Source organism: Variovorax sp. Soil_C_33, from assembly GCF_057656935.1.
Map to the genome: position 1 here is coordinate 1 of NZ_JBDGJK010000028.1, position 52,283 is coordinate 52,283.

Genomic DNA, 52,283 nt, shown 5'->3' on the forward strand with positions numbered 1-52,283 from the left:
CAAGGTGATCGCCGCCGACAGCCCCTCGCTGGCCGAGAACTTGGCCGAGAACGTCGCTGCGCAAGTTCTCGCCATCGTCAAGAACTACAGCCACATCCTGTTCCCGGTCACCGCCAACGGCAAGAACGTGGCGCCGCGCGTAGCAGCCAAGCTCGACGTGGCCCAGATCAGCGACGTCACCAAGGTCGACAGCCCCGACACCTTCGAGCGGCCGATCTATGCGGGCAACGCGATCGCCATCGTGCAGAGCAGCGATGCGATCAAGGTGATCACGGTGCGCACCACCGGCTTCGATCCGGCGGCCGCCACCGGCGGCAGCGCCACGGTCGAAAACGCCGAGGGCGTGGCCGATTCGGGCAAGTCGAGCTTCGTGGGCCGCGAAATCACCAAGAGCGACCGCCCCGAGCTCACCGCAGCCAAGATCATCGTCTCGGGCGGCCGAGCGCTCGGCAGCGCCGAGAAGTTCACCGAAGTGATGGCGCCGCTGGCCGACAAGCTCAACGCGGGCCTGGGCGCGAGCCGCGCCGCGGTCGATGCGGGCTACGCGCCCAACGACTGGCAGGTCGGCCAGACCGGCAAGATCGTGGCGCCGCAGCTCTACATCGCCTGCGGCATCTCGGGTGCGATCCAGCACCTGGCGGGCATGAAGGATTCGAAGGTGATCGTGGCGATCAACAAGGACGAAGAGGCGCCGATCTTCTCGGTGGCCGACTACGGCCTCGTGGCCGACCTGTTCACGGCGGTGCCGGAACTGGTCGAGTCGATCTGAGCAAGCGCTTTCCCAACTGAATGCACACCATGCAGCGACTCGTCTCCCCTTCGCCCGAAATCCTCTGGACTCCCGGCCCGGAGCAGTTGCAGTCGAGCCGTCTGGTGCACTACCCCGGTAGCCGGAACATTCACCCGCAACGATGAAAAGGCCAGCTAGCCTGCAAAGCCATCGCGGCGAGAGCGACCCAAATCGCGCGTGCTAAACGCGACGAGGCAGTCGGTGGTCGCCGTGAGCAGTGCGCGGCGGCTGCAGCCTGCGTTCCCCGTAGACTATCAGCGTCCTCAGTTGCGCCGTGCCGCTCGTGCCGCGGCAACAACATCACGCTCCTGAGGTACTTGTCCCATCTGACTGAAGCTGTCCGGCATTTCAGCGAGGTGGCGCCTCTGAGCGGTGAGGCCGATGGTGTGGCATTGGTGATGCATCCTCATTCGAGGTCGGGGTACCATTTCCATCATCGGCCGTACTAGCGTTCGGGAGATGCTCAAGGCCACCGCGGCAAAGGCGGCCAATGAGAACGATGAGGTGGGCGGGCCGAGGGTGAGCAGGGTGAATGGACGCACGGTTTTCTCCCCGGGTAAGTCGACCGGGCAGGCCGACCGCGCCAAGCAGAGACGCCACGGGTACAAGCAAACGATTCAGCAGGGAACGGCCCTCCAGCCGGGCATCACCGGAACGCAGCTTACATAAGTTTTCTTATCACGATAGCAACTTTCATCGCCTAGACTGGGCGGCATGAAAGTTCGCGTCAACAGGGCAGGGCAGGCGGCCGGAGATGGCGATTTCTCTCCAGCGCCTCGCAACTGGCGGCGCTGCGTGCCTGAGACGCCTCGGAGCAGGGCAATGGGCCAGTCCTCCAGGCCATCCTAGGGGACTTCCGGCGGCAACTGTCCGGATCTAAGGTCTCAAAAAGACTGTCTGCCGTCCTTCGGATTTGGCCGCTGAATGACGGCGGCCCGAGGCGGGCTAGCGCCGTATCACCTCAAACGGGTTTGCGAGCGGATGACCCATGACCTCACGCAAGAGGTTGCATTGAGCGAACTAGCGGCCATGGTCGGCGTTTCCTATCACCATTTCTGTCATGCCTTCAAGGCGTCCACGGGCATGGCGCCGCATCGATGGCTTGTGGAGAGGCGCGTCGAGCGGGCATGCGAACTGCTGAGGACCACGGGCCAGTCCGTGACCGAGATCGCGGGGGCAGTGGGCTACGAAGACCCGAACCAGTTGCTTCGCGTGTTTCGCGGACGCCGGAGTACGACGCCCACGGCGTATCGCCGGGAATTCCAGGCGCAGGAGATCGGGCGCCGTGTGTCGGCTGCGAGTGCCTAGATCGCGGTCGTGGTCCGCGCGCCAGGCACGCGATCCGCAGGAGCCAGCATGAGACTTCGGCAACACTTCCGCTTCTGTGGGAGCACCGACAGAACCCGCATCGCCCATGCGAGCCTGGGATCGGGCCCCCCGCTGGTCCTAGTGCGGCCCTGGCTGTCGCACCTCGAGCACGATATGGGCAATCTGGCGTGGGCCCCACTTCTCGAGGAACTGTCGACGCAGTCCACCGTCATACGCTTCGATCAGCGCGGCACCGGACTCTCGGATCGCGACATTCCAGCGCTGTCCATGGCGTCCTGGCTTGATGACCTGGACGCCGTGGTCGGGGCATCGGGGTTGCAGCGGTTCTCGTTGATGGGGATCTCGCAGGGTGCCGCGATTGCCGCCGCCTACGCGGCCATGCGGCCGGATCGGGTCCGCTGCGCACGGCAGCGCAGGACGCGGTCGTTGCCGGCGCGCAGCGCGCCCCGAATTGCAGGAGGAGTCCGAGCTCAATGCCAGGATTGCCGAGCTCGGCTGGAGCCGGATCGATCAATCCTACCGGCAGTTCTTCGCGAACCAGTTCCTCGCGCGTTGTCGGCCCGAGCAACAGCGGGTCTTCAGTGAGCTCGCGCTGCTCTCGGTCTCTGCGCCCATGATGGCTCAAATCCTGCGGCAGACCGATCGGATCGATCTGAGCGACGCGCTTCCGAAGATCCGGTGCAGGACGCTGGTCCTCCATGCGACCGATGAGCCCCGCGAGCCCTTCGACGAGGGGCGCCTGGTCGCTGGCAGCATCCCCGGCGCACAGCTCGTGCCGATCAGCGGGGCCTGCCATCTGCCAACGCGGGACGATCGCGCCTACAGGAAGGCATGGACCCGCCCCGCGGCCGATCCGCAGCCAATGCCATATCTGGAGAGCGAGTCTCATCGCGCAGGGGCGGCCATCGATATCCGTCTAGAGGTGTCGATCGAGACCCATCGCATGCGGGAGGCGAGGCTTCCGCCGGAGGCGATGTCACGCACGAGCTTCTGTCATCACTATTGGTCCATCGCGCAGATGGTCACGCACCACGCTGCAGCTCGTCAAGCTCGAACCACAGTAGCAGGAGTTCCCATGAGCAACGCCCCCCAAGTACAGGAAATCTCGGTGACGACCTCCGTCCTTCCCGTGGACCATGTGAAGATCACCACGCCAGCTCGCCGCAGGGCGTCGTCGACCTGACGAACCGTGAACGCAGCAAGTGGGCGGCTGTCGTCCGCAAGTACGACATCAAGGTCGAATGAGGCTCGGGACAATGACCGCGAGCGCGTTCAAGATGCATGCGCCGGAGGAGTGTGTGATCGTCGGCGGATGCAACCGTCTGCACTGCATTCCGGCGACGCAACAAGCCGACTACTATCGGGCGCAGAAGCTCATGACGATGCTCGGCCTTGTCTGCCTGCCGGTGCTTCTTTTTCTTTTGTGCTGAGAAGGACCTGAGATCGAAGATGCCGTATCTGCAACTGGACGTGAACGAGAGCTACCCGATCGAATCGAAGAAGGAGCTAGCCCTGCGGATGAGCAGGACCTATGCATCGATGATGAGCGTGGATATCCGCCGCATCACCGTGGCGGTCCGGGAACTTGGCCCCGGAACTGTCTGGCGCATTCCGCAGGCCGATGCAGAGCCCGTTCCAGTGGCACTGCTGATGCTCGACATCCGGAGAGGACGATCCGCCGAGCTTCGGATGGAGGTTGCTAAGGCCCTTTGCGCACATTGCATCGAGATGCTGGGCCTGCGCGAGGACCGGCTGAATGTCGAATTCACCCAGCACGATGGCGATGAGATGTACCACCCGGCCCTTGGTGGATACAGCCCGGACTGGAAGCCCGGCGAGGGGTGAAGTCTCGTTCTGCTTCTCCCCGTGATTTTCTTGCTGCCCTCATCGCAGAAACCTTTGCCTTCTATCGAAATCAGCGGGAAGATCGCCAATGGCGCCAAGGCCCACTGTTGGCGGGATCAAGCCTGCAGTCTTGAGAAGAGCCTCGAAGTTCACTATCCGTCTCATCGATTGCGGTTCGATATCAAAAGCCCCCTGGATGCGTTCGTGGACGATTCTGTTGCTCGCATCAACGCGGCGGCGATTTCATGGGCACGTTCTCGGCCGAGATGGCGCGCGCGCTTCTCAGCCAGATCTGAGCAGGCGCGGCCATCCTCACCCAGTCATGACACGCCCGACCGATAGGCGCGGGGCGGCGATCGCCTGCGAATCTCGACAGCGAACCAGCCACGAACCCACAGAAATGCTAGGCTGCCACCGACGTCAAAAACCGACGGAGGCAAGAGATGGGAAGCAGCACGCAACCAAATCTTCAGGCCCACCAGCTCGTTCGCCGCACCATTGCACTGGTGCTGGCAGGGGGGCGGGGCTCCCGCCTCAAGCAATTGACCGACCGCCGGGCCAAGCCGGCGGTGTATTTCGGCGGCAAGTTCCGCATCATCGATTTCGCGCTCTCCAACTGCCTCAATTCGGGCATCCGGCGCATGGCGGTGGTCACTCAGTACAAGTCGCACTCCCTGATGCGCCACCTGCAGCGCGGCTGGAGCTTCCTGCGCGCCGAGCTCAACGAGATGGTGGACGTGCTGCCAGCCCAGCAGCGCGTCGGCGAGGAGCACTGGTACCGCGGCACGGCCGACGCGGTCTACCAGAATCTGGACATCATCCAGACTCGCTCGACGCCGCACGACTACGTGGTCGTGCTGGCCGGCGACCACGTCTACAAGATGGACTACTCGATCATGCTGGGCGACCACGTCGCGCATGGGCGGGGGTGCACGGTCGGCTGCATCGAGGTGCCCCGCATGGAAGCCGTCGCCTTCGGCGTGATGGCGGTGGATAGCGAACGCGGGATCACCGCCTTCCTCGAGAAGCCGGCCGACCCGCCGGCCATGCCCGGCAAGCCCGAGATCGCGCTGGCCAGCATGGGCATCTACATCTTCGACTCCGAGTACCTGTACCGCCTACTGGAGGAAGACAGCGCCGACGCGGCCTCCAGCCATGACTTCGGCAAGGACATCATCCCGCGCGCGGTCGCCCAGGGGCGGGCGGTGGCGCACCCCTTCGGCATGTCCTGCGTGACGCGCGCGCGCCATGGCACCAACGTCAAGGCCTACTGGCGCGACGTCGGCACGATTGATGCCTTCTGGGCTGCGAACCTCGATCTGGCCTCGATCACCCCCGAGCTCGACATCTATGACACCGACTGGCCCATCTGGACCTACCAGCGGCAGCTGCCGCCGGCCAAGTTTGTGCTCGGCCGCGACGGGAAGCATGGCATGACGGTCAACACCATCGTCTCGGGGGGCTGTATCGTGTCCGGCTCGCACGTCAAGGATTCGGTGCTGTTCTCGGGCGTGCGGGTGCATTCCTTCTGCAGCATCGAGGAGGCCGTGCTGCTGCCGGATGTCGAGGTGGGCCGCGGCGCGCGGCTTTGCAAAGTCGTGATCGACCGTGCCTGCGTGATTCCCGAGGACATGATCGTCGGCGAGGATCCGGCCGCCGACGCGGCGCGTTTCGAGCGCACCGAAGGCGGCGTGGTGCTGATCACGCGCGAGATGCTGAAGCGGCTAGGACCCGAATGAGGATCCTCCAGGTCAGCGCCGAACTGTTCCCGCTGCTCAAGACCGGTGGCCTGGCCGACGTTGCCGGAGCGCTGCCGCAGGCCTTGCTGGCCGCGCAGCAGGACGTGCGGGTGCTGCTGCCAGGCTTTCCGGCGATCAGGGATGGCGTTGCCGACTCGCTGCAGGTGGCCGAGCTGGAGGCTCCCTGGGGCGAGCGCGTACGCCTGCGCCTCGGGCGTATCAGGATCGAAGGCGCGCCGGACCTGCGGGCCTACTGGATCGACGCGCCGTGGCTGTACGACCGCCCGGGCAATCCGTACGAGGATGCGCAGCGACAGCCTTATAGGGACAACCACCGGCGCTTCGCGCTGCTGGGATTTGCCGCGGCGCGGATTGCGCACGGGCTCGACCCGGCCTGGCAGCCACAGGTGGTTCATGCGCACGACTGGCATGCCGCGCTGGCGCCGGCCTACCTGGCCTTCGCGCCCCGCCACGGGCATCCGCGCGTCGGCAGCGTCTTCACGGTCCACAACCTGGCTTACCAAGGGCTGTTCGCGCCCTGGGATTTTGCCGACCTCGGCCTGCCGGCCACCGCCTGGGGGATGGAGGGCCTGGAATATCACGGCCAGCTCTCCTTCATGAAGGGCGGCCTGGGCTTCGCCGACCGCATCACCACCGTGAGTCCGACCTACGCCCGCGAGATCCAGACGCCCGAGCAGGGCTGCGGGCTGGACGGCCTGTTGCGCCGCCGCGCGGGCGTTCTCAGCGGCATCCTCAACGCGGTCGACGACCAGGTCTGGAACCCGGCCACCGACGCGCTCCTGCCGCACCGCTTCGAGCACAGGCAATTGGCCGGCAAGATGCGCTGCAAGAAGGTGCTGCAGGCGCAGCTCGGGCTCGCGCCGGGGGCCGAGACGCCGCTCTTCGTGGTGGTGAGCCGCCTGACCGAGCAGAAGGGCCTGCACCTGGTGCTCGGCGGGATCGACGCGCTGCTGGCGCAGGGAGGCCAGTTGGCCCTGCTCGGCAGCGGCGATGCCGGGCTGGAGAGCGCATTCCGCGAACGGGCCACGGCCGCGCCGCGGTCGATCAGCGTCACCCTGGGCTACAGCGAGCCGCTCGCGCACTGTCTCTTCGGCGCCGGCGACGTGACGCTGGTGCCCTCGCTGTTCGAGCCCTGCGGCCTGACGCAGATGTACGGCCTCAAGTACGGCTGCCTGCCACTTGTGCACCGCGTCGGCGGCCTGGCCGACACGGTCGTCGATGCCACGCTGGAAGACATGGCCGACGGCCGGGCCACCGGCTTTTGCTTCGACACCTTCGACGCCGACGGCTTCGCGCGCGCGCTGCGCCGCGCCTTCGCCCTCTACCGCCGCCCGGCCGACTGGGATGCGGTGCGCGCCAGCGCGATGGGCCGCCCCGCTGACTGGGGCAGCGCGGCGGCCCGCTATCTCGACGTCTATGCCCAGGCGCTGGCCTGAAGTGACAAACTCCACCCTCCGACATCATGTCCCTCGCCGATTTCTCGTACGACCACCCCGACCGCGACGTCGCCGCCTTCAAGCGCTCCGTCGCCAACAAGCTGATCTACGCGGTCGGTAAGGACCCCGTGGCCGCCAGCCCCGACGACTGGCTGCACGCGACCGCGATGGCGGTGCGCGACCAGCTCGTCGAGCGCTGGATGGCGACGACGCGTGCCCAGTACACCCAGAAGCTCAAGCGGGTCTACTACCTGTCGATGGAGTTCCTGATCGGGCGCACCTTCACCAACGCACTGCTCGCGCTGGAGCTGCAGGACACCGTGAAGGACGCGCTGGCCGACTTCGGCGTCGACATCCAGGCGCTCGCCGAGCGCGAGCCCGACGCCGCGCTCGGCAACGGCGGCCTCGGGCGGCTCGCGGCCTGCTTCCTCGACTCCATGGCCACGCTCGGGGTGCCGGGCATGGGCTACGGCATCCGCTACGAGTACGGCATGTTCCGGCAGCAGATCGTCGACGGACAGCAGGTCGAGACACCCGACTACTGGCTCACGCGCGGCAACCCCTGGGAGTTCCAACGCCCCGAGGTGACCTACCGCGTGCGCTTCGGCGGCCACGTCCAGCGCCTGGACGGCAAGGGCGCCTCCCACGACGCGGCCAAGTGGGTCGACACGCATGACGTGCTCGCGATGGCCTACGACACCATCATCCCGGGCTACGACACGCAGGCCACCCAGACGCTGCGCCTGTGGTCGGCGCGCGCCAGCGAGGAGATCGACCTGTCGGCCTTCAACCGCGGCAACTATATGGCGGCGGTCGAGAGCAAGAACCACTCCGAGAACGTCTCGCGCGTGCTCTACCCGGACGACTCGACGGCCTCGGGGCGTGAGCTACGGCTGCACCAGGAGTACTTCTTCGTCAGCGCCAGCGTGCAGGACATGTTGCACCGCCATCTGCGCAACCACACCGGCTTCGACACGCTGTCCAAGCAGGTCAGCATCCACCTCAACGACACGCACCCCGTCCTGGCGATCCCGGAGTTGATGCGCCTGCTCATCGACGAGCACGGGCTGTCGTGGAACACGGCATGGTCCCACACCCAGAAGGTGTTCAGTTACACCAACCACACGCTGATGCACGAGGCGCTGGAGACCTGGCCGGTCGAGGTCCTGGGCCGCGTCCTGCCGCGCCACCTGCAGATCCTGTTCGAGATCAACGCACGATTCCTCCACGTCGTGGCGCACGCGAACAGCCACGACGTGGAGCTCATGCGGCGCATGTCGCTCATCGACGAGTCCGGCGAGCGGCGCGTGCGCATGGCCTACGTGGCGGTGCTGGCCAGCCATTCGATCAACGGCGTCTCGGCACTGCATTCGGAGCTCATGAAGCAGTCGATCTTTGCCGACTTCGCGCGCCTCTTCCCGGAGCGCTTCAACAACAAGACCAACGGCGTGACGCCGCGTCGCTGGCTGGCGCAAGCCAATCCGCCGCTGGCGGCCCTGCTCGACGCGCGCATCGGCCGCGGCTGGCGGCGCGACCTGTTGCAGCTCGAAGCGCTGCGGCCGATGGCACAGCAGCCGGCCTTCGTGCGCGCCTTTCGCCATGCCAAGCGCGAGAACAAGCTGCGCCTGGCCAACTGGATCGAACAGAGCCTAGGCATCGTCGTCGACACCGACGCCCTGTTCGACGTCCAGGTCAAGCGCATGCACGAGTACAAGCGGCAGCTGCTCAACGTGCTGCATGTGATCACGCGCTACCAACGCATCCTCCACGCGCCGCAGGCAAACCACGTGCCGCGCGTGGTGGTGTTCGGGGGCAAGGCCGCCTCGGCCTACCGCATGGCCAAGCTCGTGGTGCGTCTCATCAACGACGTGGCGCAGGTGATCAACAACGACGATCGGGTGGGCCAGCTGCTGAAGGTCGTGTTCGTGCCCAACTACAGCGTGAGCCTGGCAGAGGTCATCATGCCGGCGGCCGACCTGTCTGAGCAGATCTCGACAGCCGGCACAGAGGCTTCCGGCACCGGCAACATGAAGTTCGCGCTCAATGGTGCACTGACCATCGGTACGCTCGATGGCGCCAACGTCGAAATGCGCGAGAGCGTGGGCGCGGAGAACATCTTCATCTTCGGCAACACCACGCCCGAGGTGGCCGAGATCCGCGCCGGCGGCTACCAGCCGCGCGCGATCTACGAATCCGACCCGCAGCTGCGCCGCGCGCTGGACAGCATTCGCGACGGCGTCTTCTCGGCTGCCGAGCCGGCGCGTTACCAGGAAATCTATGACGCCCTCGTGAACTGGGGCGACCAGTACCTGCTGCTGGCCGACTATGCGAGCTACGTCAAGACGCAGGACAAGGTCGACGCGTTGTATCGCCATCCCGACGCGTGGACGCGCATGGCGATCCTCAACGTGGCGGGCATGGGCGGCTTCTCGTCGGACCGCACGATCGCGCAGTACGCGCACGAGATCTGGCATACCCGGCCGGTCAGGCTGGGCTGATCTCCGCCGGCGCCTTCAACTCCGAGCAGCTCGGGCTCGAATCCTTGACGGCTGGGTCGAGGAACTTGGACTTGATCCCACTCAAACTCATGGCTCGTTGCGTTGAGCATTGGAGCCGTGGCTTACGTCTTAGCCACACACTGGTACAAGAAGGAGCACGCACTCGCATGGGATGCCTATGAGCGAGCAACCGGGAGCGGGAATACTACAGGCCCCAATCGGATGACGGCGCTACTTAGTCGAACTGCAAGGGTGACAAAAACAGCTGCATTCCAAGACCGGACCTTCCCGACTCCTCGCCAGTTTAAAGAAGCGACAGGAACGAACTGCCGAACGAAGTACAAGACCAACTCCATACGACCAGACTGAAGTAGTCATGTTGTTGGTGAACGATCCCAAAGTGCGACACGTCTGGGTGCAACAGCGGGCGGTCTTGGCGACTGGACGCGATGTTGTTCCTTGAGATGTTTGTTGCGGACGATGTATGCATGCAGAGCAATGAAGTCTTTGGTCATGATCAGAGCGAACACCCGGTTGGTTGAGAGGCATAGCCTTAGAACTTCTTGAGCCTTGGCTCCCTGCGCGTGCAGACGCGGTAGCCTTTCCTCTCCACTGCGGCAGTGGAAATGCCTGGAGCGCCGCCGGTGGTTGCCAGCGTGGAGCACATCGCGATCCACGATCCAGCGCGACAGCCTGGAGATGGGCTGGTCCACGGCCACGTTCGAGGACGCGACAGCTTCCTGCGATCCCGCGAGCGCGGCAGCGCCGCGTGCGTGGTCGCCGAGGTGCGCATGCCGGGCGTTACCGGCTTCGAGATGTACGAGGAGCTCGTGGCGTCCGGCGAGGGCATTCCCACCGTCCTGATCACGACGTATGCGGGCGATTCCGTCCGCGCACGCGCGAGCGGGGCGGGGCGGGCATCGTGTGCTGTCTGGGGCAAGCCGTTTGCGCCTGATGAATTGCTCCACTGCGCGTACGCGAGGCGCTGGCGAAATCGCAACGCGGTGACACGCCGTGATCCCGAGACATTCATGGCCGAGTCCAGGCGTCAGCCGCATACGAGGTAGCGCTGCGCCCGCGCAGCGTCGACGACGGCTGGCGCATGGTGCTGAAACGCGACGACGGGCGCCAGGCAGCCTAGCAGCGCATGGGGCCGCACCAGCCAGAGCGCCAGCGACCAGTCGCCCAGGACGGGCGCCAGTTCCCGAATCACCTCGCCCACGGCTGGGTGCGGCAACAAGGAGAAGCGGTCGAACTGAAAAAGCGGCACCATCATGCGCGAGCTCCACTTCAGGCTGAGCACATCGCGATCCACGATCCAGCGCGACAGCCTTGAGATGGGCTGGTCCATGCGCGTGCGCAGCAACTCGGTCAGTGTTTCGGACTCGACCAATCCTCCGCGCTGGCGGAAAGCGGATTCCAGCTCGCGATACTCGCTGGCTTCGATGTCGAGGGCGGGCAGTGCCGCGGATGTGGGCCCGCAGCGCGAGACATCGAGGATCCGCAGGCCGCTGTTCTCCTGGTCTAGTTCAAGCATGGCGTACTCCTTTCGGTTGCAGACTGGCGAGACAGGCGACGATCTGTGATGGCACCTGCGGTCTCGATGAGATGAAAGAGTAAGCGCCTGCGGCTTGAGCGCCCATTACCAAAGCGATTGGACGCGTTCGCTTTTCATTCAGGTGACTACGACTTTGGGATAGTCGAACGGCACCGGCGAATCGCGACCGGCAGAACACTGCTTGGAACTCAGCGACCTGCTCGTGATTGCGGTTTCGCAGGCGATGTGGGCGCGCTGGCGGTCCGCTCCGCGCGGCGTCGCTTGTGGGTCATCGTTCGGTCGCGTTCAATCCGCGCGATCGCGCGGCCTCGTCCCAGTGCTCGGGCAGTCGGAACGCATCGTCAGCCAGGACGGTCGCGTTTTCGATGGCGCGCAGAGACGGGAGATCAGCCAGCATGGCGGCCATCACTGCCCGGAAAAAGGCCCCGCATCGTTCTCGAGTAGCCAACGCGCTGCCTCGATCATCGCTCCATCGGGCGCCCCGTCGGATCGTCGTTCTCGAGGTAAACGGTCACCTCGCCGGATTCGGCGATCCGGTCGGGCTTGGCATAGCCTGGGAGTGCTGCCAGTGCGCTTGCGCCACGAAATCTCGCGATATGGGGCAAGGGCAAGGCCGTCACCTAGACACACGAGCTTCCCTTGGACCCGTAAAGCGTTGGCAGACCCTGCACGTTCAGTGGAACATCGCTGGCGGAGATATGGGTGGTGTTCATGGCTCGAGCCTGCGCAATGGTTAAATATCCGGTTTGTGGCCGCATTCGGACTTTGATCTTTCCATCACGTTGCGGGCGGAAGGCCACCGGAATTCCCGGCACTATCAAGATTGTCTTCCTGGATGTGTGCGACATCCCGAAAGATTTTCCAAGGGCAAGAATGAGCAAAGGATCGCAAGATCGAAAGGCCCCTTGCAGGTCGCCCTCAGATCGTGAGTCGTCCGCATCTATGAGCGCTCTACCTAGGGCTCGATTCCACCCGCGCTCGTTGGCCCTGAGTTCAAGGACCGTCGCGGCGAACTCGGCAGGTGGCTGGTTTTTCGGCGGCACGTGACCTGGCAAGCTCGCAATCACGAAGTTTTTGAATATCGTGCGGTTGATGTCAGTCGCTTGCTGAATAAGCTCCTCGACGGGCAGCTTTGCCAACTCATGGAACCATTCAATTCCTTCGGCAAGCTCGTCTTCTTCGTTCATGGTGCTGGCCCCCGGATCGGAGTGACTGGTTCTGGCCGGTTGCGGCTGGCCTAGGGGTCGAGACCCTCAACACTCACGAGGCGCGCCGAACTGCATTCGTCGCGAATCGTCTTCAGGCCTTGGTAGACAGGACCGTTGTAGAAGGTCTCCCACGCCGACACCGAAGGAAATTCGAGGATGACCATTCTTCGAGGTAACCAGTCTCCCTCGTACACCTTATGAGCGCCACCACGGGCCAAGTACCTCGCGCCAGCAGCTTCGAGCGCTGGCTTCACTTGGCGCATGAAATCCTGATATCGCTCAGCATCGCGAATCTCGACGTCAAAGATAACGTAGGCGGCCATGTCACCTCCAATATTCGGGAACGCAGCTTACAACGTTCGTGTCTCGAACGAATGGACGTGCGCGCGAGCACGGAGCTGGGCGAGCGCACCCGCCTCTGGTCGTTCTGATCCTCGGGAGAATCGTCATGCGGCGCATGCGGCCGCATGCCAAGGCAGGAACCATGAACGCATCGATCGTCCCGCTCGCGGAGCCCTGGTGGCGCGGGAAGAAGCGCTTCCTCGCCTTCCTTCAGGCCCGTCGGCCGAACTGGCCTTCGGGGAAGTCGTGGGCTGGTGCGACATCCTTCCCACGCTGGGGGAGGCGCGCCGTCATGTCGGCGTGCTCGGGATCGGCGCGATCCCCGGTGCCTCGGCAGCGGCTGACGGAGGCCGCGATCGCGAAGGCCTGGGGCGAAGGGGATGACCCGCATCGAGCTGACCGTTCGTGCGGACAACCTGAATGCCAAGGCGTTCTACGAACGCCTGGGATTCCAGATGGAGGGCGTCAAGCGCAGATCTTTCCGGGTCGATGGCACCGTACCGCGATGCCTACGCGATTGCGCTGCTGCGAGAAGCCTGACGCTCAGGCGGGCCCTGCCATCCTCCTGTTCTTCTTCCTCGGCTTCTCGCCGGCCGCAAGGCAGCGCGCGAGACGCTCGCTCGCGACGCGCAGCCGCTGCTTCAGCGCGGCGGGCTCCAGCACCTCGTAGTCCACGTCGAGCGCCATCAGCCAGTAGACCAGCGAATCGAGCCCGTTCGCGCCACACTGGAGGAGGCATCGCTTCGCATCGATCTCCTCCAGCAAGCCGGCCGATGGCGGAATGCGCTGCGCCATCGCCGCGCGCGGCGCGTGGAGCACCACGCGCGCCTGCTCGGAGTAGGGGTTGACCGCGAGCGAGCGCGACACATAGGCGCGCAAGTCGCCGCCCTCGGGTGCGGGGCGCGGCACGAAATGGGCGCCGGTGGCGAGCGTGCCCGCGATGCGATCGATGCGGAAGGTGCGCCAGTCCTGGCGCGCCGGGTCCCAGGCCACGAGGTACCAGCGCTGGCCGGTGTGCACCACGCCTTGCGGCTCCACGGTGCGGGCGCTGGCGCGGCCCTGGCTGTCGGCGTAGTCGAAGGACAGGCGCAACTGCTCGCGGCAGGCGGCCGCTAGTTGCGCGAGCTGGGCCGCGTCGACCACCGGCCCGGCCCGATCGAGCGGGACGATGGCGGAGCGCAGCGCGTCGATCCGGCGGTGCAGGCGCGACGGCATCACCTGCTCGAGCTTGACGAGCGCGCGCAGCGACGCCTCCTCGATGCCGGTGACGGCCCCGGCCGTCGCGGTGCGCAGCGCGATCGCAGTGGCGAGCGCCTCCTCGTCATCGAGCAGCAACGGCGGCAGCGCGTGGCCCGGGCGGAACGCGTAGCCACCCGCCACGCCGCTGCTGGCATGCACGGGGTAGCCCAGTTCGCGCAGGCGGTCGATGTCCCGGCGCAGCGTGCGCGGGTGGATCTCCAGCCGCTCGGCGAGCTCGGCGCCGGCCCAGTGGCGGCGGGTCTGCAACAGGGAGAGCAGGCGAAGAAGACGCGAGGAGGCGGTCAGCATGGCAGCAGGACTGTAGCTCGCATCGAGGGCGGAAACTGTCCGCAATGACATCTAGAGTTCACGACATCGCAGCTGCGGCCGCAACAGTCCCCTGAAACCCCAATCCAACTAGGAGCCACCATGTCCCTCGTCCTCTACTGGCACCCCATGTCCAGCGCCACCCCCATCGCTTGCGCCCTCGCCGAGCTCGGCGTGCCGCACGAGCGCGTCAAGATCGACATCCGCAGCGGCGAGCAGCGCAAGCCCGACTACCTCGCGCTCAATCCCAACGGCAAGGTGCCCACGCTCACGGTAGACGGCGCGTCGATGTTCGAGGCGCTCGCGATCCACCTGTGGCTAGGCGAGCGCTACGGCGTGGCGCGTGGCCTGTGGCCGAAGGCGGACACGCCTGAGCGCCTGCAGGCGACGTCCTGGTGTGCATGGTCCTACGTCACCTACGGCGCGGTGCTGGTGCGCCTGCAGGTCGCGGCGCATGGCGAGGAAGCGCTGCGCTGCGCGGCCCATGAGGAAGCCGCGCGCGAAGGGCTGAGCCAGTTGCTTGCGCTGCTCGACGCACGCCTGGCGAAGCAGCCCTGGATGCTGGGCGCGGACTACTCGCTCGTGGACCTCGTGGTCGGCTCGGTGATCGGCTACAGCGTCCACATCGGTGCGCCGGTGTCCTCGCACCCGCACGTGCAGGCGTGGCTGCAGAAGGTGCAGGCGCGGCCCTCGATGCAGATCGAAGCCTAGGGAGGCTACTGCTTTCACGCTTGGGGCCGGCTGGGTCCGGCGACTACGCGATCGCCCGAGGCGTTTCTCGTCGCCAGCTTGCGAGATTGAGCTGCAGTTCCTGGTCTCCGGTCCTGACCGCATTCTGAAGTAGGCGCTCGGAGCCAACCGATCCACAAACTGCTGGTTGGCTGACGCGGGACCAAGGCTTCATCGGCATTGGCATGTCTTAAGAGTCGGTGACCGCGTCGCGCGAACCTCGACCATCGACGACGTGACCGTCAAAGAGGGTCGCACCGGCACGCTTGTCTTCGTCAAAATCAGGCACGAGGTGCGTTGCAACGACAGCAGCGATCCGGCGCTCGTCGAATTTCACGACATCGTCCACCGTGAGGCGCAGGGCCCGAACGATGTTGCGACACCGCCTCATGCCGCGCCTGCGGAAGCCCAATGGAAGCGCTCCATCGTGCCGGATGACGTGCTGCTGTTTCGCTATTCGGCGCTCACCTTCAACGGCCACCGCATCCACTATGACAGGCAGTACGTCACCCAGGTCGAAGGCTACCCCGGCCTGATCGTGCATGGACCGCTGATCGCAACGCTGCTGATGGATCTTCTTCGGCGCCAGATGCCGCAAGCCGATGTGGCCAGCTTTCGATTCAAGGCGGTGGCCACGTGCGCGTAGATCGTGGTCGTGTCCAGCCGCTTGTGCCCGAGCATTACCTGGATCACACGGATGTCGACCTTCTGCTCCAGCAGGTGAGTGGCGAAGCTGTGCCTCAGCGTGTGCATGGTGACACGCTTGTCGATCTTGGCCACCTCGGCGGCGTCGTGGACGGCGCGGTTGAGCTGGCGCGCGGTCAACGGGTCCACCGGGTTCATGCCCGGGAACAGCCAACCGCCCGACAGCATCTTGCCCTGTGCATGGGCCAGCCGCCACCACGCCCGCAGTCGTTCAAGCAGGACGGGCGAGAGCATCGCGTAGCGGTCCTTGCGCCCCTTGCCCTGATCGACGCGCAGGGTCATGCGCTGGCTGTCGTTGTCGCCGACCTTCAGGGCAACGATCTCACTGACCCGCAGCCCTGTGCCGTAGGCAATCGACAGTGCCGTCTGGTACTTCAGGTTGGCGGCCGCGGCGATCAGGCGTGCAACCTCCTCACGGCTGAGCACCACCGGAAGCTTCTGGGCCACGCGCACGGGGCTCATCCCGGCCATCAGTTCGCCACGGCCAAGCGTGACGTCGAAGAAGAACTCAAGCCGGTGATGGTCGCATTGAGCGTGATGGGAGAGACGCCCCGATCGACCAGGTTCAACTGGAAGCGCCGCAGATCCTCAGCGGTGGCTGTGTCGGGAGAGCGGTGGAGAAAGCTGGCGAGACCCCGCACTGCGCGGATGTACCCCGCCTGGGTCTTGGGTTCGAGCTTGCGCATGCGCATGTTGTCGAGCATGCGCTGGCGCAGCGGCGAGACGGCTTGAGTCGAAGGGATCATGATCCTGCTCCTGTCGAAGAACGAGGCCGATTGCCTCGCTCCTCAACATAGACAGGGGCGCCATGCTTGCCATCCGCCGCGGCCTCAGCGGCGGGCTACCGCGGCAGCGGTTTAGTCCCAAGACTGATTGCCGAAGTTCGGCGTGCTCGCGCGGATGGGTACTATCGGCCAGCACCGGGCACTCGCGACCGTCTGGTTCAGGCGTCCGGATCGACGGGTTGCGTCTTCGACCGGGTGTCCGAGGCCGCGAGTCTCGAGCGCCAAGAGGCTACAGTCTGCTGCTGCAGCGCAAGACGACTCGGCCGCGCACCGTGCGGTTCGCCACTGCGTTCATCGCGTCGGCGGCTCGTTCGAGCGGCAGCACGTCGCTCACATGCGGATGCAACTGGCCGGTGGCGACGAGCTGCATCAACCTCGCGTCTGTGGCAGCGCTTTCAAGCGGGAACTTCTCTGCCCAGGCACCGGTGAACACGCCGACGATCGAATAGTTTTTCAGCAACGGCAGGTTCATCGGCACGCTCGGGATCTCGCCGCCAGCAAAGCCGATCGGCATCAGCCGGCCGCACCAGCTCATCAGCCGTGTCATCTCGGCGAACACGCTGCCGCCCACGTTGTCGAAGCAGACGTCGATGCCCTTGCCGTCGGTAAGCGCCTTGACGCGCTCGCGCAGCGGCTCCGCCCGATAGTTCACCGCCGCCATCGCGCCGTGCTCCATCACGAAGTCGATCTTGTCGTCAGAGCCCACACCGGCGATGACGCGCGCGCCGAGGTGGCGCGCAACGTCCACCGCCGCGAGGCCGACGCCGCCGGCCGCCCCGGTGACGAACACCGTCTCGCCTCTGCGCACCGCTGCCCGCTGCTCGAGCGCATAGAGCGCAGTCCTGTAGGCGTGGATCACGGTCGACCCGGTGTCGAAGTCGACTCCGTCAGGCAGCGGCGCGGCCTTCAGCTCGGGGACCACCATCGTCTCCGCGTACGCGCCGAACCAGTGACTGCAGGCCACCCGGTCGCCTGGCCTGAAGCGGCTGACGCCGCGGCCGACAGCCCTGACGATGCCTGCGCCGTCGGTGCCCGGGACGAATGGCGTCGCGGGTTTTATCTGGTACTTGCCCGACACCATCAGGTAGTCCATGAAGCTGACCGCTGCGGCGTGCACGTCGATCTGCACTTGGCCCGCCTCGAGGGTCGGCTCGGGCATCTGGCCGACGCGCAGCGCGTGCGGGCCATCGAAGCTTTCGCAGATGACGGCGCGCATGGACGCTCTCAGCGATCGAGGCTCGCGACCACGATCCAGGTGGCCTGCGCGACGGCGATCGAGTCGCCGGCCTCGGACACGATCGCAGTGCCGGCGAAGCGCTTGCGGCCGTCGGTCGCAAGCGGCCAGGCGACGACGACGCAGCGCTCGCCGGGTCGGACGTCGCGGTCGACGCGGGCCGACAGCTCGCCGAGCAACATCAGCTCGTCGTTCGCCGGCTTTAGCGCGAAGGCGCCTGCACAGTCGAGTGCGGCCCATAGAAACTCGGTCGCGACGTGGCCCGAGGTGTCGGCCAGCGAGGCATCAGGCACCCACGGCGCGGCGAACACCGATTCGTCGGCGGCGGTCGGGCCCGGAAAGATGCGCATACCGTCGCCCTCGGCTCGTTGTGGCCCGCAGACGAAGCAGCCCGGCAGGTGGTGGTGCACGAAGCCGGGGTAGCGCTTCGACGCGGCCTCAGCCTCTACGAAGCTCGGTGTCGCGGACACAAGGAGCTCGAGATCGCAGCAATGCGCCTCGGCAACGAGCACTTCGCCGTCGAGCAGGCGCGCCTCGTCGCCCGTGGCCTCGACCGTCAGCTCTCGCTCGAGCGGCGGCGGCGCGCGAAGCCGCACTCTTGCCGGCGCGGCGAGATAACGCGCCAAGCGGCCACACACGTAGCCGCCATTGCCCGACCGTGGCGGGCCATTGAATCGGCGCGGGATTGCGAGGCTGGCAACGATCACGCGCCTATGCTACTCCTCTGCGGCGGGGACGCTGCGCCCGCATCGTCGAGCACGGGCGCCAGCTAGGCCAGCGGCCGCATCCAATGCGCCGACGCTCATGATTGGAAGAAGGTGGCGGACATGATCCGCGCCGACGCCGACTTCTGAGCGCCCGCTTTGCTGCGCCGAATCGAGCATTGCGAGCTTCCGGTTAGGGCCGAGGCCGTGTGCAAACGCTCTCCTTTAGTGTGCAGGCGATGACCCAGGACGCGGCGAAGTTGCCAATAGCGGTTTGTCCAGTAGGCGGTGCTCGGCAAGTGCGCCGGGGTCGTCTAAATTGATCGTTGGAGGGGGCCTTACGAGCTCACGCCCCCATCAATCTCATCGCCTTCATCGTCCTGGCTATACCCAAGATTGCGATCACCCTCTTCAGGTTGTAAGCCAGCACGTGCAGGCTCATCTCGGTGCTCACGTGCTCCAGTTTCCTCGTCAGGAAGTGCGTCCAGCCCATCCAGTGCTTGAGGGTTCCGAACACGTGCTCAACGGTGCTTCGCAACGTCATGGCCATAGGCTTGTGATCCAGGCGTTGCTGAACGCGCTCGAGCACCTCCTCATACTCCCACCGCCGGATGCGTCGGTAGTCGCCGGGCGTGCATTGATCCTTCATGGGACACCTGGGGCAGGCGCTGGTCCAGTAGAGACGCGCCTTGAGTCCGTTCCTCTCTGACGTGCTGAACCTGTAGATGGCTCGTTCGCCTGCAGGACATTGATACTCGTCAGCCTTCGCGATGTAGATGAAGTCGCTCTTGTCGAAGCGTCCCTCGGCCTTGGCGTTCGAGGTCATCGGCTTGGGCACGTAGGTCGCGATGCCCGCATCCTCGCAGGCCCTCAGCTCCGTGCCGTTGAAGTACCCGCGATCTGCGAGCGCCTGTAGTCTGGTCTTGCCCATCGCCTCGCGCGCAGCCTTTGCCATCTTGCTGAGTTGCGCGCGCTCGTGGCCGACGTTGGTGACCTCGTGAGCCACGATCAGGTGGTGCCTGGCATCGACGGCAGTCTGGACGTTGTAGCCCACCAGGCCCGTGCTCTTGCCTGACTGAAGCATCGAGCGCGCATCGGGATCGGTGAGCGAGCGTTGGCCGTCAGGCTCCTTCTTCAACTCTTCCCTGGTGTCATCGAGCTGCGTCATCTGCTCGCGCAGCTTCTTGATCTTGTCCTGCAGTCGCTCGGTCTTGGCCTCAACCTCCGCAGGCTGCGTGCGGTCGGCCGTCTCCAGCGCGTCGAGGTAGCGTTGGATGCTCTGCTCGATCTGCCGCTGCCGCGCGTCGATCTTGCCGGGCGTGAAGTTGCGGTCGCGGCTGTTGACCGCCTTGAACTTGCTGCCGTCGATGGCCACGATCGCGTGCGTGAACAGCTTGAGCTCGCGGCACAAGATGACGAAGCGGCGGCAGACGTTGCGAATACCGGCTCCATTGTCGTGTCGGAAGTCGGCGATGGTCTTGAAGTCCGGCGCGAGCCGGCCGGTGAGCCACATCAGTTCGACATTGCGCTGCGCCTCGCGCTCCAGGCGGCGGCTGGACTGAATGCGGTTCAGGTAGCCGTAGATGTAGAGCTTCAGCAGGACTGAAGGGTGATATGAGGGGCGCCCAGTGGCTGCGGGTTCAACGCCTTCGAAGCCCAATGAATAGAGGTCCAACTCCTCGACGAACGCATCGACGACTCGCACCGGATTGTCTTCGCCGATGTAGTCGTCAAGGCACTCTGGCAGCAGAGTGACCTGCTGACGGTCTTCGCCTTCGATGAATCGCTTCATAGGCCACCACCTCGTTCAAACGGGTTGGCTCAATATAGGCGGCCATCACGGGAGTTTCCACACAGCCTCGGCCCGAAGCCGTCCTAGTGCCTGTCAAACTTGGCGCCGCGAAACGGTCGTCCAACGGGGTGCTCAATGGTCTCGACTTGCCGTCGTCCGCTCCTACCCAAGGTTGGAGAGTGTCATTTCAATGGGGCGACGGTTACGCCACGCAGGCCGGCTCTGTCGATCGCAGTCTTGACTAGGTTGACTGCTTTTGCCTCCTCGACGAAGTTGCCGACGTACGAAGCAGCGATGGGCTTGCGCCCCTTGGGCACGCCCATCCCGACCGGTTCGACGAGGAATCGGCCGTCGAGCACCCGCGAGCCTGGCTGACTGCCGGACCGTTCGAAGAGGGTCGACTTGGTCGCGGCGATCACATCCGCTTGCTTCGACACGAACACAGGATCGAACAACTCATCGACACTTTTTGCGCGGACAAGCGTCGCATTCTTAAGGTTGTTCGAATGGTACAGATCGGCACCGGCCTTTTCGATTACGGCAATTCGGATTCCGGGCCTGTCCACGTCCGCCATTGTGGAAATTGGCACGCCGGCGCGGACGAGGTATCCCTGCTCGACGTCAAGGTAAGGTGCGGAAAAATCGATTGCGGCCGCGCGCTCCGCATTGATGCCCATCAGCACGACATCCCATTCCCCGGACTTCGCGCCGCTGAGTATTGCTGCGGCGTTCGCATAAGGGACCGGCTCGAACGGCACTTCAACGCGGCGTGCAAGTTCCTTCCCGAGATCGACAGCCTGCCCTTTGAGCTCGCCTGTCGCAGGGTCCTTGACCACGTAGAGCGGAGCCGAGAGAAATGCCACCCGAAGTTTCCCGGTCGGAGCTAGCGCCTGTTGCGCTTCTGGGGTGGATGTTCGAGTGCTTGCACAGCCTGCAAATAGCAAGGCAAGTACGCCAACGACGAACCAGCGAGCGATACGCATAGCATCCCCCTTCGAAGACCGCCAAGTCGCGAAAATGCTGCGCCCCCATTGACGGTGCATTCATCCAATACTTCCGAGCGGCAAAGGAGCGTCTCGCTAGCGCGACTGTGCCTTAGGTCGTGCGCCGCGGCAAGTTTTATGTAGTGCGCCGCCCCTGCGGAGGCTATGCATAAAGATGCTATGTAGGACTACCCGAGTCACCGCCGTTTAGTTAGAACGGAATTTCCAACCTCTGACCAAGGAGACGGAAATGACGACACAGACAGTCCTACGCGCCAAGCATACGGCGAAGCCTGGCGACCTGTACGCGAGCTTCGAGCTTGGCGACAAGAAGTGGAAGATGACCGCCGGCGATGGCCAGCGCGGACCGAGCCGATACACGCTGGACGCAGGCGACACGACTGCGGTCATCGGTCCTCGGGCGTCGGCTCGCGCAGCACCGACCACGCACGTTCGCCCGCGTGCTGGCGCAGCAGCATCGCCAGCAGCTTGTCGCCGTCGAGGCGATCGGTCTTCGCTCGTCTTGCGCGGCGGTTCACCTCGATGCTGGCGGCGTCGACCACGATGTTGTCGACGCCTTGCTCGACCAGCCAACGGTGCAGCCACCAACCGTCGCGGCCGGCTTCGTAGCAGGAGTACGTCTTCGCCCGTGGCTCAAGCTTGCAGCGTGCCTTGACTCTGGCCAGCTCTCGGTGGACGCGGCGCGCGTCTTCGTGCGGCGCCCCAGTAGTCACGTCCCGAGCCGATGGGCTGAGCGACGAACCAGGCGGCGGCGTGATGTAGCGCGTCGCCGTAGGACCACTGGCCTCAGCACTTTGCGGAGCCGACAAGGCGCTTGAGCTGCTCTCTCAACCCGGCCTCCAGTGAGGCCATTATCTCAGCCGCAGACGAGCATTCGCGCGCCATTCGAAGTCCTTGGCCCGCAAACAATGGCGCCCATTCGATGTCGTTCTGCCGGACTGACTCGGCATAGATGTCATCCGCAGCCAGTGCCTGGTAGGGCCACCCTAGGATCGGCGCGGCCGTAGCATCCACCGCCCGGATCGCTTCGTTGTGGAAGGCCCGCGCCGGCCGGCCTGTCAGGGCGCGAGTGATCACGGTGTCGGTTTCGGTGGCCTCGATCAGGCGACGGCGGTAGGCCGCGAAGCTGCCGCTTTCAGTGGCCAGCAGGAATCTGCTGCCCAGCTGGGCGGCCTGGGCTCCGAGCACCAGGGCGGCAAGGACGCCGCGGCCGTCCATGATGCCGCCAGCGGCAACGACCGGAACCTGCAGGGCGTCCACCATCTGGGGTACCAGGGCCAGCGAGCCGACGAGCGGCGCCTCGACTCCCGAAGGGAGGTCGAGCGTGGAGCGATGGCCACCCGCCTCGCTGCCCTGCGCAACGATCGCATCGACACCGGCGGCCTGCAGTCGCAATGCGTCGGCCACCGACGTAGCCATAGCCATTACGAAGGCGCCCGACGCTTTCGCCCGGTCGACCCAGGGTCCTGGGTCACCCATCGCGAAGCTCACCACCGGAACCCCCGCTTGGCACACGAGGTCGAACTGTGCGTTCATCGGCGAAGGCGGCAACTGCAGCGAGGTGGCGCCGGGCGCCAGCCCGAGCCTTGACCGTCCGGCGTCGAGCGCGCCCTGCATGCCGGCAACGTCCGACGGCATGGCGTCCGGCGGCGCAAGCAGGAAGTTCACCCCGAAAGGCCGCGCGCTCAGTCGCCGCACCGCGTCGATCTGCTCGCGCAGCTGGTCCAGCGAAAGGCGCGCCGCGGCGAGCATGCCCAGCCCGCCGGCGTTGGACACGGCGGCGACCAGCGCAGGCGTGGTCCAGCCGCCCGCCATGGGTGCCTGCACGATGGGCAAGTCGACGCCGAGGCGCATACACAACGCAGTCCTCAGAAAAGAGTCGCGCAAGTCGATGGCTGACATGGTGTTCCTCCGGAGCCGAGGATTTGGAGTATCGGTCGCAGCCACGGTTCTGGGCCACCGAACTATCGAAGCGAATCACGGCCGCTCACGCTTGGCGCAGCCTAGTGGGGTGAGATTGCCCGGTCGCGGCCGGTCATGTAAGGCGGCTCATGGCCGCATTCTGCCTGTCGGCAATCGAGGAACCACATGATGTCGTCCCACCGAGTCACCGGGTTGAGATCTGGGCCTCGATCTCCTTGATCACAGCCTCCTTCTCCTTGTTGTAGACCTGCGGGTTCGCCGGGTCTATTGCGTGAGCTCGATCCTTGGCTTCCTCGTACCTTCTACGCAGATCCGGGCGACGGTTGAGGATGCCCATGAAAGCCAGGGAGTCCTTGTGCACTGGGTCTCCGCGGTGGCAGATGTGCACGTTGATGTTGAATCGCCGCCCATCATGCAAGACGGAAGCGCAGACGTAGGGCTTCTCATCCCTATCCACCCAAACTTCCCGACGGTGGAAGCCCGCGAGCTCAAAGGTGCGTTGCTCGGCTCGAAGATCCTCGCGGCTCGTGATTGCCGCAATGTCGATCATGGGCTTGCCGCGCAGACCGACGACAGCCGTACTGCCATATGCACCAGTTCGATTTTTTGCAGGTGCGACCTCACGTACGCATGCACCTTGGAGAAGACGTCGCTGTAGGCAAGGTCGTAAGGCACGACGTTCCGGTGCTCAAGCCCCTCGTCGAATGCGTCGAGCGTCATATGGCTTGGTTGTGTGAGCGACGGCAGTCGATCGAATTCTGCTCCGTTCGCGAACGACCGGTTGAATCCGCAGCCGACTACGGTAGTACGCGAGCATAGGCTCAAGGACCGCTTCCGCTGCGGAGCAGCCGTCCAAGGCGAAGTGCCAACTAGCCCCCTTCAGATCGAGGTAGTTGGCCGGCATGTTCGAGAAGCTGTTGACTTCGATGGTCGCGTACTTGCCTGCATCAGGTACCGTCTGCATCAGGTCATCCTCCGAAATCGCGGGGACGACGCCTTGGGTCGCAGGGTCGACCTTCACGGCGATCGTCCCACCCTTGGCGATGAATTGCACCACGGGTCGTGCTTGCGCCGATGCGTCCATCGCCGCCAGGCACATCGCCAAGGATGCCGGAGTTCTTCTCAATGCTTTCATGGTCGATCTCGCAGAAGTGGTGGAGCCGGTGGGCGGGCCTTGCGTCTCGCTAGCCACCGAACCATCTGGCAGGCACGGTGACGAGCGAGGGGAAAAGCACCATCAGGAACATCACCAGCAGCTCGGCCAGCATGAAGGGCCACACGCCCTTGGTGACCTCGTCGATCTTCATGCGGCCAACGCCGGCCACCACATTGAGCACGGTGCCTACCGGTGGCGTGATGAGTCCAATCGAGTTGTTGATGATGAACAGCACACCGAAGTAGACGGGATCGATTCCGGCGGCCTTGATCACCGGCATGAGCACCGGCGTCAAGATCAGGATAGTCGGCGTCATGTCCATCGCGGTGCCGACAACCATCACGAGCACCATAATGGCGATCAGCAGCAGCGTCGGGTTGCCCATAAATGGCTGGAGCAAGCCGATCACCTTGCTCGGCAGGTCGGCCACCGTGACGAGCCATGCCGACACCATCGCCGCGGCGATGAGCAGCATGATTACCGAGGTGGTTTTTGCGGCGGTGACGAAGATGGCGTATAGCTGATTGAGCTTCAGCTCGCGGTAGACGACGGTAGCGACGAACAGCGCGTAGACGGCGGCGACAACGGCGGCCTCGGTCGGCGTGAACACCCCCAGGCGCAGGCCGACGAGGATGATCACAGGCAGCATCAGCGCCCAGGTCGATGCGCGCAACGCGACCAGTACCTCGGCGCGCGACTTGCGCGGCGGCGCTTCGATCTTCTCGCGCCTGCCGAGCCACCACCAGGTGAACCACAGCGACGCGCCGATCAGCAGTCCCGGGAAGATGCCGGCCAGGAACAGCTTGGTGATCGACACGTTGGCCGCAACGCCGAAGATGACGAAGCCGATGCTCGGCGGGATGATCGGTCCAATGATTCCGGAGGCCGCGATGAGGCCCCCCGCACGCGCCTTGTCGTGCCCGGCCTTCACCATCATCGGCAACAGCAGCGCAGTCAGCGCGGCGGCATCGGCAACGGCCGAACCGGACAACGCGGACAGCAGAACTGCGGCCATGATCGCCACATAGCCGAGGCCGCCTTTCACATGGCCGACCAACGCGAGCGCCAGGTCGACGATTCGCCGCGACAGTCCGCCGACATTCATGATCTCGCCCGCCAGCATGAAAAAGGGCACCGCCAGCAGCGGAAAGCTGTCGGCGCCGTTGATCACGTTCTGGGCCAGGATCTGCGAGTCGAACAGGTCGAGGTGCCACATCAGCGCCACGCCGGTGGCGAGGAGGGCGAAGGCGATCGGAATGCCCAACGCCATCGTGCCGAGCAGGGCCCCGATGAAGATGGCGACCGTCATGGCCGACCCCCGTGGGGGTTCAGGCGGGATGCGTCCTCTCGTGCCAGCTCGGCCTGCAGCGCCTCGAGCTCCCCTTGTTCTTCGGATTCCTTGACCATCACCAGTTCGTCCTCGCTCAGCTGGCCGGAGAGCACTCGCCAGAGGTCAAGCGCGATCAGCACCGCGGCCGACACGGCGAACACGATGCCGGACGCATAGAAGATGGCGACGGAGGCGCCGGTGACCGGTGCGCTGACGTCCCAATTGATCGTTGCCTGCTCGAGGCTGCCTTTGAACACCAGCCACGCGATGAAGAGCATCAGCAACTGTCCGATGACGAGGCACGCCTTCTTGCCGGCGACGGGCAGGCGCGAGACAAGCATGTCGGTGCCCAGATGGGCATGCTCCTTCAGCGCGACGATCGCGCCGAGGAAGGTGAGCCAGACGAACAGCCAGCGTGAAACTTCCTCCGACACCGTGATGCCTGAGTTGAAGCCATAGCGCAGCACCACATTACCGAAGACCAGAACGACCATGATCGCCAGGAAGAGAGCGATCACGCCGTTCAGCAGCCGACAGTACACCTCGATCAGGCGCGTCATGATCTCTCTTCCTTTGGTTGCTTGAGGGCTGGCCCGATCACTTGGCGCTGCGCGCCTTGCCGAGCTCCGAGAACAATTCCTGTGCGAGCGCCGGATCGACCTGCTTCACGTACTTCTCCGTCACGGGCTTGAGCTTCTCGCGAAGCCGCTCGCGCTCCTGCGCGGGGAACTCGGTCAACGTCATGCCTTTGCTCTTCAGGAACTCTGCAGCTTTGGCGTTGACCTCCCGGTTGGCCTTGCGCTGGTAAGGCTGGGCCTCCTTGGCCGCATCGATCAGGAGCTTGCGTTCGTCCGTTGAAAGCTGGTCCCAGATCTTCTTGCTGAACAGCAGCACGATCGGATTGAAGGTGTGCTTGGTGTCCGAGCCGTACTTCTGGATCTCGTAGTACTTCGAAGCTTCGACCAGCGAGTACGGATTCTCCTGGCCGTCCACAGCCTTCTGCTCGAGCGCCGTGTAGACCTCGGGCAGCGGCAACGGCGACGAGTTCGCGCCGAGCGAGTTGAACATGTCGATCATCACCGGGATCTGCATCACGCGCAGCTTGAGGCCCTGCAGGTCCTCCATCTTCGCGACCGGGCGCCGGCTGTTCGTGACATTGCGAAAGCCATGTTCGAAATACGTTAGGCCGATCAGGCCCTTCTCGGGCAGCTTGTCCAGCAGCTTCCGGCCGACGGGACCGTCGATCACGAAGTCGGCCTCCTTCTCGTTGTTGAAGAGGAAGGGGAGGTCGAATAGCGTGAATTCCTTGATGGCCACAGAGAGCGATCCGGGCACCACCATCGTCAGATCCACCGTCCCGCCCTGCAGCGACGAGATGATGGCCGCATCACCGCCGAGCACGCCCGCGGGAAAGAGCTTCACTTTCATCTTCCCGCCGCTCTTCTTTTCGAGGATCTCGGCGAAGCGCTGCGCGCCCATCCCTTGGGGATGCTCCTTCTGGTTGACGAACGCGAGCTTGAAGTTGCGCTCCTTGATGTCTTGAGCGTGGCCGGCGCCGGCCATCGCGAATGAGGCAGCCAGCGTGCAGAGAGTAGCCAGGATGCGCTTGGAATATGTCGTCATTTGAATGTCTCCTTTGAAAATCAGTGGAGCGGCCGCGTGCCAGCCGGAAGTCAACGCGGCCCGAGGACGCGCTCGATGGCCGCACCGACCGCCAGCACGTGCCGGTCTGTCCCTGTCGGGCCGCAGACCATGAACCCGACCGGCGCCGCTCCCTGTTCGTGGCAAGGCAACGTCAGCGCGCAGCCATCGAGGAAGTTGACGACGCCGGCGTTGCGAAGCAGGCGCAGGTTCCAACGCACGTAATCGTCGTCGCTGCGTCCGGCTTCTTCGATCGTCGGCGCTATGCAGGCCACGGTCGGCATCACGACAGCGTCGAAAGGCGCAGCCGCGGCAGAGAACTGGCCGATGGCCGACGCCCGCAGGCGGAGGAGTTCGATGTGATCGGCCGCGCCGATGTGGGCGCCGAGGGCAATGCGCTGGCCGACGCGTGGATCGTAGAGATGCAGCCGGTCCAGGTTCTTGCGGTGCACGACAAAGGCTTCCGCGCCGGCGATGCCGCCGCCCTCGAAGTAGGATTGATGCGCGTCGAGCGGCGGCACCGTCGCCGTCGTGATGCAAGCTCCCGCTCGCGCCAATGCAGACAGCGTGACGCCGAAGGCGCGCGCTACGTCGTCGTCGAGGTCGTCCATGAGGCCTCCCTGAGGTACGAGCAGGCGAAGGCCGCGGACCTCCAGCGGCACGAGCGGGGATGGCCTGGTTCCGGCGAGGATCGCGTCGTACGTCGCGCAGCACGCGACGGAATTGGCCAACGGCCCGACGGAATCGAGCGTCCACGACAAGGGGAAGGCGCCGTCCGTCGGCACTCGCCGCGCTGTCGGCTTGAAGCCGACCACGCCGCACAGCGCCCCCGGGATCCGCACCGACCCGCGCGTGTCCGAGCCGAGCGACATGACGCTCATGCCGTCGGCTTGTGCCACGGCCGCGCCGGAAGAGGACCCGCCAGGCACCCGGCCCGTGCTGCGGTCCCACGGATTGCGCGGCGTTCCGGTGTGCGGATTCAGCCCCACGCCGCCGAAGGCGAACTCCACCATGTTGGTGCGTCCGATGATGATGGCTCCGGCAGCACGCAGTCGTGCGACGGCGGCTGCATCCTGCTCGGCGGGCGCTGCGTCGGCCAGGAGTGCCGAGCCCGCACGCGTGACTTGGCCGGCGACTGCGAACAGGTCCTTGACCGACACTGGCAGGCCTTCGATCGGCGAGCGAATGATGCCGTGTTCGCGCATTGCATCCGACGCATCGGCCATCAGGCGCGCCGCGCCGGCATCGACCTGCGTGAAGGCGCGCGGCCCCTCGGCGGAGGAGTCCGCGATGCGCTCCAGGGCCTCCTCGACCAGCTGGCGCGAGGTGGTTCTTCCCTCCGCCAGGTCGGTTGCCAAGTGCTCTGCCGTTGCCATTCTGTGCCTTGGTCGTGTCCGCATTGGCCTAAGCGTGCACGAGTTCGCGCGCAACGCGGCGCAGATCCATCTCGTACTCCAGATCGACGATCGGCGGACGCGTGAACTGCCAGGTGACGCCGCCGCGCGCCGTACCCCGTTGCACGAGCTCCTGCCACATCAGCGGTCCGATGTCGTGCACGGTGTAGGCCTGCGTTGCGATCGCGTCTTGCCAGGAAAAGCCGAGGGCTTCGAGCCGGCGCGTCATCTCCGCCACCACATAGCGAACTTTCTCGCGCAAGCCGTTCGGGCTGGTGTCGCCCAGGCGCACGATGACGTCGCGGTAGTTCGGATGGCCTTCGGGTGCTTCGCCGCCGCCAGCGACCACGAAGCTCGGCAAGGTATCGCCGTCATCCGGCACGGTGTAGGAGAAAGCATGGAACACAGGCGTCTCCGGGGCTTCGTGCACCGGGCAGACGTTGGTGCGCGCCACTGGATTTGTATCGCCGTCGACCAGGCCCCAGCGTTCGAGCGTCTGCACATAGTGGCGATTGAACTCGACGAAGCCTTCCTCGGAGAACGGCGCCGGTGATCGCAGTTCGCAGCCGCATAGCGCAGCGAGAGGCCGGCCGCGCTGCGCCAGCTGCGCGGCGATGGCGTCGAACCCCTCGGTCATTGCAGGCGGGCGTTGGAAGCGCACCCGCTCGATCACGAAGCCGGGCTGCGCGGCGACACCGGCGGAATACTGGAACACGGCCTTGACGTATCGGTAGCCGCCGGGTTGAAAGTCAACAACTTGGGTCATGAATGAGTGCCTCCGTTCGTGCAACTCTAGTCAGGTTGCTACCCGTGAAGAAGGCTAATTTCGGCACGAAAATGTTGCCGATATGCGAACACGCGCCTGGCGTGATTAGCCGCGCTCAGCGGTCGCGCCGTAGCGCGTCATGCCGGCCTTGAACGTCTCCAGCAGCTTGCGCGCCGCCGGGGACGGCTGGCGCGACGGCATCGTGATCAGGCTGATGCTCGTCTGGGCCAGGTCGCGCTCCTGCAGCGGCACAGCGCAGAGCTCGCCGTTGGCGATCTCGCGCAGCGCGGCATAGCGCGGCAGGAAGGTCAGCAGCTCGGAGTTGCGCACCACGCCCTTGGCCATCTCCAAGGTGTTGGTCTCGATGCTGAGGTGCAGCGGCGTCTTGGTCTTGAGTGCAATGCCGTCGATCAGCGACCGGATCTGGAAAGTATGATCGGGCAGCGCCACGCGCTGATCCGCCAGCGCCTTAAAGGAGATGCTACGCCGCGAGGCGAGCGGATGGCCGACGGCGACAATGACGCACAACGGCTGGTCCAGCCGGGCATGCACCCGAAACGGATTGCGCTCCGGAAGGCCGAATGCCAGTGCCAGGTCGAGCTCGCCGTCGCTCAGCAGTTCAAGCACTGCGCGCGAGCCGACGACCGACACGGCCACATTGATACCCGGATACCGCTTGTTGAAGCTTGCGAGGTAGCGCGAGAGGAAGTAGGTCACCATGCCTTCGACGCTTCCGACCTTGACCTGCCCCGCCTGCAGCCCGGTGATCTGCTGCAGCGACTCCCGCATCATCTCGAAATCGGCGCTGGTGCGTTCGGAGTACGCGAGCACGAGTTCGCCCGCGGCGGTCAGCGTCAGGCGCCGCGCCCGTCGGTCGAAGAGAGCAGTCTGAAGGGCCGTCTCGAGGTTCCCGATCTGGCGGCTGATCGCGCTGGGAGCGATCGACAGGTGCTCCGCTGCGCGACGGATCGAGCCGCTGAGGGCGACTTCGCGGAAGTAGGTCAGGGCGAGGGGGAGCATGTTGCGCGCGCACTTGGCGCGATGAATGTCGGGATGGGAGCATTCTGCCGACTGACCATCGCACGCAAAACTCGTGGCCCCGCCGGTGATCTGAATTGCGCATCAAGTGATGCGGCGGGCTGATGTTCTGCTTCAGGTCGAAGTCGGTGCCGGCGGCGGGCATGAACTGCCACATGAGGCCTATCGGCTCATCCACTGGGGAGTCTCGCCGCGTGAGAAGGCAAGTCTGAGACATGAAACAAGCCCTTGATCCGCATCACTGACCTTGAAACTGCGACGTCGGACGACACAACTGCGCCGACGGGGACGCCTGATTCCCAGCGATTTCGCGGCTGCCGGCCAGCGCGAGGGGGCAAAATTCAAAGTAAGTTGAAAAACTTGTCGGGTAATTCAAAGTAGCGTGAACAAGCAGTTCAAGGTGTCGTGGCTCGGCATGTCGTAAGTACCTGATCTATCAAGACCGCCGATTCAAGATGAGCTGATCATCGACACTTGAATTTTTTGCAGCTTAGTTTGAACTGGCTGCGAAACGCCACTGGACGTTCGTGAATGCGCAACTGAACTTGCGTTGGCTGCGGCCGGTGTTCGTGTCTGGACCGTCTGGCGAGCCACTGAACTTTCCGTGGACGCGCCATTTACGTGGCGTGGTCTTGCAGTTCGAGGAAGGCCGCGCCGCCGCCCTGAGGCAAGGCGAAGCGTGCGGTAGGCCGGTGCCAGCGCACACCGCACCGCTGAACTGGAGGTGCTCAGGGCGTTGCCCCGCGACGCTTGTTGGTTACGCTGGAATAGTCCCATTCGCCAAGTCAAAGAGACCGACGCAGTCGGCATCTGAGGTTGCAAAACCGGACCGGGAAACGTATTGATGGGAGCGGCGCCCGGCAATCGAATTGACAAAGTTTGAGAATCCGCGCCGGATGTATGTCGCAGAGAGCCGACACGACGCAAATAAATCAATCCACTCGAATAGTTTCGGCTTACGCAGCAGGTTGTATGGAACGCAGGGCAGGGGGAAGGACAGGCAGAATGCGGCCGACTGCCGGAAACGGCCACAAGCTGCCGCTCCCGAAGGACCGCTTTGAGGCGTTCCATGGCGCGCGCACCTTCAGCTTCTACCCTAGCGGCACCGCTGAAGTCCTACAATGACGAAAGTAGGAGGGCCCATCTTATGGCCGGCCCGCTGAGCGCTCTCAACCTCGATCGGTGGATCGAAGCGCACCGCGACGAACTGAAGCCGCCGGTGGGGGCACGGATGATCTGGGAGGACTCTCAGTTCATCATCATGGTCGTCGGTGGTCCCAATGCTCGCAGGGACTTCCATATCGATCCCAGCGACGAGTTCTTCTACCAGCTCAAGGGCGACGTCGTGCTGGAGATCATCGGCGGCGACGGAAAGCGGCTACGGCAAGTGATTCGCGAGGGAGAGGTTCTGCTGCTACCGGCCAACACGCCCCACTCCCCTCAGCGCCCGGCGGACACGGTGGGGCTGGTCGTCGAACGAGCCCGCGGCGCCGGGGAGCCGGAAGGCTATGCTTGGTATTGCGAGCGATGCGACGCGAAGCTGTATCAGGTGTCGCGTGGCGAAGGCGATCTTCTGCAGGATTTGAAGAGGGCCTCAGCGGAGTACAACGCAAGCGAGTCGCTGCGCACGTGCAAGGCGTGCCGATATCTGCAGCCCGTGCCAACAGGGCCCCGGCTGTAGACGCAAAGTCGGGCATCAGCCCTGTGATGGGCGGCCCAACGCGTCATCGAGCGGAGGTCCTAAGGCCGCCTGGCTCGCCCCTGGGTGTCGTCAGTCCAGTGACCGCTTGGAGGCGGGCTGGATCAACACCGTAGACGCCTGCTTTGGGGCCCCATCCGGATGCCGCTGTTTGAAGCGCGTGCACACCCACTCGCCGTAGGGCAGGATGCGGCCAACCCCAGACCTTCGCGGCGCCCTCCACCACGAGCTTTGCATGAAGAACATTCAGGTCATCGATGGCGCAGTGAACTGCGTCTACGACATCTTTTCCGCCACTGATGAGGAGTTCGCGCTCATCTTTCCTGATGGTCAGGACATCGCATTCATGGCCGCGGCTGGCCGACGACGTAGCCATGCCCCGTGCACGGTGCGATCAGGACGTCGACGAGCTTGCGGCGCAACTGATGGATGAAGACGGCGATAGTGTTGCTCTCGACCGCGCTCGCGCCGCCGTAGACGGCGTCTTGCAGGTGGTTGCGCGTGACCACGTGGCCTGGCCGTTCGAGTTCGCTGAGCGCGAGCCGCGCGGCCGGCGCATCGCGGACGTGGTCGACGGTCCAGCCGCTCTGGCGTGCGCCGTCGCACCCCGCCTCCCCCCGAATGGCATCGTCTTCGACCAGGAGCAGGAGCAGGAGCAGGTGCATGGGTGTGGGGATGTGGCGTGTGGAAAGCAGTGCGGATGATGCCCAGAGTTTTTAATCTCTCGTTGCGTCACGCGTTGCGGCCGGCGCCGCGCTATTGCTTGGCAAGCCCGAGCTTGCGGATGATGTCGCCCCACTGCTCGTAGGTCGCGCGCGTGAGCTCGGCCAGTTGCGCGGGGCTCGACGACTCGGCCTCGTAGGCGCCCTGGCGGAAGAAGTCGCGCGTGGCGGGCATCGCGAGCACCTGCGCCAGCGCGGCGTTGAGCTTTGCGACCACCGGCGCGGGCATGCGCGCGGGACCGTAGAAACCCAGCCAGCTCGGCATGTCTACGCCGCTCACGCCCTGCTCGGTCATCGTGGGGACGTCGGGCAGCATCGCGCTGCGCCTGGGCGCCGCCACCGCGAGCATGCGGACCTTGCCGGTGGCGGTGTTCTGGATCGCGTTGGGCGCGGCGTCGAAGTAGTACTGCACGCGGCCCGCGAGAAAGTCCTTCGCGGCATCGGCGCCGCCCTTGTATGGCACGTGCACCACGTCCAGCCCAGCCTGCTTCGCAAAGGCCTCGCCGTAGATGTGCGAGGAGGTGCCAGTGCCGAAGGAGGCGTAGCTCATCTTCCCCGGATTGGCCTTGATGTAGGCCACCAGTTCCTGCACCGTGCGCGCGGGCACGCTCGCATGCACCGTGAGAACCAGCGGGCCGCGCGCGCCGAGCGAAATGGGCGTCAGGTCCTTGAACGGGTCGTAGCGCACCTGCGCCAGCGTCTGCGGGTTCTGCGCCACCACGGAAGAGGGCGCGTACATCATTGTGTAGCCGTCGGGCGCGGCGCGAATGACTTCCTCGGTGGCAAGGATGAAGCTCGCGCCCGGCCGGTTCTCCACGATGACCGGCGTCTGCAGCGCTTCGCCGAGCTTGTTCGCGACGAAGCGCGCCTGCGCATCCGAGGCGCCGCCCGCCGCAAGGCCGAGCACGATTCGGATGCTGCGGCCCTTCTCGGGAAAGGGTGCGGGATCGGCCGCGAGCGCGACACACGGCAGCGCGGATGTGCCCAGTGCGAGCCCGAGCCCGAGCCATGCGGCAATGCGCCGGCGGCCGATGAGGGAGTGCGGCCGGGCGTTCATTGCTTCGCCAGCCCGACCTGCTGCACCATTGCGCCCCACCGTTCGTAGGTCGAGCGCGTGACGCCGGCGAATTCCTCGGGCGTGCTTGCCCCGGCCTCGTAGCCGCCGCTGCGGTAGAACTCGCGTACCTGCGGCATCGCCAGCACCTGCGTGAGCGCAGCGTTGAGCTTCGCGACCACCGGCGCAGGCATGTGGGCCGGCCCGTAGAAGCCGAGCCAGCTCGGCAGGTCGAGGCCCGCCACGCCTTGCTCGGCGAAGGTCGGCACGTCGGGCAGCGCGGCAATGCGCGCGTTCGCGGCAATCGCGAGGATCTTCACCTTGCCGGTGCCCGCCGTGATGACCGCCGAGGAGGCCGAATCGAACATGTACTGCACGCGGCCGCCGATCAGGTCCTTGGCCGCATCCGAGCCGCCCTTGTAGGGAATGTGCACCGCGTCGAGGCCGGCCTTCTTCACGAAGGCCTCGCCGTAGATGTGCGACGAGGTGCCTGCACCGAACGAGGCGTAGCTCACCTTGCCGGGATTCGCCTTCACGTAGGCGATGAGTTCCTTCACGTTGCTGGCCGGCACGGTGGCGCTCACCGACAGCACCAGCGGCCCGCGGCCGCCCATCGAGATGGCGGTGAAGTCCTTGAACGGGTCGTAGGGCACCTGCGAGAAGGTGTGCGGGTTCTGCGCCATGGTCGACGAGGGCGCGTAGAGCAGGGTGTAGCCGTCGGGCAGCGCGCGCGCGACCTCGCTCGCGGCCAGCATGGTGCTGGCGCCGGGCTTGTTGTCGACGATCACGCTGGTGCCCAGCACCTCGCCGAGCTTCTGCGCCACGATGCGCGCCTGCGCATCGGTGCCGCCGCCGGCCGTGAAGCCCACCACGATGCGTATCGGCTTGCCGCCGCGCACGGGAAAGTCTTGCGCCAGCGCAAAGGGCGCCACGCCCAGGAGGGCCGCCGCGCCGAGCGCCGCGCCGAGTGCGCGGCGGGTGCCGCAAGGTTTTTTCATCGATGTCTCCGTTTGGATGTCCTTCTAATATTGATTTAGAAAGTCATAAAAATCCATGCTGATTAGGGAATACCCCGACCAAACGCCATCTTTCCGCTGTTATGGTTGACAAAATGAACATGAAAATCAAAATACAACAAAAGCCCATCCAAGACACTCATCCATGAAAACTGTCGTCCGCACCGACGAGCGCATCCTGTCCTCCGACATCTTCGACCGCGACAGCCGCGTCAAGCGGCCTGACCACGGCACCTGGGCCGAGCCCGGCAAGGACATTCCGGTCTACCACCGCTGCGGCGTGCTGGTGGTGGGTGGCGGGCCGTCGGGCACCGCGGCCGCCGCGGCCGCCGCGCGCGCCGGCGCCGACGTCGCGCTGCTCGAGCGCTACAACCACCTGGGCGGGCTTTCCACCGGCGGCCTCGTGATCTGGATCGACCGCATGACTGACTGGGAAGGCCAACTGGTGATCCGCGGCTTTGCCGAAGAGCTGTTCGACCGCCTGCCGGCCGACGCCATTGCCGGCCCGGCGCGCGAGGACTGGGGCTCGCAGGACGCGGCCAAGGCCGCGCACTGGTCGCAGCGCACAGCCGCCTACCACGGCGTGGTCACGTGGTCGCCCACCATCGACCCTGAGCGCCTCAAGCTGCTGTCGCAGGAGATCGTGCTGGAGCGCAAGGTCAAGCTCATCTACCACTCGTGGGCCGCGATTCCGATCGTGCATGACGGTGCGGTGAAGGGCGTGGTGTTCGAGAGCAAGGAAGGCCGCATGGCGATCATGGCCGACGTGGTGGTCGACGCCACCGGCGACGGCGACCTGTTCGCTCGCGCCGGCGCGGCTTTCGTGAACGACATCGAGGAGGCCGACGTGCACCACTGCATGAACACCTCGTGGCTGTTCGGCGGCGTGGACATGACCCGCTGGATCGAATTCAAGGCCGGCCAGCCCGAGGCGTTCAGCGCCTTCATGGCGCGCGGGCGCGAAGTGTGCGGCCTGTTCGAGCGGCCCTTCGTCTCGTGGCGCAACGACGTGGCGCTGTTCATGGGGCCTCGGCAGTCGGGCTATTCGGCGCTCGACGTGGACGACCTCACGGCCGTGGAAGTGCGCTCGCACCGCGCGATGGCCGCGCACCTGGACTACTTCAAAGCGCATGCGCCGGGCTTCGAGCAGGCCTACCTGATGCTGAGCGCACCGCAGATCGGTGTGCGCCATGCGCGGCGCCTCTCCGGCGTGGGCGCGGTGCTGCGCAGCCAGTGGCCCGACGGCGTGGCGCTGGCCGACGAGGTGGGCGTGACGCCCGCGGTGTCGCCCAAGTTTCCGAACATCTCCATTCCCTACGGCGCGCTGGTGCCGCAGCAGCTCGATGGCCTGCTGGCGTGCGGCCGGCACATCTCGTGCGACCGCAACTCGCACGGCTTCATGCGCGAGATTCCGCAATGCTGGATCACAGGCCAGGCCGCTGGCGTGGCGGCGGCGCTGGCGTCGCGGGGCGGCATCGAACCGCGCTTCGTCGACGTGGGCGAGCTGCAGTCGGCGCTGCTCGCGCAGGGCGTGTACCTGCGCTCAGGCGCCGCGGGGCAGGGCGTACAGGCGCGGGCCGCGGCCGAAGCCGGAATCTGAATCGCATGAACCCGGCCGACGCGCTTTCGCCAGCCTCTACATTGCAGAGTCTTGCAAAGGGTTCCTCCATGTCCACTGACAAAAACGACGCCTCTTTCTCCGCGGCCGATGCCGCCGATGCGCGCGGCGACCGCGCCGACACCGTGAGTGCGCTGGAGCGCGGCATCTCGGTGCTGCGCTGCTTCAGCGAGGCGCGCCCCGTGCTGGGCCATGCCGACATCGCGCGCATGACAGGCATCCCGCGGCCGACCGTCAACCGGCTCGTCGCGACGCTGCTCTCGCTGGGCATGCTCAAGGCCGCGCAGGTGGCCGACCGCTTCATGCTCGGCCCGGGCGTGGTGTCGCTGTCGCGCGTGTTCCTCGGCAGCCTCGACGTGCGCGCCGCCGCGCGGCCCAGCATGCAGGCGATGGCGGAGGAGGTGGGCGCCTCGGTCTACCTGGCGATACGCGACGGCATGGAGATGGTGCTGATCGAGGCCTGCCGGCCGCGCTCGTCGATGCTGTCGGCGCGGCTCGACGTGGGCTCGCGCGCGCCGCTGGCCAACTCGGCCCTGGGCCGCGCCTATCTTTCGGCGCTGCCCGAGGCGCAGCGCAAACAGCTGGTCGATTCGATGCGCCTCTTGCGCGGCCCCGAGTGGGACAGCATTGCGCCCGGCATGACGCACGCCATCGGCGAAGCCCGGCGGCTGGGCTACTGCCTCTCGCTCGGCGAGTTCCACCGCGAGATCAATTCGGTGTCGGTGCCGCTCATCGGGCCCGACGGCGAAGTGATGGCGCTCAACGGCGGCGGGGCGGCCTTCGTCTTCACCGAGGAGCGCCTGCGTAACGAACTCGCACCACGCCTGCACGACATCGCGCTCACCATCGCGCGCGACATCGGCGGGCACGTGCCCACGCCCTTGCGGGGCTAGCAGCCCCGACCGGGCCGACCCTACGACAACACAAGAACGGAGACACAGGGCCATGCACCTGAGCGATGAAGAAAAAGCCATGATGGACGGCCGCGACGGACCGGCCGTGCAGAAGGCAATGGACCTCTTGATGCGCTACGGCGAAGCGCTGGGCGCAGAGCGGCTGGTGGAAACGCGCAACGTCTGCGCCACCATAACCTCGACCACGCCCTTCCAGCGCGACTTCGCCCTGGCCAAGGGCGGCGGCATGGACGCGGTGTTCTCCGAGTTCAGCCTCGACAGCCAGGAGACCGTCGAGATCCCGAAGTTCAAGGTGTTCACGAGCCACCTGCAGCTGGGCTTCGACCCGGGCCAGCCCGAGCGCATGGGTGTGAGCGAAGAGATCGTGCAGTTCTACAACAAGAGCGAGCGCCATGCGGCGGGGCTCGGCGCGCAGATCATGAACACCTGCACGCCTTATCAGGTGGGCAACATTCCCACGCGCGGCGAGCACTGCGCGTGGATGGAATCGTCGGCCGTGGTGTATTGCAACTCGGTGCTCGGCGCACGCACGAATACCGAAGGCCGCGAGAGCACCGGCGCCGCCATGCTCACCGGGCGCATTCCGTACTGGGGCTACCACCTCGACGAGAACCGCCGCGCCACGCACGTGGTCGAGCTCGATGTCGAGGTCGAATCGGTGCAGGACTGGGGCTTGCTCGGGTACTACATCGGCGAGCATGTGCAGGAGCGCGTGCCGGTGGTGCACAGCAAGCGCGGCATCGGGCGCGTGCCCAACCTGCCGCGGCTCAAGCACTTCGGCGCGGCGGCATCCTCTTCAGGCGGCGTGGAGATGTATCACATCGCAGGCGTCACGCCCGAGGCGCTGACGCTCGAGCAGGCGCTCGGCGGCCGTGCGCCGGTGGAGGTGCTGCGCTACGGCGACGCCGAGCGCCGCGCCACCTACGAGAAGATCAATGCGACGGGCAAGGACGCCGAGGTGCAGTACGTGATGCTGGGCTGCCCGCACTACACCATCGAGCAGATCTGGGAGGCCGCGCAGCTCATCGAAGGGCGCAAAGTGCACCCGGATTGCGAGCTTTGGATCTTCACGCCGCGCGCCATCAAGTCGCTGGCCGACCGCAACGGCTACACGAAGATCATCGAGGACGCGGGCGGCATCGTCATGTCCGACAGCTGCTCGGCCATGAGCCGCGCCGTGCCCAAGGGCACGAAGACCGTGGCGCTCGACTCGGCCAAGCAGGCGCACTACCTGCCCGCGATCCTCGGCGTGCAGGCGTGGTTCGGCAGCACGGCGGAATGCATCGATGCGGCGTGCACGGGATGGTGGAATGGAGGCTACGCATGAGCGATGCAGTTATGACTGAAGAGAAAACCATCGTGATTCGCGGCCGCAAGGTGGTCGGCGGCATGGCGGAAGGCGAGGCGCTGGTCACGCGCGACCGCATCTCGGGCTGGGGCGGCATCGATCCGCGCACCGGCACCGTCATTGAAACGAGGCACGAACTGCGCGGCCAGAGCTTCGCGGGCAAGGTGCTGGTGTTTCCGGGGGCCAAGGGCTCGTCGGGCTGGTCGGCCATGTTCCACATGACGCGGCTCATGAACTCCGCGCCCGCGGCGTTCCTGTTCAACGAGATGACCACCAAGATGGCGCTCGGCGCCGTGGTCACGCACTCGCCCTCGATGACCGACTTCGAGCGCGACCCTCTCGAGTCCATCGAGACCGGCGACTGGGTGCGCGTGGACGCCGATCACGGCGTGATCGAGATCACCAAGAAGAACAAACCTGGAGGCCGCTCATGACCGCCCGCCCACTGCGCAGCAACTTTCCGCGCGGCTCGTATCTTTGGTCGGTGCGCAATGCGCATTGGCGCGCACTCGGCATCGCGGAAGAAGACTGCGAAAAACCGAAGATCGCCATCGTCAACAGCTCGTCGGAACTCGCGGCCTGCTTCAGCCACCTCGACCGCGTGGCGGTGGAAGTGAAGGCCGCGATCCGCGCCGCGGGCGGCGTGCCCTTCGAAATTCGCACAGCGGCGCCCAGCGACTTCATCACCGGCGCGGGCGCGCGCGGCGCTTACATGCTCGGTGCGCGCGATCTGGTCACCAACGACATCGAAGTGGCCGTGGAGGGCGCGCAGCTCGACGGCATGGTGTGCCTCACTTCCTGCGACAAGACCGTGCCGGGCCAGCTCATGGCGGCGGCGCGGCTCAACATTCCAACATTGCTTGTGCCCTGCGGCTACCAGCCCAGCGGTGAATACCGCGGCAAGCACATGGACATCGAGGAAGTGTTCATTGGCGCGATGCACGCCGTCACAGGCAACTTGCCGGTAGAAGAACTCGTGGGCATGAGCCGCGAGGCGATCCGCGGGCCGGGCGTGTGCTCGGGCCTGGGCACGGCCAATTCGATGCATATCGTCTGCGAAGCCCTCGGCATGGCCCTGCCCGGTAGCGCGCCCGTAGCGGCGCTGAGCCCAAAGATGATGGCCGACGTGCGCGCGGCCGGGACACGCATCGTGCAGATGGTGTGGGACGACCTGAAGCCGCGCGACATCCTCACACCCGGCGCCTTCGCCAATGCGGTGCGCGCGGTACTGGCCATCGGCGGCTCGCTGAACACGGCCAAGCATCTGCAGGCGGTGTCGACCGAAGGGGAGTGCGGCGTCGATGTGTACGGCCTTTTCGAAAGACTCGGCCCCACAACGCCGGTGCTGGCCGGCGTGCGGCCGATCGGCGATCACAGCATCGAAGCCTTCGAAGCGGCGGGCGGGTGCCGGGCGCTGATGAAGCAGCTTGCGCCCTTGCTCGACACAAGCGCGCCCACCGTCACGGGAGGTACCGTGGCCGACAACTTGCGCAACGCCGAAGTTGCCGACGCAGAGGTGATCCGCCCCATCGATCGCCCGGTCGCGCCGCTGCCCGCCATCGTGCTGTTGCGCGGCAACCTCGCGCCCGAGTCGGGCCTCATCAAGACCGGCATCGTTGAGCGCAAGGTGCGCAGCTTCACAGGTCCGGCGGTGTGCTTCTGGACCTCGGATGCTGCCATTGTCGCGCTGAAGAAAGGCGAGATCGTGTCGGGCCAGGTGGTAGTGATGCGCGGCGCCGGTGCCTGCGGCGGCCCGGCGATGGGCGGCGGGGCCTCCCGCGTGGTGTTCGCCATTGACGGTGCGGGCCTGGGCGACCAAGTCGCAATCCTGACCGACGGACACCTTTCGGGCCTGGTCTGCAAGGGGCTCGTGGTGGCCGAGGTGTCGCCCGAAGCCGCGCTCGGCGGGCCTCTGGGGCTGGTGCGCGATGGCGACGTGATCACCATCGACCTGGACGCACGCCGCCTCGACATTGCATTGACCGACGCCGAACTCCAGGCGCGCCGCGCTGACTGGCAGGCACCGCCGCCGGCCTTCGACACCGGCTGGCTGCAGCAATACCGGCGCAACGTGAGCCCGCTGTCCAAGGGCGCGGTGCTCGTGCGCACCGAACGGCCCCAGCCGTCGGGCTAGCAAGCCCTTTTTTACCCCGGCTTTCGCCGACCGGTGCGCACCCCCGCGCGCATCCGGTGGCGCAGCCCTGCGCGCGTTGCGAGTTTTTTAACCAAGAGAAGAAGCAGGAGACAGAAACCATGAAGGAATTCTTGATGTGGTCAGCGCTGGGGCTTGCAAGCAGCGGTGCGGCGTATGCGCAATCCAGCGTCACCGTGTTCGGTGTGATGGACCTCGGCATTCAATACACCAAGGGCGATGGCGGAGCTTCGATCAAGGCGCTGTCCAATGGCGGGCTTTCGACGAGCCGGCTTGGATTTCGCGGCACCGAAGACTTGGGCGGCGGCCTGCGCGCAGGCTTCTGGCTCGAAGGCAGCCTGAACCCCGACACCGGAACCGGCCGCGCGAGCAACAGCAACAACCAGACGAGCGGCGCGGGGGTGGCGGGGCCGATCACCTTCGACCGCATGTCCTTCGTGAGCCTGTCGCACGAGAAGGCGGGTGAACTGCGCCTGGGCCGCGACTTCATTCCCACGCACTACAACAGCATCTACTTCGATCCCTTTAACGCCAACGGCGTGGCGCGCGCGGGCAACCTCACGTTCGCGGGTGCAGGTACGGGGCCGCTGCCCACCGGCATCACAGGCAGCAACACGGTGAGCTACTGGCTGCCGGCCAAGCTCGGCGGCTTCTATGGCATGGCGATGATCGGTACGGGTGAGAACGACTCCACCGCACCGAGCCGCGACGACGGCAACTTTGCCGGCGCGCGCTTCGGCTTTGCCTCGGGCGCGTTCGACATTGCCGCCGCGGTGACCCGTACCCACTACGACGCCACCGCCTCCATCGGCAACTACACGCACGCCAACATTGGCGGCACTTGGGACGCAGGCTTTGCGAAGTTCTTCGCGCTCTACAACAAGGTGACCGTGAAGCTCGCGGCCGGCACGGTGCGCAAGAACACAGCCGAGATCGGCGCGCACATTCCGGCCTTCGAGGTCGGCCGCGTTCGCGTGAGCTACGCCTCCCTGGACGACCGCAGCGACGAGAGCCTGCGCAACGCCAACGGCATGCCGCGCAACCGCGACGATGCGCGCCAGTTCGGCATCGGCTATGTGCACAACCTCTCCAAGCGCACCGCGCTCTACGGTACCTACGCGCGGCTCATGAACAGCGGCCAGGCGCGCTATGTCGTCAGCGGCGGCGTGGCACCGGCAGGTGGCCGCCGCTCGTCGGGCTGGGAGCTCGGCGTGCGGCATCTCTTCTGAAGAAAGGAGCAAGAAATGCGACGCAGAAACCTGACACTGGCGGCCCTTGCGGCCGGCGGTTCGCTGACCATGCTGCCCGGGGCGGCAGCCTGGGGCGCCGAGACCTATCCAGACAAGCCGCTGCGCCTGATCGTGGGCTTTGCACCCGGCGGCGGCGCCGACGCGCTCACGCGCATCATCGCGGAAGGGCTGTCGAAGCAGCTCGGCCAGCAGGTGATCGTGGAAAACCGGCCCGGCGCCGACGGCGTGCTCGCGGCGCAGGCCACGTCATCGGCCAAGCCCGACGGCTACACGCTGCTGATGGGCACCAACACCGCAATGGTCGCGGCGCCCACGCTGCGCCCGACACCGCCCTACGACCCGTTCAAGGCCTTCACGCCGATCAGCTCGGCCGGCCAGTTCTCGATGTTCCTGGTGGTGCCATCGAGCCTGCCGGCGAAAAGCGTGAACGACCTGCTGGCCATGGTGGCGGCCAAGCCGGGCGCCTACAACTCGGCGTCGAGCAACAGCGCCTCGGAGCTGGCCATGCTGCAGCTGCTGGGCGAACGCAAGGTGGTCAACGCGCGCTACAAGGGCGACATGCAAGCCATGACCGACCTGCTCGGCGGCCAGATCCACATGATGTTCACCACCGGCACGCTGGCACCGGGCTTCGTGAAGGAAGGGCGAATTCGCGCGCTGGTCACGCTGCTGCCGCAGCGCAGCGCCTTGCTGCCGGATGTGCCCACGGGCAGCGAACTGGGGCTGGGCAAGCTCACCATCACGCCATGGGCCGGCTTCTTCGGGCCGCCGGGGCTGCCGCAAGCGATTACCGCCAAGCTGTCGCTGGAGCTGCAGAACACGCTGAAGCGGTCGGACGTGCATGCACAGCTGGTGCAGCAGGGCTTCGAGGGCTACGGCATGAGTCCCGCAAAATTCGCTGAGTTCTTCCGCGCACAGTACGACGCCTTCGGTGCCACCGTGCGGCAGCACAACGTGAAGTTCGAATAGCCGAGGTTGCGACTCAGAGCCCGACCGAGCGTGCGTTGCTGCGCCGGAACCGCATCCGGAAATGGGCCCGCGCCGGCTGCGGCGTTGTCGGCCATGTGCTCGGCGCGGCTGGTGCCGGGAGTGGTGCAGGTCACGGCAGGGTGGCTCAGCACGAACTTGAGCAGCAGCTGGGCCCAGCTCGTGCAGCGTACAGCGCGAGCGGACCGAAGGGAAAGGGAAAGGTCTATGTCGAGGCCACGATGACCCTCGGCAAGTGGCAAATTGACCGTCTTGTCCTTCAGCAAGATGGGACCGGCATCCGCACTGAAATCGACCCGCGCCTTCCTTGAGGCACTCCCGGCCCAATACCGGCCGTTCGTCCCGGTCCTCTGATCTAGCCACAAGGCAGCGCTCCAGGCGACGGCGCGGCTAAAGTTGAGGCCTCCCTTCCAGCATTTCTGGCTGGTTCCCCGCAAGCACGCCAAACCATCATGACGACGCATCGCAGGAGGTGTCGCCGAGGACCGTGCCGGCGATTACAACAACGCTTCGTACACAGCGAGGTCCTTGTCCGAGAAGCAGCAGAAAACTACTTCCTCCAACTCACCGTGTTCTGAGACGTACGCCCGCACCTGGGTGACTGCAATGCGCGCCGCTTGATTGACGGGATAGCCATAGACGCCAGTGCTGATGCACGGAAACGCAATGGTCTTGGCGTCGACCAGCGTCGCAAGCTCCAGCGCACGGCGATAGCACGAGGCGAGCAGCTCGGGCTCATTCTGCTTGCCGCCTTGCCACACAGGTCCTACCGCGTGCACGACATGCTTCGCTGGCAGCAGAAACCCCTTCGTCAGCTTCGCGTTGCCGGCGGCGCAGCCCCTCAGTGCACGGCACGCCTCGAGCAGTTCGGGACCCGCAGCACTGTGAATGGCGCCGTCGACGCCGCCACCGCCCAGCAATCTCGAGTTCGCAGCGTTGACGATAACGTCAACCTGCAACTCCGTGATGTCAGCCTTGATTGCGCGCAGCTTTGTGGCCATTGCACTTCTCCTCAGTCCTTTCCCTGGCGCGCTCTATCCGCCATTGGGGGACTATGATGGTCAAGCGCGTCCGCCGCAATCGGGCGTTTGCACCACCTGCGGGTGAGCCAACAATCAGGCGTGAGGCATGTACCGGCGTGCAGTCGTCTGTAGGCACTCAAACGGCGCTTCATCGGCGCCGTTTGTCTTGAGGTGAAATACAGGACACGAACCTACTATACGGATGGCCAGAAAGCATTGATGTGGGAGCGATGGAAGGAAGGCTGGACCCTCCATCAGTGCACGCGGCCCGCCGACGACCAGCTCATGCTGGCGAAGCTTGCACGACGAGCTGCTAACCTCCTGCGCTCGAGCGCATCGCGCTTCGCCGGCGAACCGTCAGCCATCGATTGGAGCCCGCCATGCGGATCACCATCCTCGACGACTACTTCGACACGCTGCGCACCCTGGAGTGCTTCCGCAAGCTCGAGGGCCATCAGGTCAGCGTCTGGAACGACCACGTGCAGGACGACGAAGGGCTCTCGCAGCGCCTGGGCGACACCGAGGCGCTGGTGCTGATTCGCGAGCGCACCCAGATCCGCGCACCGCTGCTTGCGCGCTTGCCGAAGCTGCGCCTGATCAGCCAGCGCAGCGTGTATCCCCATATCGATGTCGATGCCTGCACCCGGTTTGGCATCGTGGTGTCGTTGAGCCAGCATGCCGGCACGCCCTCCTACGCCGCAGCGGAGCTGACCTGGGCGCTCGTGCTTGCCGCGGCGCGCCAGATCCCCCAGCAGGTGGCCGCAATGAAGGCCGGACGCTGGCAGATCGGCGTGGGCACCACGCTGCGAGGCAAGACCCTGTGCATCTTCGGATACGGCCGCATCGGCAGCGAGGTTGCCCGTTACGCGAGGGCGTTCGGCATGGAGGTGCTGATCTGGTCGAGTGAAGCCTCGCTGACCCGCGCACGGGCGGACGGCCATCGCGTGGCCGAGAGTCAGGCCGATTTCTTCGGCCGATGCGATGTCGTGAGCCTGCATCTGCGCCTGGTCGACCGCACACGCGGCATCGTCGGGGTCGAGGACCTGGCGCGCATGAAGCCTTCGGCGCTGCTGGTCAACACCAGCCGCGCCGCCCTGATCGCGCCGGGGGCGCTGGTCGCCGCCTTGAAGGCCGGCCGGCCCGGCGGCGCTGCGGTCGACGTCTACGAAGAAGAACCGGTGCTGGATCCGCGCCATCCGCTGCTGCAGCTGGACAACGTGATCTGCACGCCTCACATCGGCTACGTGTCGCGCGACGAGTACGAAGTCCAGTTCACCGACGTCTTCGACCAGATCGTTGCGTACGCCGGCGGCAACCCGATCAACGTGGTGAACCCTGAGGTCCTGGGTCCGCGTCGATGAGAAGCAAAGCCGGTGTCGGCGAAGCGGCATCGACGGGCGGCGATGCTGCTTTCTTGCGCCATGCTGCAGGCGGCAAGCCGAAGTGGCGCTTGAATGCGCGGTTGAACGCAGCCTCCGACTCGTAGCCAGCGTGGAACTGATCGCGCAGATCGAGACGGCCTCTGCGGGGCCCAATAAGAAACCATTGGCGACGCGGAAGAGGGACCTGAGATGGATTCCGCCAATTCCCGTGAATCTCCCCGAACTCGCACAGCTGGTGGCCACCATCAAGCCCGTTCGCTGGCCGCATCCCCACCCGATGTCGCCGCTTGCCTGTTCGGAGGGCAACCGAGCGGCACCTCGCACGGCGTCGGGGTTCCGCGATTCACCTCCCTTGTTTTCCACGGGCTGGTCCTCCGAGGGGGTGAACAAATCGTCAACTCCGGCCTGGGCAACCCAATGGGAAAAAACGGCCCCGGCTGTCAACCCCAGTTCTGAGCTTGAACTCCGTCCAGTGACGCCTACACTTTCGCCACCACGGGCATGCCCATCTCGACGACCGCCGTCGTCGTACGGCCAGCAGCGTGCGCCCCGGCTCGACTTCCGCCGCACATTCGAGTCGTCCGCCCTGCGGCACCTCAGTTGGAGATCGAGCCATGAAAGAGCTTGTTCCCTCAGCCGCGCGCGGCACCGGCCGCCGGCTTGCGCATCGGGTGGCCGCCTGCGCCGCGGCTGCCCTCGGCTTGATAGCGGCATCGATTCCCGCATCGGCCGACCAGAACGAACGCGCAGATGACGACCGCGGATCGCGCAGGAAGCCCCCGACGCTCCTGGCGACGCCGCCGCTGTACTGGAACAACCTCCAGAGTTTCGTCTGTTCGGTCACGAACGTGGGCACGGCGCCTCAGCAAGTCACCGTGACCATGCACACGGAGTTCAGGCTCATCGGCGGGGGAGGGCCCTTTCCGGACATTGTCGAAACCATCACGCTGCCGCCGGGGCCCATCCGGTCCTTTACCTTCAGCGTCCCGAGGGTGGTGCCTTTTCCGACGGGGAACTGGTGCGTTTTTGAATCGGCAGACACCAGCGTGCTCCGGGCGAGCGCCGCGATCCGGGAGGGCGACCGCATTCTTAGCACCATCGTGGCCCAGTGAAGCCCGCAGATGGAGACCTAGTCATGAACACCTTGATTTCTTCGGCAGCACGAAGCACAACGCGCGGGTTCGCTCATCGGGCGGCGGCCGCATGCATCTTGGCAGCCATCGCATCGATGGCGACATCGATTCCTGCATCGGCCGACCAGAACGAGGGCCATCAGGAACGCTCCGGCGGCGCGGGCCGACGGGCGCCGACGGTCCTGGCGACGCCACCCTTCTTCCTGGAGACCAATCAAACTGGCGCGTGTACGCTCTTGAACCTGGGCACTGTCGCGAGGGAAGTGACCGTCACCTATCACACCGAGGAAACTCAGCCGGACGGCACCCCCACTCCGGACGCCGTGACCATCGTCACGATCGAGCCGAATCAGGAGCGCGCCATGAAATTCGCCTTCGGCATAAGCAGGTCTCTCGCGCCGGTGCCGGCCTACTGCAAGTTCCAATCGAACGATACCAGCCTGCTCAGGGGTGCCGGCTATGCCGCCTCGGACTCCATCATTCAACATACATTCCGAGCCGTAGCGGCAGAGTGAAGCGGGGGTCGACTTCGCGATGATTGGCCCATAGGAGCATGCCCGCTGCTTTGGCCGAAGAAGTAGCCTCGCGCAGCGCGCGATTCGATGCGCACTGTGTTCGCGGGACGGCGCGGCGTTTCAGCGCTCGAGGTCCACCGGCGAGCCGCGCCATTCCCATGGCGCGGCCGGATCCGGATCTGCCCAGACGCTGGGCCGGTGGTGGCGGGAATCCGCTAGTGGCCACCAGATACCAACTCGGCTTCGATTTCCACGTGGGCGAGACAAACTTCCATCGCGATCTCGCAATCAGGCGGTTAAAGTGAGCGAAGGCACTCCCCTGGGCACGCACGCGAGAGTGAGGGGCACATGTCTTGGACCTCGGTCATACCTCCGGTTCTTGATTGGTCGTTTCGAATTCTCGGCCTGACAACGCACGTACGGGTGCGCACCCATCTCGGACAGTTCTTCGGAAAGGATGGCGAGCCAGGTACCGTGGCCCTCTTCGTCAACGTTACCAACGTCTCCCTGGCCCAGGATGCCGAGATCACGCATGTGTGGATAGAGACGGTGAAGGGGCAAGTGGCCCCAGACCACTTCCAGCGACCGCTTCCTGTGCGACTACGCCCCAAACAGACGTGGGAAACCTGGGTCAGCCTCGGAGCGCTCATGGCCGCCGATCCGACGAATGCTGATCGGCTCGCCAGAGTTCGGCTGAGCGACGGACGAGTTGTGAAGGGCAAGCCAGGCAGGAACGTTCCGCACGCCGGACACGTGGCGGGTGGACCATACACACCAAGGTGAGCATTAAGGAACCCCGAGGCAAGGGTTTTTTGACTCGCGGGTCGACTCCTGTCAAACCGATTCAGGCGCGACATGCGTCGATGAGGAGGAATGCCATCGTGGTTGGCCGATCGCTCCTGTTGCGCCATGCATGGTGTGTGCCGAACTGAATGGCGATGTCGCCGGCGAGCATGCGCGACATGCCGCTGTCGTCCAGCTCCAGCCAGATCTCGCCGTCCAGCACGTGTCGTAGTCGATCGAGTCCGTCGCCCGCATGCCGGGATGCTCGGCTTCGAGCAGCTCGGCCACACCCGGCGCATACTCGGTCTGCCGCCGCGGGATCGAATGCCGCGCCGTCCATCACGGAGTTGGACGGAAACTTCACGATCAGCAGGCGCGTTTGGCCCGGTGCTACCACACCCCTCGGGGCTTTCACCGAGGGTCATGCGTAGGACACGGTCGACCTCAGTTTGAGCTAACTGCTTCACTGCCGCTAAGGCTCGGTGGCCACACTGGTTCGCATTCGGCCTTCGGCCGCAAGAAAGTGGTTATGAGCAATCCTTGGACCAAGAAAAACCCGTTGATGAGCATGTGGCTCAGTGCCGCCAACAAGACGATGGGTTCGGCTCGCGGCTACGCGACGGGCGCCGCGAAGCGCCAGATTGCCACGACCCAGGCCGAGGCCGTGAAGCAGATCGTGGATTTCTGGAGCGGCAAACCCACGCGGCCGCCCGCGAGGAGAAGAACGCGCCGTTGAATGGCAAGACGAAAGAAGACCTCGGCGTGGGCCGGCATCTTTGCGCGCAGCGTCGCGGCGATCACGCGCCATACCTTGCGCGCGAACACGCGAGCCGTAAGCGCCGCTCTCAAGCCGAGCGCTGGCCGCCCGCCGGCGGGCGCAGGACAATGGATCTCCGGCGTGGCGATGGGGGCGGCCGGGCTGCGCCGCTTTCGGCTCTACCGGCCGCCTGACGTCAAGTTCGCAGAGCGGCTGCCGCTGATGGTGATGCTGCACGGTTGCGGGCAGGACGCGAAGAGCTTCGCGAGCAGCACGCGGATGAATCGCATTGCGGCGCGCGAGCGATTTCTGGTGCTGTATCCGGAACAAGACCGCATGTCGAATTCCCAGGGCTGCTGGAACTGGTTCGACACGTCGTCCGGACGCGCCTACGGCGAAGCGGCGTTGATCATGAAGGCGATCGACCAGGTCTGCCTGATGTACGCGGTGGACCGCACGCGCGTGGCGGTGGCAGGCCTCTCGGCGGGCGCCAGCATGGCGGCACTGCTGGTCACGCGGCACCCGGAGCGCTTCAGGGCGGTGGTGATGCATTCCGGCATACCGCCAGGTACCGCGCATTCGCCCCTGTCTGCGCTGGGGGCCATGCATGGGCATCGGGTCACCAGGCCGCTGCTGGCCACGCCGGCGATCATGGCCGCATCATGGCCTCCGTTGATGGTGATCCACGGCAGCTTGGATCGCGTGGTGGCGGCCAGCAACGGTCATGCAGCGGTGCAGGCGTGGGCCGACGCGGCAGGCGCCCGTGCGGGCAAAGGACGCAGCGTTCAGCGCGGCAGCCGGTATTCGGCGAACGTGACCGACTTCAAGCGACGCGGCAACACGGTAGCCACGCTGGTCGAAGTGGCGCGCCTGGGGCATGCCTGGAGCGGCGGCGCTTCGAAGCAGCCCTACAGCGACGGGCAGGGGCCCGATGCTTCACGCATGACCTGGGCCTTCGCGGCCAAGCAGTTTCGGGGTTGAGTGCAGCCGCAATGTCGGCCTTCGTGTTCGCCCAGCCAAAGCGCCCCGGGCAGACCGCAGCAAGGTTGGTGATGTCGGTGCCGATCAGCTCTCGGTTCTGTGTGTGCCTCGGGATCAGGGCGCGAGGGCGCGGTTCACTTGCGGCTTCTACGGCCCCTTCTGATTGCGCCGCGACGCCCATCAAAACCCCTCGGCGAAGTCTCAGAGCTTCCTGGCGCCGCTCTTGATCGCGTCCTTGGCCTTTTCCTTGGTGTCGCCGTACGTTGATTGCACCGTCCCAGCGGCCTCGTCCACGGTTCCTTCGTCCTTCAGTTTCTCGCTGCCTGTTACCTTGCCAGCCACCTGCTTGACCTTTCCCTTCGCCTTGTCGATCCGGCCTGCAACCTGGTCCTTGTTCATGATGAATCCCTTCAGCATTCGCTCGCGTGGCGGTTTGCCACAAACCGGAACGTGCGACTTCTGAGCACTGATGGGGCCGGTTGATGGCGCTTCGGGGCGTAGGACGACCCTCGCAGCGCGTCGAGTTGGCATGGAGATCGCACGCGTGCGTGACCATCGTGGCTTCATCGCAGGCTCGCGGGCGAAAGCCTACAGCCGCTGTCATGGCTTGATGACGACGGCGCCAGTTCGCGCGGTCCACCATCGGCGCCGACCAGGGAAGCTCCAACTCTCTCGCGCGCAGGATATGAGAACTCCGAGGAGTGCGCCTCATGACCAATGACAAGGAACCGCATCCGTCTCAGGATGAGAACCGCGACCCCCTTGCTAGCGCACCAGGCGCACATCCCCAAGGCACGGGCCTCGGCGCCGCCGGTGCGGCTGCAGCAGGCCCGGCCGTTGGCGGTCTGGGCGGCAAGGCGGTCGCCGAACGCGTCAATCCCACGGTCGAAGAGGCCTACTGGCGCGAACGCTACGCCGGCGAGTCCTACTACGAGCCGGGCCGCAGTTACGAGGACTATCACCCAGCGTACGAATTGGGCTGGTCCCGCCGAGCCGAAGGCGATGTCGACCTCGAAACCTTCGAAGCATCCCTTCCCGATCTATGGAATCTCAAGCGCGGAACCTCCAGCTTGGATTGGGAACAGGCACGCCCTGCCACGCGTGCAGCTTGGGACCGCACGGAGAGCATGTATTTCAGGACCGGGGATTCCGACGCGAGCACCGAACCCGGAGAAGTACTGGACAACGACGACCTGGTCGACGTGCTCAACGACCTGCTGAAAGCGGCGCGAGACGACGAGCTTGGCTTCAAGGCCTGCGGCGAGGTGAAGGCGACGAATCTGCAGCAGCTGTTCCATCAGCGCGCCGAGCAGTGCCATCAGGCCGCCGATGAGCTGGTGCAACTGATCTTGCGTTTCCGCGGCACCCCGGCTGAAGGCGGCACGACCAGCGGCGCGTTACATCGCGGCTGGGTCCATGTAAAAGCCGCCATGGGCGCTAGCGAGCTGTCGATGCTCGAGGAGTGCGAGCGCGCAGAGGACGCAGCGGTAGCGCACTACCGAAAGGCGCTGAAACAGAACCTGCCGCCCGAGGTCCGTAGCTTCGTGGAACGCCAAGCACACCGCGCCGAGCGCAACCATGATCAGATCCGGGACCTGCGCAATGAGGCGCGCGCGCGCCGCTGATCACGACGTTCGGGCGGGCCCGGCAGCGATCCTCCAATGTGGGCAGCTGGCATCGTCCGCGCGCAGGCGCTGGATGCTCGCCGCCGCGGCCTCGCTTGCCGCGGGTGGCCACGCATGAACGCGTCCGTGCCGGTACCGCGGCCGCCGGCAAAGTTGCCGCCCACGCTGAGCCGCTCACAGCCGGCCGAGCTCGAGCCTGGGACGCACGGCGCCGACAGGCCAGTCGGCGGGGTCGCAGACGAACCGATAGAAGCGGCCTCCATCGGCGTCTTCCGTCATGTACAAGGCGCGCTGGACGGGGTCCACGCAGATGGTCTCATGCGCGAAGCGCCCGAGCGCCGGGAAGCTTCGACCCGCCTGGCCGTCGACCCAGGGCGAAAAGGGATCGCACGATGCGGGAGCTGAAGCCCAAGGGCAGCATGACGCCGTTGGCATCGGCAGGCTGCAAATCGGACATCGTCTCGAACGGGCTCCCCACCGTCGATGCTTTCGCCGTTGCGAAGGTGAGGCTGACGGGGCCAGCGCGGACCCAGGGCTGAGCGCCGCCGGTACGGACGAAGCTCGGACCTCAAGGGTTGGCGCTCGCTGGTCGACCTGCGCATCAGGGAGCTCGCGGACCGGGGCACCGCGTCGAAGGCGTAGCGGCCCGCAGGTGTTCGGGTGCAATCCGACTCAGGGATGGCGGGTCCGCAACCTCCCTGGTTCAAGCGATTGTTGGGCTGCTGCCGGTTTCGTGGACACCGGCCTAAGCTTTTTGAGCTTTCTCGAACTCTATCGGGCTGACGTAGCCGA

51 protein-coding genes and 6 pseudogenes are annotated in these 52,283 nt (G+C 65.5%); 27 read left to right on the forward strand and 30 right to left on the reverse strand.

The window, feature by feature from the left end:
* The 10 genes and pseudogenes from AC3A6B_RS28665 to AC3A6B_RS28710 all read left to right on the forward strand — a co-directional run.
* Nucleotides 1–769: electron transfer flavoprotein subunit alpha/FixB family protein (locus tag AC3A6B_RS28665; protein WP_487840031.1), on the forward strand; the 769-nt coding region annotated here is incomplete at its 5' end.
* 1,002 nt (nt 770–1,771) lie between these two features.
* Nucleotides 1,772–2,098, forward strand: coding sequence for a helix-turn-helix domain-containing protein (locus AC3A6B_RS28670; protein WP_487840032.1), 327 nt, complete (start codon nt 1,772–1,774; stop codon nt 2,096–2,098).
* Nucleotides 2,099–2,272: 174 nt separating this feature from the next.
* Nucleotides 2,273–2,515, forward strand: a pseudogene (locus AC3A6B_RS28675) (alpha/beta fold hydrolase); the annotation flags it as partial.
* 55 nt (nt 2,516–2,570) lie between these two features.
* Nucleotides 2,571–3,302, forward strand: a complete 732-nt coding sequence (locus AC3A6B_RS28680) for an alpha/beta fold hydrolase (RefSeq protein WP_487840079.1) — start codon at nt 2,571–2,573, stop codon at nt 3,300–3,302.
* 73 nt (nt 3,303–3,375) lie between these two features.
* A complete protein-coding gene (locus AC3A6B_RS28685; RefSeq protein WP_487840033.1) occupies nt 3,376–3,549 on the forward strand; it encodes a hypothetical protein in 174 nt (57 codons plus the stop codon).
* Between the two features lie 19 nt (nt 3,550–3,568).
* Complete coding sequence (locus tag AC3A6B_RS28690) at nt 3,569–3,964, forward strand: tautomerase (protein ID WP_487840034.1); 396 nt, start codon at nt 3,569–3,571, stop codon at nt 3,962–3,964.
* Between the two features lie 443 nt (nt 3,965–4,407).
* Complete coding sequence (gene glgC / locus AC3A6B_RS28695) at nt 4,408–5,703, forward strand: glucose-1-phosphate adenylyltransferase (protein ID WP_487840035.1); 1,296 nt, start codon at nt 4,408–4,410, stop codon at nt 5,701–5,703.
* Nucleotides 5,700–7,160, forward strand: a complete 1,461-nt coding sequence (gene glgA / locus AC3A6B_RS28700) for a glycogen synthase GlgA (RefSeq protein WP_487840036.1) — start codon at nt 5,700–5,702, stop codon at nt 7,158–7,160. Before glgC ends, glgA begins: the two co-directional genes overlap by 4 nt.
* Nucleotides 7,161–7,186: 26 nt before the next feature.
* Entirely contained in the window at nt 7,187–9,658 is a 2,472-nt protein-coding gene (locus AC3A6B_RS28705) for a glycogen/starch/alpha-glucan phosphorylase (RefSeq protein ID WP_487840037.1), read from the forward strand.
* Between the two features lie 644 nt (nt 9,659–10,302).
* Nucleotides 10,303–10,725: a response regulator gene (locus AC3A6B_RS28710; RefSeq protein WP_487840038.1), complete on the forward strand. Its 423-nt coding sequence runs from the start codon at nt 10,303–10,305 to the stop codon at nt 10,723–10,725.
* Here the strand turns inward: AC3A6B_RS28710 and AC3A6B_RS28715 are convergent.
* The 5 genes from AC3A6B_RS28715 to AC3A6B_RS28735 all read right to left on the reverse strand — a co-directional run bounded on the left by AC3A6B_RS28715 (nt 10,707) and on the right by AC3A6B_RS28735 (nt 14,314).
* Complete coding sequence (locus AC3A6B_RS28715) at nt 10,707–11,195, reverse strand: hypothetical protein (RefSeq protein ID WP_487840039.1); 489 nt, start codon at nt 11,193–11,195, stop codon at nt 10,707–10,709. The two genes, AC3A6B_RS28710 and AC3A6B_RS28715, sit on opposite strands and share 19 nt — an antisense overlap.
* A gap of 289 nt (nt 11,196–11,484) precedes the next feature.
* On the reverse strand, nt 11,485–11,622 hold the full coding sequence (locus AC3A6B_RS28720; RefSeq protein ID WP_487840040.1) for a hypothetical protein: 138 nt from the start codon (nt 11,620–11,622) through the stop codon (nt 11,485–11,487).
* Between the two features lie 214 nt (nt 11,623–11,836).
* Nucleotides 11,837–12,403 carry a hypothetical protein gene (locus tag AC3A6B_RS28725; protein ID WP_487840041.1) on the reverse strand — a complete coding sequence of 189 codons (567 nt, stop codon included), beginning with the start codon at nt 12,401–12,403 and terminating at the stop codon, nt 11,837–11,839.
* Nucleotides 12,404–12,453: 50 nt separating this feature from the next.
* A complete protein-coding gene (locus AC3A6B_RS28730) occupies nt 12,454–12,747 on the reverse strand; it encodes a DUF1330 domain-containing protein (protein WP_487840042.1) in 294 nt (97 codons plus the stop codon).
* Between the two features lie 562 nt (nt 12,748–13,309).
* On the reverse strand, nt 13,310–14,314 hold the full coding sequence (locus AC3A6B_RS28735; RefSeq protein ID WP_487840043.1) for a helix-turn-helix transcriptional regulator: 1,005 nt from the start codon (nt 14,312–14,314) through the stop codon (nt 13,310–13,312).
* A gap of 120 nt (nt 14,315–14,434) precedes the next feature.
* On the opposite strand from AC3A6B_RS28735, the gene AC3A6B_RS28740 reads away from it, so the two are divergent.
* Together AC3A6B_RS28740 and AC3A6B_RS28745 are read left to right on the forward strand one after the other, a co-directional pair.
* Nucleotides 14,435–15,043 (forward strand): glutathione S-transferase family protein, encoded by a 609-nt coding sequence (locus AC3A6B_RS28740; protein ID WP_487840044.1) that lies wholly within the window; start codon nt 14,435–14,437, stop codon nt 15,041–15,043.
* Nucleotides 15,044–15,251: 208 nt separating this feature from the next.
* Nucleotides 15,252–15,692, forward strand: a pseudogene (locus AC3A6B_RS28745) (HTD2 family dehydratase); the annotation flags it as partial.
* On the opposite strand, the pseudogene AC3A6B_RS28750 reads toward AC3A6B_RS28745, so the two are convergent.
* The 16 genes and pseudogenes from AC3A6B_RS28750 to AC3A6B_RS28825 all read right to left on the reverse strand — a co-directional run bounded on the left by AC3A6B_RS28750 (nt 15,584) and on the right by AC3A6B_RS28825 (nt 30,515).
* Nucleotides 15,584–16,512: pseudogene (locus AC3A6B_RS28750) on the reverse strand (tyrosine-type recombinase/integrase). The pseudogenes AC3A6B_RS28745 and AC3A6B_RS28750 sit on opposite strands and share 109 nt — an antisense overlap.
* 268 nt (nt 16,513–16,780) lie before the next feature.
* A complete protein-coding gene (locus tag AC3A6B_RS28755; RefSeq protein ID WP_487840045.1) occupies nt 16,781–17,767 on the reverse strand; it encodes an NADPH:quinone oxidoreductase family protein in 987 nt (328 codons plus the stop codon).
* 8 nt (nt 17,768–17,775) lie between these two features.
* The gene (locus tag AC3A6B_RS28760; protein WP_487840046.1) at nt 17,776–18,492 is read right to left on the reverse strand and encodes a hypothetical protein; all 717 of its coding nucleotides are present in this window, start codon (nt 18,490–18,492) and stop codon (nt 17,776–17,778) included.
* 343 nt (nt 18,493–18,835) lie between these two features.
* The gene (locus AC3A6B_RS28765; RefSeq protein WP_487840047.1) at nt 18,836–20,281 is read right to left on the reverse strand and encodes an IS1182 family transposase; all 1,446 of its coding nucleotides are present in this window, start codon (nt 20,279–20,281) and stop codon (nt 18,836–18,838) included.
* Between the two features lie 182 nt (nt 20,282–20,463).
* Nucleotides 20,464–21,264: a transporter substrate-binding domain-containing protein gene (locus AC3A6B_RS28770; protein WP_487840048.1), complete on the reverse strand. Its 801-nt coding sequence runs from the start codon at nt 21,262–21,264 to the stop codon at nt 20,464–20,466.
* 416 nt (nt 21,265–21,680) lie between these two features.
* Nucleotides 21,681–22,013, reverse strand: a pseudogene (locus AC3A6B_RS28775) (IS110 family RNA-guided transposase); the annotation flags it as partial.
* A gap of 58 nt (nt 22,014–22,071) precedes the next feature.
* Nucleotides 22,072–23,187: an NAD(P)H-dependent flavin oxidoreductase gene (locus tag AC3A6B_RS28780; RefSeq protein WP_487840049.1), complete on the reverse strand. Its 1,116-nt coding sequence runs from the start codon at nt 23,185–23,187 to the stop codon at nt 22,072–22,074.
* Nucleotides 23,188–23,392: 205 nt separating this feature from the next.
* Nucleotides 23,393–23,758, reverse strand: coding sequence for a GrpB family protein (locus AC3A6B_RS28785; RefSeq protein WP_487840050.1), 366 nt, complete (start codon nt 23,756–23,758; stop codon nt 23,393–23,395).
* Nucleotides 23,755–23,928, reverse strand: a complete 174-nt coding sequence (locus AC3A6B_RS28790; RefSeq protein WP_487840051.1) for a hypothetical protein — start codon at nt 23,926–23,928, stop codon at nt 23,755–23,757. Before AC3A6B_RS28790 ends, AC3A6B_RS28785 begins: the two co-directional genes overlap by 4 nt.
* A complete protein-coding gene (locus tag AC3A6B_RS28795) occupies nt 23,897–24,343 on the reverse strand; it encodes an asparaginase domain-containing protein (RefSeq protein ID WP_487840052.1) in 447 nt (148 codons plus the stop codon). The genes AC3A6B_RS28790 and AC3A6B_RS28795 overlap by 32 nt, the downstream gene beginning before the upstream one ends.
* A gap of 49 nt (nt 24,344–24,392) precedes the next feature.
* Complete coding sequence (locus AC3A6B_RS28800) at nt 24,393–25,673, reverse strand: TRAP transporter large permease subunit (RefSeq protein ID WP_487840053.1); 1,281 nt, start codon at nt 25,671–25,673, stop codon at nt 24,393–24,395.
* Nucleotides 25,670–26,254, reverse strand: coding sequence for a TRAP transporter small permease (locus AC3A6B_RS28805; protein ID WP_126837276.1), 585 nt, complete (start codon nt 26,252–26,254; stop codon nt 25,670–25,672). The genes AC3A6B_RS28800 and AC3A6B_RS28805 overlap by 4 nt, the downstream gene beginning before the upstream one ends.
* Nucleotides 26,255–26,291: 37 nt before the next feature.
* A complete protein-coding gene (locus tag AC3A6B_RS28810) occupies nt 26,292–27,317 on the reverse strand; it encodes a TRAP transporter substrate-binding protein (RefSeq protein WP_126837277.1) in 1,026 nt (341 codons plus the stop codon).
* Nucleotides 27,318–27,367: 50 nt separating this feature from the next.
* Nucleotides 27,368–28,711, reverse strand: a complete 1,344-nt coding sequence (locus AC3A6B_RS28815) for an amidase (protein ID WP_487840054.1) — start codon at nt 28,709–28,711, stop codon at nt 27,368–27,370.
* A 28-nt stretch (nt 28,712–28,739) separates the two neighbouring features.
* Nucleotides 28,740–29,495, reverse strand: coding sequence for a 2-amino-5-chloromuconate deaminase CnbZ (gene cnbZ / locus AC3A6B_RS28820; protein WP_487840055.1), 756 nt, complete (start codon nt 29,493–29,495; stop codon nt 28,740–28,742).
* A gap of 105 nt (nt 29,496–29,600) precedes the next feature.
* Nucleotides 29,601–30,515 carry a LysR family transcriptional regulator gene (locus AC3A6B_RS28825; protein ID WP_487840056.1) on the reverse strand — a complete coding sequence of 305 codons (915 nt, stop codon included), beginning with the start codon at nt 30,513–30,515 and terminating at the stop codon, nt 29,601–29,603.
* A 1,165-nt stretch (nt 30,516–31,680) separates the two neighbouring features.
* On the opposite strand from AC3A6B_RS28825, the gene nbaC reads away from it, so the two are divergent.
* Together nbaC and AC3A6B_RS28835 are read left to right on the forward strand one after the other, a co-directional pair.
* A complete protein-coding gene (gene nbaC, locus AC3A6B_RS28830) occupies nt 31,681–32,214 on the forward strand; it encodes a 3-hydroxyanthranilate 3,4-dioxygenase (RefSeq protein WP_487840057.1) in 534 nt (177 codons plus the stop codon).
* 253 nt (nt 32,215–32,467) lie between these two features.
* Nucleotides 32,468–32,665 carry a hypothetical protein gene (locus AC3A6B_RS28835; protein ID WP_487840058.1) on the forward strand — a complete coding sequence of 66 codons (198 nt, stop codon included), beginning with the start codon at nt 32,468–32,470 and terminating at the stop codon, nt 32,663–32,665.
* Here the strand turns inward: AC3A6B_RS28835 and AC3A6B_RS28840 are convergent.
* The 3 genes from AC3A6B_RS28840 to AC3A6B_RS28850 form a co-directional block, all read right to left on the reverse strand.
* The gene (locus AC3A6B_RS28840; protein ID WP_487840059.1) at nt 32,577–32,897 is read right to left on the reverse strand and encodes a helix-turn-helix domain-containing protein; all 321 of its coding nucleotides are present in this window, start codon (nt 32,895–32,897) and stop codon (nt 32,577–32,579) included. The genes AC3A6B_RS28835 and AC3A6B_RS28840 overlap by 89 nt on opposite strands.
* 91 nt (nt 32,898–32,988) lie before the next feature.
* Nucleotides 32,989–34,011 carry a Bug family tripartite tricarboxylate transporter substrate binding protein gene (locus AC3A6B_RS28845; RefSeq protein ID WP_487840060.1) on the reverse strand — a complete coding sequence of 341 codons (1,023 nt, stop codon included), beginning with the start codon at nt 34,009–34,011 and terminating at the stop codon, nt 32,989–32,991.
* Nucleotides 34,008–35,006: a Bug family tripartite tricarboxylate transporter substrate binding protein gene (locus tag AC3A6B_RS28850; RefSeq protein WP_487840061.1), complete on the reverse strand. Its 999-nt coding sequence runs from the start codon at nt 35,004–35,006 to the stop codon at nt 34,008–34,010. Before AC3A6B_RS28850 ends, AC3A6B_RS28845 begins: the two co-directional genes overlap by 4 nt.
* Before the next feature lie 163 nt (nt 35,007–35,169).
* Between AC3A6B_RS28850 and AC3A6B_RS28855 the strand changes: the two genes are divergently transcribed.
* The 7 genes from AC3A6B_RS28855 (at nt 35,170) to AC3A6B_RS28885 (ending at nt 43,275) form a co-directional block, all read left to right on the forward strand.
* Nucleotides 35,170–36,624, forward strand: coding sequence for an FAD-dependent oxidoreductase (locus AC3A6B_RS28855; protein WP_487840062.1), 1,455 nt, complete (start codon nt 35,170–35,172; stop codon nt 36,622–36,624).
* Between the two features lie 68 nt (nt 36,625–36,692).
* A complete protein-coding gene (locus AC3A6B_RS28860; protein WP_487840063.1) occupies nt 36,693–37,535 on the forward strand; it encodes an IclR family transcriptional regulator in 843 nt (280 codons plus the stop codon).
* 52 nt (nt 37,536–37,587) lie between these two features.
* Nucleotides 37,588–38,883 (forward strand): aconitase X, encoded by a 1,296-nt coding sequence (locus AC3A6B_RS28865; protein WP_487840064.1) that lies wholly within the window; start codon nt 37,588–37,590, stop codon nt 38,881–38,883.
* On the forward strand, nt 38,880–39,338 hold the full coding sequence (locus AC3A6B_RS28870) for an aconitase X swivel domain-containing protein (RefSeq protein WP_487840065.1): 459 nt from the start codon (nt 38,880–38,882) through the stop codon (nt 39,336–39,338). Before AC3A6B_RS28865 ends, AC3A6B_RS28870 begins: the two co-directional genes overlap by 4 nt.
* Nucleotides 39,335–41,038 (forward strand): dihydroxy-acid dehydratase, encoded by a 1,704-nt coding sequence (gene ilvD / locus AC3A6B_RS28875; protein ID WP_487840066.1) that lies wholly within the window; start codon nt 39,335–39,337, stop codon nt 41,036–41,038. The genes AC3A6B_RS28870 and ilvD overlap by 4 nt, the downstream gene beginning before the upstream one ends.
* 119 nt (nt 41,039–41,157) lie before the next feature.
* On the forward strand, nt 41,158–42,285 hold the full coding sequence (locus AC3A6B_RS28880; protein ID WP_487840067.1) for a porin: 1,128 nt from the start codon (nt 41,158–41,160) through the stop codon (nt 42,283–42,285).
* Between the two features lie 15 nt (nt 42,286–42,300).
* Complete coding sequence (locus tag AC3A6B_RS28885; RefSeq protein ID WP_487840068.1) at nt 42,301–43,275, forward strand: Bug family tripartite tricarboxylate transporter substrate binding protein; 975 nt, start codon at nt 42,301–42,303, stop codon at nt 43,273–43,275.
* Between the two features lie 50 nt (nt 43,276–43,325).
* On the opposite strand, the pseudogene AC3A6B_RS28890 reads toward AC3A6B_RS28885, so the two are convergent.
* Together AC3A6B_RS28890 and AC3A6B_RS28895 are read right to left on the reverse strand one after the other, a co-directional pair.
* Nucleotides 43,326–43,460, reverse strand: a pseudogene (locus AC3A6B_RS28890) (aldo/keto reductase); the annotation flags it as partial.
* 330 nt (nt 43,461–43,790) lie between these two features.
* Nucleotides 43,791–44,294, reverse strand: coding sequence for an O-acetyl-ADP-ribose deacetylase (locus tag AC3A6B_RS28895; protein ID WP_487840069.1), 504 nt, complete (start codon nt 44,292–44,294; stop codon nt 43,791–43,793).
* Between the two features lie 401 nt (nt 44,295–44,695).
* Here AC3A6B_RS28895 and AC3A6B_RS28900 point away from each other — a divergent pair, with 401 nt between their 5' ends.
* Complete coding sequence (locus tag AC3A6B_RS28900) at nt 44,696–45,676, forward strand: D-2-hydroxyacid dehydrogenase family protein (RefSeq protein ID WP_487840070.1); 981 nt, start codon at nt 44,696–44,698, stop codon at nt 45,674–45,676.
* Here AC3A6B_RS28900 and AC3A6B_RS28905 read toward each other — a convergent pair.
* Nucleotides 45,636–45,803 (reverse strand): annotated as a pseudogene (locus AC3A6B_RS28905) (helix-turn-helix domain-containing protein); the annotation flags it as partial. The gene AC3A6B_RS28900 and the pseudogene AC3A6B_RS28905 sit on opposite strands and share 41 nt — an antisense overlap.
* A 508-nt stretch (nt 45,804–46,311) precedes the next feature.
* Between AC3A6B_RS28905 and AC3A6B_RS28910 the strand changes: the two are divergent.
* A complete protein-coding gene (locus AC3A6B_RS28910) occupies nt 46,312–46,809 on the forward strand; it encodes a hypothetical protein (protein ID WP_487840071.1) in 498 nt (165 codons plus the stop codon).
* A 23-nt stretch (nt 46,810–46,832) separates the two neighbouring features.
* Nucleotides 46,833–47,345 (forward strand): hypothetical protein, encoded by a 513-nt coding sequence (locus AC3A6B_RS28915; RefSeq protein WP_487840072.1) that lies wholly within the window; start codon nt 46,833–46,835, stop codon nt 47,343–47,345.
* Between the two features lie 844 nt (nt 47,346–48,189).
* Here the strand turns inward: AC3A6B_RS28915 and AC3A6B_RS28920 are convergent.
* Nucleotides 48,190–48,351, reverse strand: coding sequence for a cupin domain-containing protein (locus tag AC3A6B_RS28920; RefSeq protein WP_487840073.1), 162 nt, complete (start codon nt 48,349–48,351; stop codon nt 48,190–48,192).
* Nucleotides 48,352–48,657: 306 nt separating this feature from the next.
* On the opposite strand from AC3A6B_RS28920, the gene AC3A6B_RS28925 reads away from it, so the two are divergent.
* Nucleotides 48,658–48,864, forward strand: coding sequence for a hypothetical protein (locus AC3A6B_RS28925; RefSeq protein ID WP_487840074.1), 207 nt, complete (start codon nt 48,658–48,660; stop codon nt 48,862–48,864).
* Nucleotides 48,865–49,866 (forward strand): extracellular catalytic domain type 1 short-chain-length polyhydroxyalkanoate depolymerase, encoded by a 1,002-nt coding sequence (locus tag AC3A6B_RS28930; protein WP_487840075.1) that lies wholly within the window; start codon nt 48,865–48,867, stop codon nt 49,864–49,866. It abuts the gene before it with no gap.
* A gap of 201 nt (nt 49,867–50,067) precedes the next feature.
* Here AC3A6B_RS28930 and AC3A6B_RS28935 read toward each other — a convergent pair whose 3' ends face one another.
* A complete protein-coding gene (locus AC3A6B_RS28935; RefSeq protein WP_487840076.1) occupies nt 50,068–50,265 on the reverse strand; it encodes a CsbD family protein in 198 nt (65 codons plus the stop codon).
* 311 nt (nt 50,266–50,576) lie between these two features.
* On the opposite strand from AC3A6B_RS28935, the gene AC3A6B_RS28940 reads away from it, so the two are divergent.
* Complete coding sequence (locus AC3A6B_RS28940) at nt 50,577–51,491, forward strand: ferritin-like domain-containing protein (RefSeq protein WP_487840077.1); 915 nt, start codon at nt 50,577–50,579, stop codon at nt 51,489–51,491.
* A 174-nt stretch (nt 51,492–51,665) separates the two neighbouring features.
* Here AC3A6B_RS28940 and AC3A6B_RS28945 read toward each other — a convergent pair whose 3' ends face one another.
* On the reverse strand, nt 51,666–51,926 hold the full coding sequence (locus tag AC3A6B_RS28945; RefSeq protein WP_487840078.1) for an alkaline phosphatase PhoX: 261 nt from the start codon (nt 51,924–51,926) through the stop codon (nt 51,666–51,668).
* Nucleotides 51,927–52,283 lie beyond the last annotated feature (357 nt).

Coding starts and splice junctions, on each gene's coding strand:
- AC3A6B_RS28670 (WP_487840032.1), top strand. CDS start 1,772: ATGACCCATGACCTCACGCAAGAGGTTGCATTGAGCGAACTAGCGGCC.
- AC3A6B_RS28685 (WP_487840033.1), top strand. CDS start 3,376: ATGACCGCGAGCGCGTTCAAGATGCATGCGCCGGAGGAGTGTGTGATC.
- AC3A6B_RS28690 (WP_487840034.1), top strand. CDS start 3,569: ATGCCGTATCTGCAACTGGACGTGAACGAGAGCTACCCGATCGAATCG.
- glgC (WP_487840035.1), top strand. CDS start 4,408: ATGGGAAGCAGCACGCAACCAAATCTTCAGGCCCACCAGCTCGTTCGC.
- glgA (WP_487840036.1), top strand. CDS start 5,700: ATGAGGATCCTCCAGGTCAGCGCCGAACTGTTCCCGCTGCTCAAGACC.
- AC3A6B_RS28705 (WP_487840037.1), top strand. CDS start 7,187: ATGTCCCTCGCCGATTTCTCGTACGACCACCCCGACCGCGACGTCGCC.
- AC3A6B_RS28715 (WP_487840039.1), bottom strand. CDS start 11,195: ATGCTTGAACTAGACCAGGAGAACAGCGGCCTGCGGATCCTCGATGTC.
- AC3A6B_RS28720 (WP_487840040.1), bottom strand. CDS start 11,622: ATGGCCGCCATGCTGGCTGATCTCCCGTCTCTGCGCGCCATCGAAAAC.
- AC3A6B_RS28725 (WP_487840041.1), bottom strand. CDS start 12,403: ATGAACGAAGAAGACGAGCTTGCCGAAGGAATTGAATGGTTCCATGAG.
- AC3A6B_RS28730 (WP_487840042.1), bottom strand. CDS start 12,747: ATGGCCGCCTACGTTATCTTTGACGTCGAGATTCGCGATGCTGAGCGA.
- AC3A6B_RS28735 (WP_487840043.1), bottom strand. CDS start 14,314: ATGCTGACCGCCTCCTCGCGTCTTCTTCGCCTGCTCTCCCTGTTGCAG.
- AC3A6B_RS28740 (WP_487840044.1), top strand. CDS start 14,435: ATGTCCCTCGTCCTCTACTGGCACCCCATGTCCAGCGCCACCCCCATC.
- AC3A6B_RS28755 (WP_487840045.1), bottom strand. CDS start 17,767: ATGCGCGCCGTCATCTGCGAAAGCTTCGATGGCCCGCACGCGCTGCGC.
- AC3A6B_RS28765 (WP_487840047.1), bottom strand. CDS start 20,281: ATGAAGCGATTCATCGAAGGCGAAGACCGTCAGCAGGTCACTCTGCTG.
- AC3A6B_RS28770 (WP_487840048.1), bottom strand. CDS start 21,264: ATGCGTATCGCTCGCTGGTTCGTCGTTGGCGTACTTGCCTTGCTATTT.
- AC3A6B_RS28780 (WP_487840049.1), bottom strand. CDS start 23,187: ATGTCAGCCATCGACTTGCGCGACTCTTTTCTGAGGACTGCGTTGTGT.
- AC3A6B_RS28785 (WP_487840050.1), bottom strand. CDS start 23,758: ATGATCGACATTGCGGCAATCACGAGCCGCGAGGATCTTCGAGCCGAG.
- AC3A6B_RS28790 (WP_487840051.1), bottom strand. CDS start 23,928: ATGACGCTCGACGCATTCGACGAGGGGCTTGAGCACCGGAACGTCGTG.
- AC3A6B_RS28795 (WP_487840052.1), bottom strand. CDS start 24,343: ATGAAAGCATTGAGAAGAACTCCGGCATCCTTGGCGATGTGCCTGGCG.
- AC3A6B_RS28800 (WP_487840053.1), bottom strand. CDS start 25,673: ATGACGGTCGCCATCTTCATCGGGGCCCTGCTCGGCACGATGGCGTTG.
- AC3A6B_RS28805 (WP_126837276.1), bottom strand. CDS start 26,254: ATGACGCGCCTGATCGAGGTGTACTGTCGGCTGCTGAACGGCGTGATC.
- AC3A6B_RS28810 (WP_126837277.1), bottom strand. CDS start 27,317: ATGACGACATATTCCAAGCGCATCCTGGCTACTCTCTGCACGCTGGCT.
- AC3A6B_RS28815 (WP_487840054.1), bottom strand. CDS start 28,711: ATGGCAACGGCAGAGCACTTGGCAACCGACCTGGCGGAGGGAAGAACC.
- cnbZ (WP_487840055.1), bottom strand. CDS start 29,495: ATGACCCAAGTTGTTGACTTTCAACCCGGCGGCTACCGATACGTCAAG.
- AC3A6B_RS28825 (WP_487840056.1), bottom strand. CDS start 30,515: ATGCTCCCCCTCGCCCTGACCTACTTCCGCGAAGTCGCCCTCAGCGGC.
- nbaC (WP_487840057.1), top strand. CDS start 31,681: ATGGCCGGCCCGCTGAGCGCTCTCAACCTCGATCGGTGGATCGAAGCG.
- AC3A6B_RS28835 (WP_487840058.1), top strand. CDS start 32,468: ATGAAGAACATTCAGGTCATCGATGGCGCAGTGAACTGCGTCTACGAC.
- AC3A6B_RS28840 (WP_487840059.1), bottom strand. CDS start 32,897: ATGCACCTGCTCCTGCTCCTGCTCCTGGTCGAAGACGATGCCATTCGG.
- AC3A6B_RS28845 (WP_487840060.1), bottom strand. CDS start 34,011: ATGAACGCCCGGCCGCACTCCCTCATCGGCCGCCGGCGCATTGCCGCA.
- AC3A6B_RS28850 (WP_487840061.1), bottom strand. CDS start 35,006: ATGAAAAAACCTTGCGGCACCCGCCGCGCACTCGGCGCGGCGCTCGGC.
- AC3A6B_RS28855 (WP_487840062.1), top strand. CDS start 35,170: ATGAAAACTGTCGTCCGCACCGACGAGCGCATCCTGTCCTCCGACATC.
- AC3A6B_RS28860 (WP_487840063.1), top strand. CDS start 36,693: ATGTCCACTGACAAAAACGACGCCTCTTTCTCCGCGGCCGATGCCGCC.
- AC3A6B_RS28865 (WP_487840064.1), top strand. CDS start 37,588: ATGCACCTGAGCGATGAAGAAAAAGCCATGATGGACGGCCGCGACGGA.
- AC3A6B_RS28870 (WP_487840065.1), top strand. CDS start 38,880: ATGAGCGATGCAGTTATGACTGAAGAGAAAACCATCGTGATTCGCGGC.
- ilvD (WP_487840066.1), top strand. CDS start 39,335: ATGACCGCCCGCCCACTGCGCAGCAACTTTCCGCGCGGCTCGTATCTT.
- AC3A6B_RS28880 (WP_487840067.1), top strand. CDS start 41,158: ATGAAGGAATTCTTGATGTGGTCAGCGCTGGGGCTTGCAAGCAGCGGT.
- AC3A6B_RS28885 (WP_487840068.1), top strand. CDS start 42,301: ATGCGACGCAGAAACCTGACACTGGCGGCCCTTGCGGCCGGCGGTTCG.
- AC3A6B_RS28895 (WP_487840069.1), bottom strand. CDS start 44,294: ATGGCCACAAAGCTGCGCGCAATCAAGGCTGACATCACGGAGTTGCAG.
- AC3A6B_RS28900 (WP_487840070.1), top strand. CDS start 44,696: ATGCGGATCACCATCCTCGACGACTACTTCGACACGCTGCGCACCCTG.
- AC3A6B_RS28910 (WP_487840071.1), top strand. CDS start 46,312: ATGAAAGAGCTTGTTCCCTCAGCCGCGCGCGGCACCGGCCGCCGGCTT.
- AC3A6B_RS28915 (WP_487840072.1), top strand. CDS start 46,833: ATGAACACCTTGATTTCTTCGGCAGCACGAAGCACAACGCGCGGGTTC.
- AC3A6B_RS28925 (WP_487840074.1), top strand. CDS start 48,658: ATGAGCAATCCTTGGACCAAGAAAAACCCGTTGATGAGCATGTGGCTC.
- AC3A6B_RS28930 (WP_487840075.1), top strand. CDS start 48,865: ATGGCAAGACGAAAGAAGACCTCGGCGTGGGCCGGCATCTTTGCGCGC.
- AC3A6B_RS28935 (WP_487840076.1), bottom strand. CDS start 50,265: ATGAACAAGGACCAGGTTGCAGGCCGGATCGACAAGGCGAAGGGAAAG.
- AC3A6B_RS28940 (WP_487840077.1), top strand. CDS start 50,577: ATGACCAATGACAAGGAACCGCATCCGTCTCAGGATGAGAACCGCGAC.
- AC3A6B_RS28945 (WP_487840078.1), bottom strand. CDS start 51,926: ATGCCAACGGCGTCATGCTGCCCTTGGGCTTCAGCTCCCGCATCGTGC.